Genomic DNA, 57,459 nt, shown 5'->3' on the forward strand with positions numbered 1-57,459 from the left:
CTGACAACAAATGTAGACAGCGACCTGTTACACGAGGATCTGTCACTTCTGAAAAATAATTAGAGGTATTCATTTTGCAATGATAAACTTTTTAGAGGAATTTTGGTGCGGTCGCCCTGGTTATTTAATAAAGGATTTTGTAGATTTGTAGATATTTTAATGCGAAAATTATGGCTAAAAGAAGAATTTTAAAGAAAGAAATCAGCTATGTAGCAGGTGAACTGTTTTCTGAAGTATTAGTTTGTAAGCTATTTATTCCTGGAGTAGAGGGAGATAAAGCTGATGTTCTGTTGACAAGGATACTGGATATGCAGGATGAATTTATCCGTCGTGCCGGAACTCCGGATGCCAAAGACAACAAAACACTGGTAAAAGAGTATTATCGTAAACTTAGAGTTGATTTGCAGACAGAAGTCGACGCTATTGCTAGCGAAATAGGAGAGCTAAGTAAAGAAAAATAATGAAGAAAGCGATCTGTAAGGCACTTCTTCGCATGGCCGGATGGAAACTGGGACCAGTTAGCGAAGATGTGCCTAAATGTGTGATATGCGTTGCCCCGCATACCAGCAATTGGGATTTTATTGTCGGAAAGTTGTTTTATACGGCATTAGGGCGTAACGCCAGTTTTCTAATCAAAAAAGAATGGTTCTTTTTTCCGTTCAATATATTGTTTTCGTGGCTGGGTGGTGTGCCTGTCGACCGTCATCAACGGACTTCGGTAACCGACCAGATGGTTGAGGTGTTTAATAAACGCAAAATTTTTCAGCTGGCTGTGACACCGGAAGGTACACGTAAAAAGGTGGAAGAATGGAAGAAAGGGTTTTATTATATTGCTGAAAAGGCACAGGTTCCTATCATGATCGCTTATTTTGATTATGCAAAGAAGGAAGCCGGGTTTAAAGGATTGTTTTATCCAACCGGGGATGCAGAAAAGGATATTCGTACAATTCGTGAAAGTTACCGGGATGTGACAGCTTGTCATCCGGAAAATTTCGTAAAAGTTTAATTTACTATTATGGCAGACAGCTTACGTATCAGTATGATTCAATCCCATATCATTTGGGAAGACAGAGACGAGAATCTTGGTTATTACGGAGAATTACTCCGGCGTGTGAGTGGGAAAACGGATATTGCCGTACTTCCCGAAACCTTTACAACCGGTTTTTCCATGGAGGTGGAAAAGCTGGCAGATACGATGGATGGCCCGACTGTCCCGACTATAAAGGGATGGGCCGCTAAATATAATCTGGCTGTCGCCGGTAGTTTTATAGCGAAAGAAGACGGAAAATATTTTAACCGTGCTTTCTTTATCACGCCGGAAGGGGACGAATATTATTATGATAAACGTCATTTATTCCGGATGGCTGCTGAAGATAAGCATTTCACGGCTGGCGATAAACGTACGGTAATAAAGTATAAAGACTGGAATATCTGTTTGCAGGTTTGTTATGATCTCCGTTTCCCGGTGTGGAGCCGCAACGTGGATAATGAGTATGATCTATTAATATATGTAGCAAACTGGCCTGAACCCCGTAAAAAGGTATGGAAAGCATTATTGCCTGCCAGGGCCATTGAAAATATGGCGTATGTGTGCGGTGTGAACCGGGTGGGTATCGATGGTAAAGGGTTTACTTACCGGGGCGATTCCATGATCTTCTCTCCGAAAGGAAAGAAACTGGCAGATGCCGGCAAACGGGAGGAAATAACTCGTACCTGTACATTAAATAAGAGTGATTTGGAGGAATTGCGTGCTAAATTCCCGGCATGGAAGGATGCAGATGCTTTTCGATTTTCTGAGTCATAGAGTTATTGAAAAAAGAGCGGCTATCGGGAAGAAACCTGGTAGCCGTTCTTTTTTAGGAAATATGTAGAGGGTTTGAGTTGTGTTTTGGTAAAAAAAAGCGACTGCCGGAGATTAATCCGACAATCGCTCTTCATCTTATGTGGAAAATGTAATCTATCTTATTTCACTTCCTCGAAGTCAACATCTGTTACGCCACCGTCCTTAGCTCCGCCAGCATTGTTGTTGGCCTGTTGCTGTCCGAAGTCAGGTCCCGGTTGTGCACCGCCCTGAGCATTCTGAGCATTGTACATTTCCTGGCTTGCAGCCTGGAATACTGTATTCAGTTCAGTCATGGCAGCATCGACACCTGCAATATCCTGGGCCTTGTGAGCTTCTTTCAGCTTGTTCAATGCAGCTTCGATAGGAGCTTTCTTATCAGCCGGAAGTTTGTCACCCAGGTCTTTCAACTGTTTTTCAGTCTGGAAAATCATACTGTCAGCCTGATTCAGCTTGTCGATACGTTCTTTTTCTTTCTTGTCGGCTTCAGCATTGGCCGCAGCTTCGTCTTTCATACGTTTTACTTCGTCGTCGCTCAAACCACTGGATGCTTCGATACGGATACTCTGTACTTTACCGGTTCCTTTATCTTTAGCAGATACATTCAGGATACCGTTTGCGTCGATATCGAAAGTAACTTCAATCTGAGGTACACCACGCTGTGCAGCAGGTATTCCGTCCAGGTGGAAGCGGCCGATTGATTTGTTGTCCTTAGCCAGAGAACGTTCACCTTGCAGGATATGAATTTCTACAGACGGCTGGTTGTCGACAGCAGTTGTAAATGTTTCCGATTTCTTAGTCGGAATTGTTGTGTTAGCTTCGATCAGCTTAGTCATCACGCCACCCATTGTTTCGATACCCAGAGACAGCGGAGTAACATCCAGCAACAATACGTCTTTTACTTCACCGGTCAATACACCACCCTGGATTGCAGCACCTACAGCTACTACTTCATCCGGGTTAACACCTTTGGAAGGAGCTTTGCCGAAGAATTTTTCAACGATAGCCTGTACAGCCGGGATACGTGTAGAACCACCTACCAGGATTACTTCGTCGATATCGGAAGTACTCAAACCTGCATCTTTCAATGACTGACGGCACGGTTCGATACAAGCCTGGATCAGGCTGTCTGCCAACTGTTCGAATTTAGCACGTGTCAATGTTTTAACCAAGTGCTTTGGAATACCGTTAACCGGCATGATATACGGCAGGTTGATTTCTGTGCTTGTTGTGCTTGACAATTCGATCTTAGCTTTTTCAGCAGCTTCTTTCAAACGTTGCAAAGCCATCGGGTCTTTGCGCAGGTCAACGCCTTCTTCACGAAGGAATTCTTCTGCCAGCCAGTCGATAATCACGTGGTCGAAGTCATCACCACCCAGATGAGTATCACCGTTTGTTGATTTTACTTCAAATACACCGTCACCCAATTCGAGGATTGAAATATCGAAAGTACCGCCACCAAGGTCGAATACGGCAATCTTCATATCTTTGCTGGTCTTGTCAAGACCGTAAGCCAGAGATGCGGCAGTCGGTTCGTTCACGATACGGCGAACATTCAGACCGGCAATTTCACCGGCTTCTTTTGTAGCCTGACGCTGAGCATCGCTAAAGTAAGCCGGAACAGTGATAACCGCATCTGTTACTTCCTGTCCTAAATAATCTTCAGCAGTCTTCTTCATCTTCTGAAGAACCATTGCTGAAATTTCCTGCGGAGTGTACAGACGGCCTTCGATATCCACACGCGGAGTGTTGTTATCGCCACGTACTATCTTATAAGGTACGCGATTGATCTCTTTCTGAACCTGGTCGTAAGTTTCACCCATGAAACGTTTGATAGAAAATATAGTTTTTTCCGGATTGGTGATAGCCTGACGTTTTGCGGGATCACCAACTTTACGTTCGCCGCCTTCAACGAATGCAACGATTGAAGGAGTCGTTCTTTTACCTTCGCTGTTTGCAATAACAACCGGTTCGTTACCTTCCAGTACGGCAACACATGAGTTGGTTGTTCCTAAGTCGATACCAATAATTTTTCCCATAATTTTCTACTATTTTAATTGTTATTATTTTTCGTCTTTGCTTTTTCTCTTGTCGAGTTGCACCAATTAGTATACAAAACGTATGCCAAAGTAACAATGAACGGTTCCGAATTGTTTTTGCTGTCAGAAATAATGACAATACGGCAGTTGTTGTGGAAGGAACTTTTATCAATTCGTGTATTTTTATGACAGGAATATATTATTTTAGAAATTGTTTTTTGTATTCGGAGGGAGTAAGCCCGGTGTTGCGTTTGAAGATACGATTAAAGTGGGTGATCGTGTTAAAACCGCACTCGATGGATATTTGTGTTATGTCTATTTTGTTTTCAATCAGAAGCTTACATGCGTGTCCGATGCGTAGGTCCAACAGGTATTCCATAAATGTTTTACCTGATCTTTCTTTGAAATAGCGGCAGAAAGAAGAACAATTCATCGCTACGATAGAAGAAATTTCGTTTAAATCAATATTTTCTTTATAATGATTTGCCAGAAAAGATAGAATCTTTTCCATACGTTGATCCATCGTAATGGATACCGATTGGCAAAAGTGTAAACTGCCCAGATAACGTTTAGATTTGAAATTGGCCATTAAGTCGAGCAGGTGCAGTAAATTGATAATACGCATGGTTCCTTTGCTGTCGGGCAATAGTTCGATACACCGTATGATTTCTTTGTTTTCCGGATATGGGAAATGTATTCCCCTGGCAGATTCATCCAATAACTTTTTTATGTGAGCTAAATCTGCATAGTTACTTATGGAATGTGACATGAAATGTTCTTCAAACTGGATAATGACTCCTTTTACCCGTAAAGAATGATTGTTTGTTTCATATTCCGGAGCGCTTTTCATGTAATGCGGAACTCCATGCCCGACGAATGTCAGATCATGAGGATAAAAGGTTTCCATATTGTCGGCAACAAAGCGTTCGCCTGTGCTTTCCTTTACATATATGATCTCAAACTCATTATGAACATGCCAGGGAAAAGTAAATCTGTCATAGTCATAATGCCGGGCAATGATCGGAGTGCCGGCATAGATAGTCAGTTGTTCATGCATGAGTTTGTTTTCCATAATTTCATTTCATTATTGCAGGAACAAATTTAGCATAAAATAATACTGTCCGTTATTTAAAAGAACAAACAATGATTTATTTGTATTAAATATAAGAATTTAAGATTCTTCGTCCATCATACCTTAGCAGAAATGTCAGGAAAGGAGGGGATAGGACATATTCAGGGAAAATTCCTCAATATCGTGTTATAATCTGCAAAAAAAGGCTATATCCGTTATTCCGGTTCGTGTTAGTTTTGTGTATTGAAACATAATCTAAATTCTAATATATGACTACAACACGAAGAGACTTTCTGAAAAGATCGATTACAGCCGGTTTGGGAATGTTTATAGCCCCAACGATTGTTCCGGCTTCTGTTTTTGGCCCTCATGCACCGTCAAACCGTATTAATATCGGCGCTATCGGAACGGGACGGATTTCACGGGATCATGATATGCCCGGGGTGTGGAAATATGATGATGTGCGTATTATTGCTGCTGCCGATGTGGATGCTAACCGTGTGGCAGATGCTAAAAAACTGGTTGAAGGTTATTATTCAAAAAAACAGGGTAAACCGTACAGTGGAGTTACGACTTATGAAAACTATTTGGACCTGTTGGCTAATAAAGACATTGATGCTGTCTTGATAAGTACTCCTGATCATTGGCATGCCAAGATGGCGATCGATGCTGTCCGGGCAGGTAAAGATGTGTATTTGCAGAAACCGACTTCGCTGACTATAGAGGAAGGACGTAAGATGAGTGATGCGGTGAATGCAACGGGACGTATCCTGCAAATCGGCAGCCAGCAACGTTCGATGGAGCAATTCAGGATAGCTTGTGAACTTGTGCGGAACGGGCGTATCGGTCAGCTGAAAAATATTGAGATCCGTTTACCGGGTGATCCTCCCGGCGGGAATCCGGAAGAAATGCCTATTCCTGCAAATCTGAATTATGATATGTGGTTGGGACAAACCCCTTATGTACCTTATACTATAGATCGGGTACATCCGCAACAAGGGTATGACCGTCCGGGATGGTTGCGTTGCGAACAGTTTGGTGCCGGTATGATTACCGGGTGGGGAGCACATCATTTCGATATAGCCCATTGGGCCATGGATAAAGAGTATTCCGGGCCGGTTGAAATATCGGGACATGCCGAATTTCCTACCTCCGGTTTATGGAATGTACATGGTGATTATGCAACCGAAATGCTTTATGATAATGGGGTGGTGGTACGTGGTACGACCAACAGCAAAGAAAAACCGAATGGTGTCTTATTTACCGGGACTGAAGGTTGGATATTTGTAAGTCGCGGTGCCTATAAGGCTTCGGCAAACGATCCTGAAACAGCCGGTGCATCAAAGGCGTTGCAGGCCTCTGACCCGAAGATACTGACTTCTGTTATCGGAGAAAATGAAGTACATCTTTATAAAAGTTCCGATCATCATGGTAACTGGCTTGAAAGTGTCCGTACGAGAAAACAAAATATCACTCCGGCAGAAGTGGCACATCGTTCCTGTTCGGCTTGCCTGTTGCAACATATAGCAATGAAACTAAATCGTAAACTTTACTGGGACCCGGTTCTGGAACGCTTCAAAGATGATGATGAAGCAAATTCTATGATTGCCCGCCCTCACCGTCCACCTTATAATTTTTGAACGAGATGAAAAAGATAGTTTTAACGATAACGGCCCTTTGGCTGGCCGGAGTTATGTATGCCCAGAAACAGGAAGTTTCGGCTACAAAAGTAGGAAATCGTATAGATGTCACAATCGGTGAACAGTTCTTTACCAGCTATCGCTTCCAACCGGATGAGAAATATCCTTTCTTTTTTCCGGTAAACGGTCCTGTTTCGGGAGCCGGAGTTACTTCCATGCGTAACGGTCAATATCCTCATCACAGCTCTCTGTTCTTTGGGTGCGACCGGGTGAACGGAGGTAACTACTGGCAGGAAGGCCTTGAACGCGGACGTATCATTTCTGTCGGTGCCCGGATTGTGGAAGCTAAAGGTGAACGTGTGGTGATTGAAGATGAATGTATCTGGAAACGTCCCGATGCGGAAGCTCCTATTATGGACAGGCGGAAGATTATTATTTCGGCTCCCTCCCCTGAACTGTATCAACTTGATTTCGACATAGAGATGGAGATGCTTATAGATGTGACGATTCAAAAGACGAACCATTCCTTGTTTAGTGCCAGAGTCGACCCGGATCTGACTGTTAAGCAGGGAGGAGTAATGATTAATTCGGAAGGCAAACAAGGTGAAAAAGGAACGTTTGGCGTAGGGGCAGCCTGGATTGACTGTTATGGCGAACGTAAAACAGGAAAGGAAGGGATTGCTATTATGCAGCATCCGTCTAACCGTTGGTATCCGTCACTCTGGTTTACGCGTGATTACGGATTTATGTCACCCACTCCGATGTACTGGCCTGAAAACGGAAAGACAACCGACCTGAAAAAAGGAGAGAAAATAGCGCTCCGTTATCGTGTCCTGATCCATAAAGGAGATAGTCAGGAAGCAGGCATTGCCACTCTGTTTGAACAGTATATGAAAGAATAGGAATGATGGAGTGATGTAGAATAAGATGAATAGGTATATACAATTGTTTTTTTTGAGTTCTACTATCATACTATCACTGATAGAAGTAAGTGTATGATTATTAGTCTTCTAATTAATGATAGTAGGTGCTTTCAACTATCACTAATCTATCACACAACTATCATATCCTGCTTAAAAAGTAAGATATACAGTCTCTTGTTTTTGATAAATATATAGTTGAAAATCAATAATATAGTGATGTGTGTTGCTTGACACCCGGGTGTTGGTACCTGCGACACCCGGATGTCAGCATCGTCAAGATGGGGGTGTAAAACAGGGTGAGATAGGCATCCCGGCAACAAAAAGTCTGTATTCGGGTGAAATTAAGTCCTTGTTTTGGGATAAAAAGATAGTAGACTGATGAACTATGAGAGGCTATATGCAGCCGGACAGTTGTCTTTTTAACCTTAAAAAGACGGCTACTAAGTTAAAATAGAGTTAAAGTGATGGTTGAATGATAGATAAATGATAGTTAAAAGTGCCTACTATCATTAATTAGAAGATTAATAATCAAACACTTACTTTGATTAGTGATAGTATGATAGTAGAATTCAAAAAAATAGTTTATAGTAAGAGAGTTAGAGTTGTATTAGAAAGATTTGAGCTATCTGTTTATTGACTGGTTGTAACTGTCTCCCCTCTTGAGAGGGGGTAGGGGGTGTGTTAAAGCCAGTCAATAAAACAAGCCTTGTTACAGGTTTATTTGTCGTCTGCTTCAGCTGACGGATTAGTCAAGGGTCTATCTCATTGGACTTTAGTCCCATTTCTTACAGTTTTCTATCTAAGAGACATGTGGCTGAAGCCAAAAGAGAGAAACAACTTATAAACCGTCAGCTGAAGCAGACGGCAAATGAACTTGCAATAGTCAAGTGACTCTGATTAGGATGGTTGTATAGGCGGGGATATGACACACCCCCTTCCCCCTCTCGAGAGGGGAGCCAGATACAACCAGTTGCTATAAACAAACAGTCAATTCTGATAATACTTAAACTATTAAATAAATTATAACAACATTAAAATAATCCGATTATGATTATTAATTTAAAAGATAAAGTAGCTGTTTTAACTGGCGGCGGAGGTGTGCTGGGAGGAAGTATTTCCCGCAGCTTGGTAGAGAATGGGGTGAGAGTGGCGATACTTGATATTCGTCAGGAGCAACTGGATAAACGCGTTGATGAATTATCAGCCTTGGGGCAAGTGATAGGAATCCGGTGTGATGTGTTGGATATTACCAGCCTGGAGGAGGCTCGGGCAAAATTGTTGTCGGAGTGGGGACAGATTGACATCCTCGTGAATGCAGCAGGAGGTAACCTGCCGGGTGCCACTTTGCGGGAGGATCAGACCGTATTTGACATGAAGGTCGAAGATTTCAACCGGGTGACCGATCTGAATATGAACGGAACAGTTTATCCTTGTCTGGTTTTCGGTAAAGCGATGGCGGAAAGTGGCGAGGGAAGTATCATCAATATCTCTTCAATGGCAGTCTATTCAGCTATAACACGTGTGCCGGGTTACTCGGTTGCCAAGAGCGGAGTGAGCATCTTTACCCAGTGGCTGGCAATGGAAATGGCGTTGAAATTCGGTGAGAAGATACGTGTGAATGCACTGGCTCCCGGCTTTTTTATCGGTGATCAGAACCGGGCGGTCCTTATTAATCCCGACGGTACGTATACGGAACGTAGTCGCAAGGTCCTGGCGCGTACACCCATGAAGCGTTTTGGCGATATCAGCGAGTTAAACGGACTGGTTCATTTCTTGTGTTCCGAACACGCCAGTTTTATAACCGGAACGATCATACCGGTAGACGGAGGTTTCAGTTCTTTTAGCGGAGTGTGATATGGCGTTGGAAAAAACATGGAGATGGTTTGGCCGGAATGATACAGTCACGCTTGCCGACTTGAAACAAATGGGAGTGGAGGGAGTTGTAACTTCCCTCCACCATATTCCGGCAGGAGAGGCTTGGCCGGTGGAAGAGATCCGCAAGGTGCAGGCCGGAATCGAACATCATGGAATGCGTTGGAGTGTAGTAGAGAGCTTACCGGTTTCGGAAGGCATTAAAATCGGGTCGGCAGACCGCCCACAGCTGATTGAGAACTATATCCTGTCTCTGAAGAATTTGGGTGCATGTGGAATTGATACAGTGTGTTACAACTTTATGCCGGTACTCGACTGGGCACGCACAGACCTGCATTTTAAGAATAATAACGGGGCGGAGTCGATGCTGTTCGACTATCCGACTTTTGCTGCTTTCGACATATACATTCTCCGTCGTGAAGGTGCTGCCGGCGATTACCCTGAAAATATACGGCAAAAAGCGCACGATATAGCCGGATCTTTAACAGAAGATGAAAAAGAAGAGTTGGCGCATAATATAATAATCGTCACGCAGGCTTTTATTCATGGTGTGATCGGGGAAGATAACGACAATTATAAAGATCGTTTCCTTACTTATCTGAAAACATATGATGCGATCGGAAAAGAACAATTACGCGAAAACCTGGCTTTTTTCCTGAAAGAAATACTTCCTGTTGCGGAACAGGCCGGCGTAAAGCTGTGTATACACCCCGACGATCCTCCTTTCCCGTTGTTGGGCTTACCTCGTATTGCGGGAACGGCCGACGACTTTAGATGGATCATGGAACAGTTCGATTCTCCCGCTCATGGAATAACGTTTTGCACCGGTTCGCTTTCGGCCTGTCCCGACAATGATTTGGTGGCGATGGCAACTGAGTTTGCTTCGCGTATCCAATTCGTTCATTTGCGGAATACGGCCTACTTGGCCGATAATAGTTTTTATGAATCAGGGCATTTGACAGGTAGTGTCGATATGTTTTCTATCATAAAGATATTGCTGGAAGAACAGCGGCGGCGAAGAAAGTCCGGTCGTAAAGATTGGCGAATGCCATTTCGTCCGGATCATGGTTTGCGTATTCTCGATGACTATTCGCGGACAGCCAATCCAGGCTATCCTTTGATCGGTCGCCTCAAAGGAATGGCGGAAATAGACGGTTTGCAAACGGGAATCGAGCGCTTTTTGTAAAGTTTCTTTCTATCTTTGTGGTGACTCTGTTGACAGTAGATAACTTAATAGAACAATAAAATGAAGACTTACTTGATTTTTGCTATGACTGCACTTTTAACTGCGACCTCTTGCTCGGTCAAAAAAGAGGATACGAAAAGCTTCTCCGGTGCTCCGGGTGAAGTGAAATTGATAACGCTCGATCCCGGACATTTCCATGCAGCTTTGGTACAAAAAAATTCTTACCCGCAGGTTGCTGATGAAGTATATGTATATGCTCCGGCCGGTGATGATGTAAAAGAACATCTGGCAAAAGTGGAAACCTATAATAACCGGCAGGATTCTCCGACCCGTTGGGAGGAAGTCGTTTATACAGGAGCTGACTTCCTGGAAAAAATGATTGCCGAAAAGAAAGGAAATGTAATGGTTACTGCCGGTAATAACGGTAAAAAGACAGATTATATCAAACGCACCTTATCGGCCGGCATTCATGTACTGGCAGACAAGCCGATGGCGATTAACCCGGCAAATTTCGAAGTATTGAAAGAATGCTTTGATATAGCCCGTGACCAGCATGTGCTGCTTTATGACATTATGACCGAGCGGCATGAGATTACAACGATCTTACAGCGGGAGTTATCTTTGTTGCCTGCTGTCTATGGGGAACAACTGGCCGGTAGTCCGGAAGAACCGGGTATCGTAAAAGAGAGCGTTCATCATTTTTTCAAAACAGTGTCAGGCAACCCGCTGAAGCGTCCGGCATGGTTTTTCGACGTGGAGCAGCAAGGTGAAGGCATTGTTGATGTTACGACTCACCTGGTCGACCTGGTACAGTGGGAAGCGTTTCCGGATGTGGTAATCGATTATCAGAAGGATATTGAGTTGCTGGATGCAAATCGTTGGACGACTCCTATGTCTAAAGAACAGTTTAAAGAAGTGACCGGACTGGATACTTATCCCGATTATCTGCAAAAGGATGTTGTTGGTGATACCTTGAAAGTCTACTCTAATGGTGATATTACTTACAAGCTGAAGGGTTTATATGCTAAAGTTTCGGTTATATGGAATTACACTTTCCCGGCAGGCGGTGGCGATACGCATTTCTCTGTCATGAAAGGAAGCAAGGCCGACTTGATTATCCGTCAGGGTAAAGAACAAGGCTATAAGCCGGAGTTGTATATCGAAGCACTTCCTGGTGTTGATCTGGTAGCTTATGAAAAGGAACTCGCCGCATCTATACCTGTTATTGCCGACAAATACCCTGGAGTTGCCTTGAATAAGATCGCAGATAATGTATGGCAGGTTCAAATCCCCGCAAATTATCGCGTAGGACATGAGGCTCATTTTGGTCAGGTGACGGAAAACTTTTTAGAATATTTGAAGGATGGTAAACTGCCTGACTGGGAGGTACCGAATATGATCGCAAAATATTATGTAACGACTCGTGCGCTGGAGATGGCGAAAGAGAAGAGTAAGTAAAGAGGGGGAGAGATTAATAAGAAAGAGATGTGCTTGGTTTGGGGTACATCTCTTTTTTCTGAAATAATTTAAAGCCAGAGGAGGAAATCCAGGAACTAGCCACGAAGATGTAATTCGTTTTTGTGAAATGATGCGTAAATGTGTTAAGGGGGATTTTACGGCTGTTGAAAAAGCTGGAATCCTTGACCGCATTCTTGGATATTGATTTTACAAGAAGGATATATTTCTCCTTACAAATAGAAACAAAAATCCCCGAAGCCTGTATCGCTCCGGGGATTTTTTATTTTTTCATTTCCTTTTCTTCCATCATGTCGAGTTCGTTCTTGTCGGAATCAATAAACTTGTATTCCAGAAAACCCAGACTTTGGTTAGGAATGACTTTCATACCCATTGAGTATTTTAGTTTCCATTTCATACTGAGGGGATAAAGCCCCTTGTTTACGAATGCTGCCACGTAGGGATGTACGTGCAGGGCGAATTTCTTTACATTATGCTTATTCACTAAACAATCGATCTTACCTTCCAGATTGTCGGTAAATAGGATCGAAGGTTTGATTGTCCCTGTGCCGAAACAGGTAGGACACGATTCTGTTGTATCCACATCCATTGCCGGGCGTACCCTCTGGCGGGTAATCTGCATCAGACCAAACTTACTTAAAGGCAGGATGTTGTGTTTGGCCCGGTCGCTTGCCATCGCTTTAGTCATGTGTTCAAACAACTTCTGTCGGTTGGCGGCTTCCGCCATGTCGATGAAGTCGACCACAATAATACCACCCATATCACGAAGACGAAGCTGGCGTGCAATTTCGTCGGCGGCGGCTGTGTTTACGTCGATAGCTGTTTTCTCCTGGGCGTCGCTCCCTTTGGAACGGTTGCCGCTGTTCACGTCTATCACGTGCATGGCCTCGGTATGCTCGATAATCAGGTAAGCTCCACTTTTATACGTAACCGTACGTCCAAACAGCGATTTAACTTGTTTTGTGATACCGAAATTGTCGAAGATAGGTAATTCGCCGGTATATCGCTGTACGATCTCTTCCCTTCCGGGAGCGATCAGGCTGACATAATCGCGTATGTTATGATAAACATCCGCATCGTTTACGTAAATGTTCTGGAAAGACGGGTTGAAGATGTCGCGGAGCAAAGCTACCGTACGTGCCGTTTCTTCATATACAATCGACGGCACTTTCAGTTTGGGAACTTTGACGATGTTATCTTCCCATCGTTTCACTAATGTCTTTAATTCATGGTCGAGTTCAGCAACACGTTTTCCTTCAGAAGAAGTACGTACGATCACGCTGAAATTTTTCGGCTTGATGCTCTGAATCAACTGCCGCAAACGGGCACGTTCCTCGCTCGACTTGATTTTTGTGGAGACAGAGACCTTATCGGCAAATGGTATCAATACGATGTATCTTCCGGCAAATGACAGCTCGGAAGTCAGTCGCGGACCCTTTGTTGAGATCGGCTCTTTGGCAATCTGTACCAACACCTCTTGTCCTACTTTAAGCACGTTACTGATGCTTCCGTCCTTTTCAATCTCAGGAAGTATCTGCACTTTTGAAATGGCGGGCATCTTTTTAGGATCGCCAAGTGCTTGTTTGAGGAACTTTTGTTGGGTGTTGAAGTTAGGACCTAAGTCCAGATAATGAAGAAATGCGTCCTTTTTGTACCCTACGTCGATAAAAGCAGCGTTCAAACCCGGCATCAGTTTCTTTACTTTGCCAAGATAAATATCGCCTACGGCAAACGAGACATTGCGAGCCTCCTTCTGGAGTTCCACAAGGTTTTTGTCTTCCAATACGGCAATAGATACCTCTTTGGGTTGTACATCAACTACTAATTCACTTATCACTTAAAAAGAGGGTTTTTTAATTCAGACCTTTCTAAATACGCAAAGAACAAACTTAAAAGGTCACTTATTAAGTTTGTTCTTTAGATTTTCTCAATAGACTTATTTCTTTTTATGTCTATTCTTTTTCAGTCTCTTTTTGCGCTTGTGCGTAGACATTTTATGTCTTTTTCTTTTCTTTCCGCTAGGCATTGTTTCTAAATTTTAAATTAAACTATAATTACTAATTACTTAACTTCGTTCAGGAAAGTTTTAGCCGGCTTGAATGAAGGGATGTTATGCTCCGGAATGATGATCGTAGTATTTTTTGAAATATTACGAGCAGTTTTCTGAGCTCTCTTCTTAATAACGAAACTTCCGAATCCTCTCAGATAAACGTTTTCACCCTGAGATAACGAACTTTTCACGATGTCCATGAAAGATTCTACGCTATTCAATACCGTCTGCTTATCGATACCGGTACTTTTTGAAATCTCGCTAACAATATCTGCTTTAGTCATGTCTATAAATTAATTAATGATTTGGACCTATTAATTTTTTGGAATGCAAATATATAGCTTTTTATTTAAGTGGGAAAAGAATTGCCCGCCATTTTTTAATAAAAAAGATTCCTTACAATTCATTATATCTGTGTATGTTTGCATTAATCAACGAGTTGAGAGTTTCAAAACTACAAATACAGGACATTTTAACGCAAATGGAAAACGAATTGGAAGTCAGCCATATTTTGCTGGCCTGGTATAAAACGAATAAGAGGATGCTGCCCTGGCGGGAATCATCCGATCCGTATATAATTTGGATATCGGAAATTATCCTTCAACAAACCCGTGTCGCTCAGGGAATGGACTACTTTTACAGGTTCACCGAACGCTTTCCGGATGTCGCTTCCCTGGCGGCGGCGGAAGAGGATGAGGTGCTGAAATATTGGCAGGGGTTGGGCTATTATAGCCGTGCCCGTAACCTGCACGCTGCCGCTAAGAGTATCATGGAACGGTTCGGCGGCATTTTCCCTCGGGAATATAAAGAGATACTGTCTTTGAAAGGTATCGGTGAATATACGGCTGCTGCCATTGTGTCTTTCGTATGGAATAAGCCTTATCCGGTTGTCGACGGGAATGTGTACCGTGTCTTATCCCGATTGTATGCGGTCGACACGCCAATTGATAGCACGCAGGGAAAGAAACAGTTTGCGGAACTGGCCGCTCTTGTAATGAATCCTAAATATGCGGGGACGCATAACCAGGCGGTTATGGAGTTCGGGGCTTTACAATGTGTTCCACAAAATCCGGATTGTGAAGTTTGTCCGTTGAAGGAACGTTGTATGGCCTATGTTTCGGATAATGTGCAGGCGTTTCCGGTCAAGCAGAATAAGGCGAAAACACGGCCCCGTTATTTTCATTATCTATACATTATATATAAGGGGCAAACCTGGCTTTCGCGCCGGGGTAAAAAAGATATCTGGGAAGGACTTTATGAATTCCCATTGATCGAGACGGCGGAACCGATGGATTTTGCCGGATTGCAGCAAACGGAAGCGTACCGGAAATTGTTTGACGGTGCCGGTCGGATGAATGTTTCCGTGGATATGTCCGAGGTGAAGCATGTCCTTTCCCATCAGGTTCTTTATACGACATTTTACCGGGTAGAGATCGAAAAAGTGACGGACGCATTGAATTCGTATCTGGCTGTTCCGTATGAAGATATCGAACGTTATGCCGTTCCCCGCCTGGTACATATTTATTTGGAGAAATTAAACGGAAATTTGTCTGAATGATCGAATTTATGTTTCTTTGTAAGATATTAAAAGAATTACAACTATGTCATTGAATAAAGTCATATTGATTGGTAACGTGGGTAAAGATCCCGACGTTCGTTATTTCGACAGCGGTACGGCCGTTGCAAACTTCCCTTTGGCAACTTCCGAAAGAGGTTACACACTGGCAAACGGTACGGTTGTGCCGGAGAGAACAGAATGGCACAATATCGTGGTTCGCCGCGACCAGGTTGCTTTTGTTGAGAAATGGGTGAAGAAAGGTTCGGGTGTTTATGTAGAAGGAAAGATTCGTACCCGCAGTTATGACGACCAGAGCGGTGTGAAACGTTATGTGACTGAAATTCATGCAGACCGTATTGAATTTTATAATACGGGTACACGTCCGGCCGACGGTACGACTACAAATACCGGAAATGGTTTCCAGCAAGGTGGACAGCCACAGGCAACACAGCAGGCTACGTCTTACCAGCAACCGGTATCGCAACAGCCGGATATGTCATCAGATTCAAACAGTGCGGATGATCTTCCGTTCTGATATTGTTTAACTAATACGGTTCCCCTTGGACTCAGACTATTATTTATCGGGCTTATTCGATCAGGTTACTATACAGGCGCTTACAGCAGGCCCTGTTATAGCGTTAAGCCTTGCTTGTTTACTGCTGTTGGTGTCCGGCTTCGTGTCGGCATCGGAAGTGGCATTCTTTTCTCTTTCCCCGGGTGATATAAACGACATCCGGGAGGAGAATTCGCCTTCGGACCCGTTGATCCGGAAATTACTGGACCGCTCCGAATATTTACTTGCGGCTATTTTGATTGCCAATAACTTTGTGAACGTGGCCGTGGTTATGCTTTGTACCTACGGTATCAATTCTTTGATCAATTTCTCGGCTGTCCCTGTCTTGGGTTTCATTCTTGAGACAATCGTACTGACCTTTTTGCTTTTACTTTTCGGCGAGATCATGCCTAAGATTTACGCACAGAAAAATTCGCTCCGTTTCGTTCGCCGTTCCGCTTCGGTGTTGAATATGGTGGAACGCCTCTGCCGTCCGCTTTCGGTGGTATTGGTTAATTCTACTTCTATTATCAACAAGGCGCTGGTGAAGAAAAAATATGACTTGTCGGTCGATGAGTTATCCAAGGCTTTGGAGTTGACCTCTAAAGAGATTCCGGAAGAGAAAGAGATGCTGGCTGAGATCATCAAGTTCTATAATAAGACGGCCGATGAGATTATGACGCCTCGTTTGGATATGGAGGACATCGAGATAAAGACCAGTTTTCGTAATGTGATCGATTTCATTATCAAATCCGGTTATTCGCGAATCCCTATATATGCCGAATCGGAAGATAATATTAAAGGTATCCTTTATATAAAGGATTTGCTTCCTTATATAGAAAAGCCGGATACATTCCGCTGGCAGAGCTTGATTCGTCCGGCTTACTTTGTTCCCGAAACAAAGAAGATCGACGACCTGCTGGAAGAATTCCGTACCAATAAGATTCACATGGCGATTGTGGTGGATGAGTTTGGCGGTACATCCGGTATCGTGACGATGGAAGACATTCTGGAGGAAATTGTCGGCGAGATTTCGGACGAATATGATGAAGATGAAAAGCAGTTTGTCCGTCTGGCAGACGGTAGCCTGATCTTTGAAGCCAAGATTTTATTGACAGACTTCTTCCGTGTTATCAATACAGACCCGTCTGAGTTCGGCAAACTGACGGAAGATGTAGAAACGCTTGCCGGGCTTTTGTTGGAAATAAAAGGTGACTTCCCGCGCCGCAGGGAGATCATTGATTATGGCAAGTATCGTTTCCAGATTCTGGAAATGGATAACCGGAGAATCCTGAAAGTGAAATTCAACTGCATTTCAGAAATAGAGAAAGAAGGAGAGGAGTGATGAAGCAGATTCTGTCCGGCATGGTTTTCCTTTGTATCCTGTTGTGCTGTGTGTCTTGTACGGAATATACACCGAAACCGCGTGGTTATTTCCGTATCGAGCCGCCTCAGGCACGTTATCAGGTGTTGCCTCTGGACAGTTTGCCCTACTCATTCAATGTTTCTCAGTTGGCTATTGTCGAGCTGCCGGAGATTGGAAGTCCTGAAGGATGGATCAATTTGTCTTACCCTTCATTGGGTGTAAAGATTTATTGCAGTTATTTACCCGTCACCCGTTCTACTTTGCAAATAGCAGAGAATGAATCGCGTTCCCTGGTTTCCCGCCAGGCGAAGCAGGCGAAAGCGGTAAAGGAACAAGCCTATAGCAACCCGGATGAACGGGTGTATGGCTCTCTTTTCCTGTTGGATGGGGAGTCTGCTTCTCCTGTACAGTTTATGCTGACCGACAGTGCCTCGAACTTCTTTCGGGGTGCTTTATATTATGATTGTGTACCGAATGCCGATTCGTTGGCACCGGTTACAGATTATCTGAGAAAAGATATTATCGAGTTGATACAATCCTTTAGCTGGAAAAAGTAATGCCTGTCCTGTTTAAATACACAGAGCCGTTGTTGGGTGTCTGGAAGATTGAAGAAAGTTCGGAAGAATTGCTGTCGATGCTGGAACAGTCATCCGAATATCTCCCTTTCCTGCAACAGATAAAAACAGAAAAACGTCGTCAGGAATGGCTGGCGTCTCGTGTTCTCCTGAAAGAGTTGGCGGGAGAGGAGTTGCTGATCGCTTATCACGACGATGGCGCTCCTTACTTACCCGATTCATCCTTATCCCTGAGTATTTCCCATACGAATGGCTATGCGACAGTGTTATTGCAAGAGCAGGGAGCGGTTGGTATAGATATAGAATACCGTTCCGACCGGGTATTAAAGATACGTAGCCGTTTTATGTCTCCGGAAGAGAATGCGTCGGTCGGTCCGGATTATGAAACAGAACATCTGCTTGTCCACTGGTGTGCCAAGGAGGCTTTATTCAAGATGATCCGGCAACAGGATGTTGACTTTATAGAACATCTGCATGTGGAGCCGTTTACTTATACCGGTTCCGGAGAGCTTTGGGCGTTTGAAACCCGGACTCCCGAACGAAAGTCGTATGTTCTGAGCTATAAAGTATTTCCGGAGTTTGTTCTTGTTTATAGTATCCCTTCCTGCTTTGGCAATCCGGAATAGAGAGGTTGTTTTTATCCGTTCGCAACATTCTACCGATAGCTTTGTTCTAAATGATAGAGAAGTATATTTATATAAATTGTTGAGTAAATAATAAAACAGGTGTATTATATATTAGGAGAAAAGTGTATCATAATATATGATATTTTATTTTCATAATATATGCGATTCTAATATCATAATATATGATACTGTGATCCGCAATAAGGGAACACGATGTTACTATGTCAACGATATAGATAGGGAAAGGATATGGGACGGAACAAGAAGATCATAAAATACATTTTCCCGGCAATAGGATTGCTGGCGGTGCTTCTGACTGTCCTGAACCTGTATCTGAGCAACCGCCTGGAAAGATATTTGAAAGTAGAATTGAGCCGGCGTACCGCTGAGGCTACGAACGGATTCTATAATCTTTCTTTTGATGATCTTTCGATCGGTTTTGTGAAAGGGGAACTGAAGATCGAAGGCGTCAGGCTGATGCCCGATTCAACTGTGTTTCAACAGTGGAAAGCTATTGACAGCCTTCCCCGTACTTATGTGAAAGCGGAGATCGGCATGATAGATTTCAAAGGTGTAAACCTTACCTGGCGGTGGAGTTATAAGGAATTGCATTTTAATACGTTTGAGATAAAAGACCCACGGATAGAAGTTTTCGATTCTTATTATTCGGGGCGTGTGGAGAAAAAGGTCCGGCATGCCGATACCAAATCATTGTATGAAGTAATCTCTCCTTATATAAATGTGTTGAGCGTACGGACACTGAACCTGTCGAACGCCAGCGTATCCTATACCGTCGAGAATCCTGTGACACCGATCGTCTATGGGCTTGATGATGTCAGTTTCCGCGCTTACGGTTTTCTGTTGGATAAGAACTCGTCACAGAGCGGAAAGCTGCTCTATTGTGATAACTTTGAATTTGTAACGAACCAACCGCAGACGCTGCTAGCCAATAACGACTTTCTCCTTAAAACAGACAGTATAAAACTCAGTACGCAGGATTCGATTATTTATATAGAGAAGATACGATTGATTCCGCAGGATAGTTTATGGACGGAGACAAAACAACGTCCGGACAGTTATGTCGATGCACAGGTCCGGACAGTGGAAGTCAACGGAATCCGTTTTAAGCGGGAGGATGCGCTGAATTATCTGACAGCCCGTTCTTTTGAAATATCTTCGTCGGACATTCAGGTATTTAATCTGGCCGCTAATGCCCCGGCAGCGAAAAAAGCGGCAAGCAATGCTACAAAGATCGATACGGATTCTTTGGTACAGGCTTTATCTTTATATGACATAATATCGCCGGTATTGCATAGCGTTTCTATCCGGACTGTCGGAATCGATGCCGCCAAAGTCACTTATTCGCAAGCCGTAAAAGATTCAGTGGAAGTCTATAAATTGGATAACTTCAATTTCCGGGCAAACGACTTCCTGGTTGATTCGGTTTCGGAAGAGAAGCATGGTTTGTGGTATTCCCGTAGTTTCGCCTTTGAAGCAACCGGCATCAGCGGGGAGATGACGGCACGTAACCACCGTTTCGATATTGCCCGTATGGCATTGGATACGGAGTCCGGCGATTTCAATATAGAGAAAATCCGCCTGAAGCCTATAAAAGTAAATTCCCGGAAAGACTATATGTCTGGTAGCATTGACACAATCGGTATCAGGGGATTGCTTTATGATAAAGGTATCAGTGCCGACCTTTTCAAGATAGACCATCCGGTTATCTATTATTATAAATCCCCGTCTTATCCGAAGAAAAGCAAGGAAACGAAGCTGCCGGTAAATCCGAAGGCGGATGTGGAAAGCATCCTAAATCCTTTATTGCAATATCTGTCTATCAAACGGATCGACCTGAATCATGCATATCTCACATTGAATGACAGAAGCGTTCACGATCCGATAATCTATAAGCTGAAAGATTTCAATTTCTATGCCACCCGTTTTTTGGTGGACGACAGTACGAACCGGAGTGGAGGGCTGTTCTTTGCCTGTGATCATTTTGGTTTCAGTTTCAAAGACTTCGACAATTACTTGCCGGGAAAAGCCTACCGTCTGTCTGTCCGGAAAGGTAATTTCTCTACGGCAAAAGGCATATTGGGATTACAGGACGTGAAACTGCTCCCGCAAGACTCTTTATGGCAAATGGGAGCAAATTCATATCTTCGTATGGAGACTCCGATGATTTCTGCGACCGGTTTGAACCGTCTGCCTGAGAATTTGCTTCAACGTCTGGATGCTGTTTCGCTGCATGTCGAATCACCCGATATTCGCTTGATGAAAAAAGACGGAAGCCTGTTACAGGTATCACTTCAGGACTTGGGTATCGATAAAGTCGTGTGGGACAGTCTGCATTTTTCTGTCGGTTCAATAAATCTGTCTGATCCGGTTGTCAGTTATCAGGCCGGGACTTCTCCCGATCCGATAAAGACAAAAAAGAAATCTCCCACTGTCCTGTCGGATGATATTTATGAGGCAGTCGGTCGGTTTACACCTGACCTTTCACTGGGAAAACTGACAGTCTCCAATGCCGTATGGAATCGTGATACGGCAAACCTGTTTCTTGAAGGACTGCATGTCAATGTCAGGAACCGGACATTCGGGCTGAAGACTGTCCGATTCGATACCAAAGACCTGGCATTCCCGTTGGATAATGGTTTTTATACATTGAAGATAGGAAAAGTCAATCTGGATAATACCGATCTGAATCTGGAAGATATCCATTTGGTTTCCGCCTATCCGAAAATGGAATTTGCTTACCGGCAACCAAAGCATCAGGATTGGTTTGATGTCAAAGTCGGCCGGTTGGGATTGTCGGGAATCGATTTGCCGGCTTACTTCTCGGAGAAAGTGGTCCGGATAAAAAATGTAGAGGTTGACAATGCCGAACTTCAGAATTTTAAGAACCAACAGATTGCCGTGCCCCGCCGTATCGTACCGATGATCTATTCCGGTTTGCAGAAGGCACCGGTGAAAATGGCTATCGACAGTCTTCGTGTAAATAACTTTTCCGTTGTTTACGAAGAATTGTCAAAGAAAGGGATACAACCGGGTAAACTGTTTTTCACGGAAATGAACGGGAAATTCTCCGGCTTCACCAATATCGTTTCCTATCCGGACCAGTATATCCGTCTGGATGCAAACGGCAAATTAATGGGGAAAGGATATTTTACCGCCACCTGGCAGCTTCCGGTCGATTCCCTGAACGATCGTTTCCTGCTGGATGCGCATATGGAGGACTTTGATCTGACTGCATTGAACGAACTGATCACACCGCTGGCCTTAGCCAAAGTGGAGAGTGGTAAACTGGTCGATTTTACATTTAGCACTGAAGCCTCGACCAAAGGTGCCACTGTCGATATGCTATTCCTTTACAGGGATCTGAAGGCAGAGATAATGAAGGAGAAAAAAGGGGAGGTGATCGATAATAAATTCCTGTCGCGTTTGGCTAACCTGGTACTGAAACATGATAATCCCGACCATCCGGAACAGGGAACACGCAGGCCCCGTCATTCTCATTTGACGATAGAGCGTGATCCGTATCATTCTACATTTAATTATCTGTGGCAAATTCTTCGTCCGGCATTGACGGAGTCAGTCGGAGTCTCAAAGAAGGCGCAGGATGTAGCCAAAGATGTCTCCGGCTTCTTTACAAAAGTGAAGAACTTCTTCCATCCCGGAAAGAAAAAGCAACAAAAGCGGCCTGTATCCGGACAAAATGAACCGGCAGGTGAACTAATTCCCGAATAAACTTCATATATTTGTATTTATCTTATAAACATGAACGACTTCGAAGAATATATCCGGCAAGGCGAACCGCATAAACGGGAAAAAGGATATGCGTGGCAGACAGCGATAGGGCTTCAGGCTGTAGATGGTTTGAAACCTTCTGATTACTTGATAGAAACGGCTCGTAAACATATTGAAGGCGACATTACAATTGATGAAGCTAAAAAGTTTATAGAAAGTTATTATGAGTCAAAATCTGTGCGTACTGATGATGGCGATCGGACCGAAGAAGCCGATATTGTTTCTACGCGGATAACTGAAATACTATCAGAAAAGACATTTAATTTCTCTCCTGTTGAATATATCAATATTCATAAACGGTTATTTCAAAATATATATAACCACGCTGGTAAAATCAGAGACTATAATATCACAAAGAAAGAGTGGGTTCTGAAGGGAGAAACAGTTCTTTACGCCAGCGCACAAAGTATTCGGGAAACAATGGATTATGACTTTGCTCAGGAAAAGAAATTCAGTTATCAGAATCTTCCACTAGCTGAGGCTGTAAATCATATCGCCCAATTTGTTTCCGGATTATGGCAGATACATGCTTTCGGTGAAGGAAATACGCGTACAACAGCTGTATTTGCGATTAAATATTTGCGTACATTCGGACTTGATATTAACAATGAACCTTTTGCCCGTCACTCCTGGTATTTCCGCAATGCGTTAGTCAGAGCTAACTATAATAATCTTCATCAAGGGGTTTTCTCGACAACGGAATATCTAGAACGCTTCTTCCGTAATTTGCTTTTAGGTGAAAATAATGAATTGAAAAATCGTTCGATGCTAATCGGAGAACAATTAGGTCGTGAAGTTCAAAGTGCAACAGGTTCTGATAAGGATACTCCAAAGTGCAAAAATGACACTTTGGATTGCACTTTAGAAGAAATAGCGGTATTAAAATATATCATACAGAATCCTCGTGTAACTCAAAAGGAAATAGCTACACATATAGGTAAATCAGAAAGAACAGTGAAGACTATTACTGTTAATCTGAGTTTACGGGGAATCATTGAACGCAAAAATGGTCGTAGAAACGGATTTTGGGAAATAAAAAGGGGAGAATATTGACTTACTTGTAGCAAATTGGTGAACTAATTCCCGAATAAACTGTTTTATCTATAACAGGGTGTTGTTTTGTAGATAAAAAATAAATTATGGAATATGATATTGTTCACCATCCGGAGAAATATCGCTTTGAAATAAAGCAGGATGGTTTAACTGCCTTTGTGCAGTACAGGCTTGTCGGTAATAATCTGGATATTATTCACACAATAGTTCCGGTACCTCTGGAAGGTCAGGGAATAGCCGCTTCACTGGTGAAAGCGACTTTTGACTACGCGATAGAAAATCAATTGAAACCCCGGGCTACCTGTTCTTATGCAGTTGCCTGGTTAAAAAGACATCAGGAATATGCAAAATAACGAATTTGAAGAAGATTATCCTTTAATTGTAACACCCAGCAGATGGGCTAATTCCAATGCTTGTAAAGAGGTGACTGTTGCTCCGCGTAATTCACAGCCGATGATGGGACTTATCCGGATGCCGGATATGTCGCAGCTACTGAAGTCGACGCCTTTTAAGGAAGTACGGTAAAATTCAGCTTCCTTGAGATCACTTTCATGGAAGTTCACGCTGGCATACTGGCCGTTCTCAAAGGAACTGTTTCGCAGGTCACATCGGTCGAAACTGACATATTTCAGTTTGCTCATGCTCAGATTGAGGTATTCTGCCTTGCAGTTGCTGAAAACAATATGGTTTAGCGCTGATTCGGAAAAGTTTGTCCCGATCAGTTTGCATTCGATAAATTCGATACGGTGAAAACCGGAACCGGAGAAATTCATATTAGACAGGTCGCAGTTCTTGAAGATGATATCACTGAACTGCGATTTTTTTATGCCGCAACCGATCAGTATGCTGTTTGTGAACAGGCAGTCCTGCATACTCATATTTTCCGTTTTAATTTCGAATACCCTTTGATTCCTGAAAGAATATTCCGCCAGGTCTTCTCCCGGCAGCAGGAGTGTTTCATCGAGTGTACAGTCTTCTTTTAATACTTTAGTTATCCGGGGTGCAGTGATCTTCATCTTTTATATTATTTTTGAGCGGGTAAAGATAACGATTTAGATCCGTATTTCATGAAACCGGTGTCGATATCGTTTTATCCCTTGCAGAAATATTCTTATTCCGGTTGCATAATAATCGTTACATTTGTAATATAATCGTTCCTGTTGAACGAATTAAAAAATAATATGGTTTATGGAAGATAAAAAGAACGGATACAAAAGCAAACATTATGATTTCCCGACTAAACGTTATTGTCAGACGCTGGACCTGAAAGATGATCCGGAGTTAATCAAAGAATACAAGAAAAGACATGGGCAGGAATGTTACTGGCCCGAAATAGGCGAGGGGATTAAAAGTGTCGGAATCCTGGAGATGGAAATTTATCTGTGCGGGAACCGTTTGTTCATGATTGTGGAAACACCGCTCGATTTTGATTGGGATACGGCATTCAACCGTCTCGCCGGTTTACCCCGTCAGGCTGAATGGGAAGAATATATGTCTGTTTTTCAACAGGCTGACCCGGGTGCCAGTTCTGCAGAGAAATGGCAGTTGATGGAACGTATCTTTCATGTGTATGAATAGCTTATAATTTGTTTTTATACATGACGGAAGTCTGTCCTGTATATCTTTTGAAAAGGTGATATCAGGTAAAGACTTCCGTATTCTCTTTAGTCCAGCAATTTGCCGGGAATAGCGACTTTGTTTTCCTTCTGTGTACGGAAGATGATAAATTCGATCTCTTTTGATTTGTTAACCTTCTGAAGCGCATCCTGCATCTCTTTGAGGTTGTTGACGGGGATTGTTCCGACTTTGAGGATCACATCGTTGGGACGGATATAATCACGTAGTTTGCCTCCCAGTGCATTGACCGAAACGACGTATACGCCCCGTTCCGAATCCATACCTGTTGCCGAACGTTCACCGAGTGTTTGCAGGCTTTTGATTGTCGCGCCACTCCAGCTGATGACATCGCTGTCGGTATGACCGGAGATGATAACCGGTGTCGGCATTTCGGGAGTGTGTGCAATCGCTTTCAGACGGGGAGAGACGACGCCGAACTGGTCCATCACGAAATTACGGAAACCACCTTTGGTGATCGCTTCGGAATCATCGGCAACCGTGAAATCACCTTCCGACGGGTTTTTGAACTGCACGGAAGTAACGATCGAATGTTCATCCGTATGGTTCTTCCGGGCGGCAGCACGCGAAAGGCTGTCGGTAAAGATATTATAGTCGACCATCAATCCCCATTCCCGTACGCCGATCGGTTTGTATTCCGTCATAACGATGTTGCGTGTAAAGACATCGCCGCTGTTGATGAACCAGACATGCGGATGGAAAGAGTTGTTGACCATGATATTATTTTCGACTACCCGGTAGAAGCCTTCCCGTAATTTGATTCCCCCGTTCAGGCACAGGTTATTATAAATATGGTAGTTGCTGGAGCCGTCATCCAGGTCGATATCCCAGCCACGGTCGCAACGGAAACGGTTGTTTCTCATGACGGTAGTCTGGGTTGCGTCGGCCAGTATCAGGGCCGGATCTTTTGCCGCGATAGATTCCATTGTTTTATAGTTCGGGTGCCAGTAACGATCACGCCCCCAGGAGTTGAAAGAGCCGTGGTCGCCTGTTTCCTTGACCGTATCGAAAATATCGTTGAATTCCAGGATATGACCGCCCCAGGTTCCTTCGCTGATATTGATTCCTGCACGTGGAGTATCGTAAATACTGTTGTGACTGACGGTAATAGATTGGCACATGGAAAGTTCCACTCCGGTAATCTGCTTTTCATACAGGCCGATTGAATGGATCAGGTTGTCATATACCAGGCATTGGGCCGGATAATTGTTGTTTTTAGGACCTTTTGCATGATCCAGTTGTTCATACGGGACAAATTCGCCGTATTCGAAACTTGGTGAGCGGACTGCCTCCGGATCGCCGACAAAGCAGATGGCACTGGCCCCGATCCGGGTAAGGTGTGAGCCGGATACTTCTGAATGGCGGTTGTATTTGGAAAAGAATATGGCATTTCCTCCCAGATTGTGCAGGTAGCAGTTACGCAGGGCACAATGCTCTGTCCCTTCGAAGAAGACTGCGGCTCCCCGGTAAACCGTCCAGTCCGAGCGGAGCAGTTGTTCGTACGGTTCCATAAAAGTCCGCAAAGTTTGTGTCAGTTCCAGTCCTTCCAGTGTGATGTTTTTTACCGGATTGGCTTCTGTCCCCCTGAATTCGATCAGGTGTTTGAGTTGAGGCGATTCGAAAAGTACTTCGGATACTTTTTCACCTTCAAACGGATAGTAATAGACCGTTTGTTCATCGGCATTATAGAACCATTCGCCGGGTGCATCCAGTTCTTCAAATATATTCTCCACCATCCGGTTATCCGGATGAAGGCCCGACTGACGGTTGTTTTGCCAGCCGCCTTCCATTGACAATTCCCCTTTTTTGTTTTTTCCGGTGATGCGGTAATGGAAGTCACCCCAGTCATGTTTATGCATGGCATGCAGGTATCCTCCTGCCGGATTTTTCCATTTCTTTACCCGTTCGGGAGCGGTAGCCAGGGCAGAGGTACCATTGAAACGGACAGCTTTTTCGTCGAAGTCCGGGTAACGGGCCATATGTCTGATCTGGCCGTCAGCGATTAGCATGTCCATAATAGGGGAGCCGTTTACTCTGGCTTTCATGATTCCTTTTTTATAGGATTCCCATTGTAGTGCCAGAGGGATACCTCCCGAAAGAATCACTTTTTCTCCCGGATAGGCTTTTACGGAAAGTTGCCGGGTGTCGTTACCGTCCCGGGAGGTGAAAACCAGCGGTTCGTTAAGGAGATATTTCCCTTCCCGTAGGTAAATGACTACGTCTCCTTTCTCTGTCCGTGCTTTTTCCAAAGCCGCAGGAATACGGTTTAGCGGATTTTGTATACTTCCGTCACCCGTGTCTTTGCCTGTCGCGGAAACATAGAATTCTGATTGTGCCGATATCGGTAATGTTATAAAGGCCAGCAGTATTACCGACAATGCATTCAGTACTTTACTCATCATTGTTACTTATTAGATTTAAATTATTATGTAAGTGTGTTCTATCTCATTTCTTTATCCGTTTGCAAGATATGGTTTTTACATAGAAGCAACCTGCCGTTTGGATAGGATGGGGCTGTAAGCCAGATAATTCTTATTGTTGGCATAAATAAAAAGCAGGGAACCTCCTTTTATGGTGTTGATAATAGGCTTGCTTACAGCTTGTGGCAGGGCCGGACAACCGAAACTGCGTCCCAGGCGGCCGGATGAAGCAATTACGGATGGATTGGAGTAAGCAGCTCCGTGGATAACGATGGCCCGTTCTTTGGCGCGGTCGTTGATCCCTTTTTCCAATCCGTTCAGTACAAGTGAGTAACCGTTTTTTCCCTGATAGGTGTTTTCTGTCAGGAAGAACCCCAGTGAACTTTTAAGGGAACCGTTCTCGTTGGAAAAGGAGGTGGCATAATTCCCTCCGCTATTCTTTCCGTGTGATACCAGCGAAGAGAATAATAATTTTTTATGCCTCATGTCGAATACATAAAAACGCTCTTCGGTCGAGGGCTTGCTGAAATCGACCAGTGTAAGGATCTCTTTCGTTTTATCTTCGATTTTATGGTATCCGGTGATTGCCTGTTCGAATGCCTCAAAGTTAACTACTCCTTCCAGTTGCATCTCCTGGTACAACTGCCGGCAGCTTGAAACTTCATGGATGACCGGTTCCGTACTTCTCATTTTAGAGAAGTTTACCGGGATAAATAATAGGAACAGATAGATGAAAACTTTGTGCATGTCTGTGTGAATCAGACTGCAAAGTTAGAATTTTTAATCGAAAACAAAAACAAGAGTCTCATAAACCGGTGCCCAGTCGTAGATGAATTTAGCATGTGAAGTGGCATTTCTGACACACATATGGGAGCGGGGAGTGGTTCCCAACGTCGAACTGTATTCGATCAGTGACTTGCGCGGAGCATTGACGGGAACTCCGTGGATATACCCCCCGTTTGTGAAGCGGCTGGCATACGGAGCAAAACCTCCTGTCTCCGTGGTACCGTCCACCAGATAGATCATGCGGGGCTTCTTTTCCTGGATAATATATACTCCGGGAGGCGTTTCCTGGGCATAGGGTGGCCTGTGCAGTCCGGTTGTAGCCGGGTTCATGCTTCTAACCAGCCATTTGTCGCCTTCCTGTTCCAGTGTCGCGATATTCTGATTCCGGGTATCTACAAAGACTGCTTTTTTGAAGACGATCGTATCAGAAATCGTCTGGATATATTTTTTAGGGATCATCCACTCTTTTCCGGTATGCACGGAGGCAACCCGAGTGAAATTCGTATAGTCTTCCAGGTGTTTTACCAGGGCACCGTCCCTGCCGTAGAGTTCAGGCACCGCAGTGTCTGTTGTCAGGTAGAGCGGTATTCCCTGGAAGCGTTCGACGCCCAAAGAGTCGGCTATACGGCGGTATGAATCTCTGTGATAATTTTTTACCAATGGCGCTTCTCCGTTTTTATTCCTGTAATTCTGGAGGATCGACCAGGTGGCCGGTTCTTTCTGGATGGATTCGAGCCAGGCAAGGCGCTCCTTTATCTTTTCCCACTGGAACTCCCGTGTCGTATCTTTATACGGATAGGTGTCTTCCAGAGTATGCTGGTCGTAAAGCAATTCCTTTTCAATGATTATTTCTTTGGGGACAGTATCTATTATTTCCGCTACTTCTACAGTCGCAGAGTCTGGTGCAGGTTGTCCGTCAGCAGCTGTCTTATCCGTTTTGCCGGTACAGAAACTCAGCAGAATAAGGCAAAATACCGGAAGTATAGTAGTTTTCTTCATCCCAATTATCTTTTTTGTGAATATACGTTTTTTTATTGGAACAACCACAAATCCTGACAGGAAAAAGAGGTTATCCCAAACCGGAATAACCTCTCCACTTTTTACTCTGTAAAACGTGAGTGGTCCTCCTCACTTAATCATATTTAATAACGCTGACCGGACAGCTTTCGGCTGCTTCTTTGATCTCCTCCTCGTAGTCGTTGAAGTCTACTCCCTCGTTTACGCGGGAACGATCCGTCACATGAAAAACCTCCGGGCAGATGCCTTCGCAAGTACCGCAAGCGATACAGTCTTCTTCTATCCAAACACTTTTAATAGCCATAGTTTCTATACCTTTAAGATGATTATATTTTAATAACAACTATGGATGGGGAAATGTTGATACATACCATATACCAAAGCGTTTCTAATTAAAACTAATTTAACTCTTTACTCACTTTGTTTTAAAATTATTTTACTACGTTTACAGCATAGAAAAAATCATTGATTAACTATTTATAAACTAAAAACAACATGGATAACGCTATTTTTAGATTTCCTAAGCCTATTAATGAGCCGGTAAAATCGTATGCACCCGGATCGAGTGAAAAAGCAGCTTTGAAAAAAACGTTAGCTGAACTCTCAAATGAAGAATGGGATATTCCTTTGATCATTGGCGGAAAAGAAGTCCGTACGGGTAATACCGGTAAAGTTGTTATGCCGCATGACCATCATCATGTGCTGGCAACTTACCATAAGGCCGGCGAGAAAGAGGTGCAGATGGCTATCGATGCCGCTATGAAAGCGCATAAAGAATGGTCTGAACTACCTTGGGTTGAACGTGCTTCCGTTATGTTAAGGGTGGCTGAACTCTTTGCTACAAAATATCGTTATCTGTTAAATGCCTCGGTGATGCTGGGACAGAGCAAGAACCCGTTCCAGGCGGAAATCGATGCTCCCTGCGAACTGATCGACTTCCTGCGTTTCAGCACATTCTATGCCAGCCAGGTATATGCCGACCAGCCTTATTCGGAAACGGGGATCCTGAACCGTATGGAATACCGTGCCTTGGAAGGTTTCGTGTTCTCGTTGACACCGTTTAATTTTACTTCTATCGCCAGCAATCTGAATATGGGGCCGGCTATGATGGGTAATGTGGCTGTCTGGAAACCGTCTACTACGGCTATCCATTCAAACTATCTGCTGATGAAGGTATTCCAGGAAGCCGGACTTCCGGATGGTGTTGTCAACTTTATCCCGGGACAGGGGAGCGTGATCGGTAAGGTGATAACTGCTAGCCGCGATCTGGCAGGTTTCCATTTCACAGGTTCTACTGCGACATTCAATACGCTATGGCGCCAGATGGGCGAGAATCTCGGCCATTATAAATCTTATCCGAAGATCGTCGGTGAAACGGGCGGTAAGAATTTTATCTTTGCTCATCCGTCTGCTCCGGCATTGGACGTGGCGACTGCTATCGTTCGCGGTGCGTTCGAATATCAGGGTCAGAAGTGTTCTGCCGGTTCACGTGCCTATATCCCGGCTTCTTTGTGGAAAGATGTGAAAGAGATGGTAGGCGATATGCTGAAAGAGATCAAGATGGGTGATGTGCAGGATTTCACGAACTTCATCAATGCGGTGATCGATGAGGCTTCATTCGATAATATCATGAGTTATATCAACTATGCGAAACAATCTCCGGATGCTGAGATCGTCTTTGGCGGTAATGGCGACAAATCAGTAGGTTATTTTGTTGAACCGACTGTTATCCAGACAACAGATCCGATGTTCAAGAGCATGGTGGAAGAAATATTCGGTCCGGTGATTACTATTTATGTATATGACGATAATAAATATGAGGAAACATTGGAGTTGTGCGACCGTACTTCTCCTTATGCCCTGACCGGTTCGATCTTTGCACGTGACCGTTATGCTATCGACGTGGCATTCAATAAACTGCGCTATGCTGCCGGTAACTTCTATATCAATGATAAGCCGACCGGTGCCGTTATTGCACAGCAGCCGTTCGGTGGCTCGAGAGCTTCCGGTACGAATGACAAGGCCGGTGGCCCGTTGAACCTGATCCGCTGGACGAATCCTCGTTGTATTAAGGAGGCTTTGGTTCCGCCTACTTCTTACGGTTATCCGTTCTTAGGAGAAAAATAACATATCAGTTGACGGTTGACAAGTGACGGTTGACAGGTAATATGCTTCGAAATTGTCTACTGTCAACTGTCATCTGTCAACTTTAAAACTCAGATACTATGTTAGACTTTAATAATACCGAGATTGCATTTTCATCCAAATCGCAGTCTGAATTGAGAAACGCTTACTTACTCTTCAATACAATAAAATATCCGTGGCTGGTAAAATGTGCCAGTTTTGGAAGTAATATCGCCTTAAAAATTCATTTCCCTTTAGCATGGGCTGTAAAGCCAACTTTATATAAACAGTTTGTCGGTGGTGAGACATTACAGGATTGTACCAAAGCGATCGACCATCTCCGGCAGTTTAATGTGCGTTCTACCCTTGACTTTTCTGCCGAAGGCGAGCAGACTCCTGAAGGTATACGGACTACATTTGAAGAAACACTACGTTCAATCGATTTTGCCAAAGGAAATGATAACCTGGCTTATGCCGTATTCAAACCTTCTACTATAACGACCGATGAACTTCTTGCCAAGGCTTCTGAAAAACGGGGCGAACTGACCATCGAAGAAGTAAAAGCCTTCCGTGAATTTAAAGAACGCTTTATGGCTTTCTGCCAGCGTGCTTATGAGAACGATGTCCGTCTGATTGTCGATGCGGAAGATTACTGTTTCCAGGATGCGCTGGATGAACTGACCGACGAGGCGATGCGGAAATACAATAAGAAACGTGCGATCGTATTTGCTACCTTACAGATGTATCGTCATGACCGTATGCCTTACCTGCGCCGTATTCTGGATGATGCCAAAGAAAAAGGATATATTGCCGGTGTCAAGTTCGTGCGTGGCGCTTATATGGAGGCCGAACGTGCGCGTGCTGCGGCTTTGGGTTATCCCGACCCGATCTGCAAGGATAAGAAGGCGACCGATGAGAATTTCGATGCGGCTGTTCGTTTTACCATGGACCATCTGGATCATTTCGAGATGTTTATGGGAACGCATAACGAGGAAAGTAATTATAAACTGGCTAAGCTGATAGATGAGAAGGGCCTCAAACGGGATGATTCCCGTATCTTTTTTGCCCAGTTGCTGGGGATGAGCGATAATATCTCGTTTAACCTGGCTCATGAAGGATTTAATGTAACCAAGTATGTGCCTTATGCTCCGGTAAGAGACGTATTGCCTTACCTGATCCGGCGTGCTGAAGAAAATACTTCGGTCGCAGGGCAGACCAGCCGTGAACTGAAGATGTTGCAATCTGAATTGAACCGGCGTAAGAAGGTGAATCGATAAACACTCACAGAATGTTTTCGGTATTTTGTTTGCCATTTGCAATATGCCGTGCAATGTATTGTTAAACAGTTATATATACTATTGCAAATGCTTTTTCTGTTTGCAATGTTATTTGTCATTTGCCATAATCAACCGTAAGAGGAATGATGGCAAATGGCAAATAGTATGGCAAATAGAATAGTTCTTTGCCATGTCTTATTGTGTTTATTGACAGTATGTTATAGAAGTATATTGCAAATGGCAAATAAATACTGAAAACATTGTGTATAAAAGATGTTTTATCATGTATCACTTCTGAAACTATTGCTCCCTTCCAGTCTAAGTAAATCAAACCCTATAATAAACTAATTGTTAACTCCTTACTTAGTATAACTACCCTGTACAGGATAATCGATTAGCCTGTACACCCTGGTGGATTATCCTGTACACCTTGGCTGGCTATCCTGTACACCTTGCCAATAAGAAGTCCTTACATTTCAATTAGTTAGTAGGGAGGAATGAATTAGTTTCCCGGCTTCTGCCGGTTAGTTTGTCGTTCTGGCACGACTTGCATATTCCTTTATTCTATTTTCGCAAACATCTTTGGTGATCGCTGCTAAATGCTCTACACGTGGAATTAAGGCTTCTATATCTTCCTTCGTTGTAGCATAATATTTATTGTATCGTGCTTCTATGTAGGCTTTAAGCAACAAATTGAACAATCGTATTTCTTCTTCGGTATCGCGGGGGAATACTTTGGGTATTTCCAAAGAATGTGTTTGGCAGCTTTAATTAACTCTTCCAAATCATGTATTTTATAGGTATGCATTGTAAATGTCAGAATAATAGCACGGTATAAGTTCTCGCAAGCCTGATGCAGATGAAACGCGGCCATATTGAATTCACTTTCACTTAAATAAAAACAAGCCCCTTTCATAAAACTTGTCGCTAATTTAAATTTAGTAGTATAATATTCCTGTCCCAACTCTCCAATCTCGGAAAAATTAAGCTTGCGGCGACGGGCTAATTTGCAATTACCACTATCGTATAGCAGGATACCTTCTTTCTTTATGTCTGTATAAAAGTAGCGGCTTTTTGTTATTTCTTTGTTAAAGTCTTTGATCGTTTCATCGATAAAATGAATGTGAGTCGTAAATGCAAATCTTCCCATCCCTTTATATTTGTAATAACGATCTTCCACTTTTTCCAACTGACGGCTTATTCCGTTACTATTGCAATCATTCCGGGTGATGACCAGTATATCGAAATCACTCATGAAATAAGTCGGTATTCCAAACTCGATCCGTTGATCATACTCTACGTAGTTGCCACGAGCATAACTACCGTAAAGAATGATCATTTCACATTGATCGCCAAGAACTTCGACTACATATCGGGCGATCAGACGTAAATCGGTCTGTTTCTCTTTAGGTAAATGGGATAAGGACTTTTTCATTCGGATTTGCATTTATCATAGCGTACAAAAGTATGGAAAAAAGGAATAAAACCCGTACATTTGCTGCAAAATATATAAAGCTTTTACTCGCTACGTTGTAGCATGCCTTTTTCTTACATTAACAAGTCTCCTTGCGAATGACATAACATCCGAAATTAGAAAGTTTTGAGTCTATCTGTCCATAGGCTATCTGCTATCAATAAGGCAAGCCTAGTTACAGGTTTATTTGCCGTCTGCTTCAGCTGACGGTTTGCAAGCAGTTTTTCTCTTTTGGCTTTAGCCACATTTCCCTTTAATAGAGAGAGATTTAAAAATGGGACTAAAGTCCAAAGAGATAGACCTTCTACTGATCCGTCAGCTGAAGCAGACGGCAAATAAACCTGTAATAGCCAAGTCACTTTGATATGGGATAGTTCAAATCTGCCAAATTCTGAATCAATTTATAATTCTCTTTTTATTTACTGGCTTTCAATCCCCTGATGACGGAAGAGGTGAAACCGGACAGTTCCATTTCATTCAACCCCTTGATGGTAATACCGCCGGGAGTGGTAACCTTGTCGATCTCCATTTCCGGATTGCTCTTGTTTTCCAATAACAGGTCGGTAGCCCCCTTTACGGTATGGACAACGATCTCCTGTGCCTGCTTCGGATAGAAACCCAATTCGACACCGCCTTCAATAGCTGCGCGGATATAACGGAGGGCGAAAGCGATACCGCTGGATGCCAGAGCCGTTCCCGCGCTCATCAGCCGTTCTTCCACCAGCATGGCATTTCCCAGTTCGTTGAATATGCTTATGATTAGGTCGCATTGCTCTTTGGAGGCATTATGGGCAGAGACGAAAGTCATACTGCTCAACACTTCGATCGCTGTATTGGGCATGATGCGGAAAAGTGCTGGGGTGACCCAGTCCTCGTAACTGGTTTTCTTGGTCAGATAAGTATTCAGAGTCTCGAAAGTGATTCCGGCGGCTACTGAAACGATGATCTGTTTGTCGGAATCGAGTACACCCTTTATCTGGTCGACGATTTCTTCCACCCGCCAGGGTTTTACAGCAATGACAATGATGTCGGCTCCCTTGACTGCTTCGACGTTGTCGAACGATACGACAAAATCAGGGTTGGCCGCTTTTATTTTATCCAGTGTAGCTTGCGACTGTGCTGTACAGGTTATGTCAGATGCTTTGAACATACGTCCTTTTGCCAGTCCGCGGGCAATGGCGCCACCGATATTTCCGGCTCCGATAATAGTTATTTTCATGTCTCCGTTAATTTATAAATGTAAAATCATGAGTTGCAAAAGTATGGAAAAAAGGAATAAAACTCGTACATTTGTCACAAAATGTATAATTGCTAATAAAATCGAAAACAAAAGATGAAGAAACTTATTGTTGCCAGTCTGATACTGGCTTGTGCGTTCTCTGCAACAAATGTCGGAGCACAAGAAAAAGAGGGAGAAAAAGAAGAAGGTTTCATTTTTACAACAGTAAAGGAAAACCCGATTACATCCATTAAGAATCAGAACCGGGCAGGTACTTGCTGGTGCTACTCTACCATGGCTTTCCTGGAATCTGAATTGCTTCGTATGGGAAAGGGAGAATATGATCTTTCGGAGATGTTTACCGTTTACCACACTTATCAGGATCGTGCCGATATGGCTGTCCGTACTCATGGCGATGCTTCGTTCTCGCAGGGTGGGTCTTTCTATGATGTGATTTACGGAATGGAAGCTTTCGGTTTGGTGCCGGAAGAAGAAATGCGCCCCGGGGTGATGTATAGCGATACATTGAGTAACCACGGAGAGTTGTCTGCCCTCACAGATGCTATGGTGGGTGCCATGGCCGGTGGTAAAGTAAAAAAATTCCAGTATGACGAGGATTATAACCTGTTGTGGAAAAAGGCTGTAGCTGCCGTACATGAAGTCTATCTAGGAAAAGTTCCGGAAAAGTTTACTTATAAAGGAAAAGAATACACTCCGAAGTCATTTTATGAATCTACAGGATTAAAACCGTCGGATTATGTATCGTTGACTTCTTATACGCATCATCCGTTCTATACGCAGTTCTCGCTGGAAATCCAGGATAACTGGCGTCACGCATTGTCTTACAACCTGCCGATCGATGAGTTCATGGAAGTGTTCGACAATGCGATCAATACAGGTTATACGATTGCCTGGGGATCCGACGTAAGTGAGTCCGGCTTTACCCGCGACGGTGTAGCTGTTATGCCTGACAACGAAAAGGTACAGGAACTGAGCGGATCTGACATGGCTCATTGGTTGAAGATGAAACCGGAAGAAAAGAAATTGAATACGAAACCGCAACCGCAGAAATGGTGTACACAGGCAGAACGCCAGTTGGCTTATGATAACTGGGAAACTACTGACGACCACGGTATGCAGATTTATGGTATTGCCAAAGATCAGGAAGGAAACGAATATTATATGGTGAAAAACTCTTGGGGTACAGCCAACAAATATAACGGTATTTGGTATGCATCAAAAGCATTCGTACGTTACAAAACAATGAACATTGTCGTACACAAAGATGCACTTCCGAAAGCAATTAAGACGAAGTTAGGAATTAAGTAAAATAACAGTCATTTGATAATAAAGCAAAAAGAGGCGTTTCCCGGTAGGAGTTGGGGCGCCTCTTTTCTATTTATACAAAGATGTGCTTTTTTATAGGGTAGCTTTTTTATGGAACCAGTATCAGCGTGTAATTCAGATCTGATGCTGCTTTCTGTAATTCCTGGTTTAATAGTGTCAGGCTGTCGCCTTCTGCCTGGAAGTAAAATGCCATGTCGCCGTCGCTGGGGATCAGTTCGTAAACGATTGCTTCAGAGTTAGACGGTGTTCCATGTTTTACTTTGCGTTTGCCGGTAGAAGAGAATGTTTTATCCTTTCCGTTTTCAGCTTCCAGGTAAGTGGCGTCCATTTCGTAAACGCCGTCGTCGCTATCCTGCTGATAATATAAAGTCAGGTCATAAACGATGCCGGGACCGTCTGCTGCCGGGAATGTACCCTTATATTTTTTCTGAATAACACTTCCTTTTTTAGGATCTACTTTCAGCGAATCACGCATATTGACCGGTTTGGCAGCTTTTCCTGTTACGGTAGGCAAAGCCGGTGCGCCTGGCGCAGCCTCGTCTATTGCATAAACATCTTCTTCTATAAGAGCGGGTTCGGCTGTTTTCTTCCCGCTACATGCAGCCAATAAAGCCAGAGCTGCTACTGCGATAAAATACTTTTTCATTATTCTGCATTTTTTATTAGTGACTTTGCGTTATAACAAAAGTCCCCCTGCATTTTGTTTTGCAGGAGGACTTTTTTAACTATATAATGCGCTGTTTCTTACTTTTTATCAGCGGAATCCGGCTTTTGCTGATATTCGGCCGGGATAGTGACGGCACTTCCGTCGCGCTCAGCATAATAGTGGGGCGACATGATCTCGATGCCGGCTTCGTTAAACGCATCCTGTATGTTCTGATGCAGGTCCGAATAGATCTGCGAAAGCTGGTCGGCTTCCTTTATATATGCATTTATCTGGTAACAGGGGTAGTAATCCTGCAACTCCGTTTCCAGAACGAAGGGTTTCGGGTGTGACATGACTCCCGGCGTGGATCGCGCAACGTTGACCAGTAACTGATGGACCTGACGCCAGGGGACATCGTAGCCGATGCTGACTGTCGAGTGGATGATCAGGCCGAACTGGCGGGCAGAGGCACTGTAATTGACCGTATGTGACGACATGATGAACGAGTTCGGGATCGTAACCACTTCATTTTTAGGTGTGCGGATACGGGTGACGAACGGAGTTTTCTCTATTACATTTCCGGTCGTCTCGTTCAATTTGATGCGGTCGCCCAGTTTGAAAGGCCGCATGTAAGTGATGACGAGTCCTGCTATGATATTTCCGATAACCGTGCTCGATCCTAAAGAAACGATCAGTCCGACGAAGACAGATATCCCCTGGAACACACCGGAGTCGGAGCCGGGCAGATAAGGATAGATCATCGCGATCATAAACGCGTAGAGCAGGAAGCGTATGATATTGAAAGAGGGTTGCGCCCAGTCCGGATAGAAGCCGGTGATCTTGAGCTTTTCGCTTTCAATCTCATTGGCTATATACTGAATACCCTTAATGATGTATTTTACGCAGTAATAAATGACAATGATAATGAACAGGTTGGGGATATATTCAATAACCGATTTAAGAACCATCTTGATCGGTTCTATGATATAAGTGAACAGTTTCATTGCCAGGTGTTCCGTCTGTGGGAATATGGCGAACAACATCGGAACACTGAACATAAGTTGTATCAGCAGGACAATATAACGCAGGATATTATTCAGAAAGATGAGTATTCTGCCTTGCCGGTGGGTATTCAGAAACTCATAATCCCGTATGGTAATGGATTTGAGCTTGTTTTGTTTCAGCCAGATAATCCGGCGGCGGAGTTTCCTGAACAGATAGTTGGTCAGTTTGAACAGGAAATATTGGACGACCAGTACCAAGATGAACAAGGCAACCCGTTTGGCAATCTGAAGTATACTGTGTTCCTTTTTTAACTCCAGGATCTTATTATTGACAACTGACTGATACTCTTTGGCAAGTATTTCCCTTTCCGTATTCAGCCAAAGGGCGTCTTGATCCGTCACACTGAGTATCACTTTTTCCCCGTACATAATATCTGTCTGGTATTCACTGTTAAACAGGTAGACTGAATCTGTTTTCAGACTCAGGTCTTTACCTATTTTCTGGATCATGTTGACGGCATTTTCTGCCCGGTCATAGGCCGAGACACCTCCTCGTTTGGCGTAGAAAGTGAGGAGGGTATCATTGTCGATGATCAGATGAACACCGGGAGTCAGCGTCCGTAGCGAGTCGATGCTGCGGCGCTGTTCCTCTTTTTTCAGCGAGTCGGTGGTGATATGCTTGTTCAGCGCGTCACTCAACTCGGTCCGGAGTACGATTTCGTTCAACTTCATTTCCTGCAACTGAAGTTCCAACTCCTGCATCCTGATGGAATCCAGGCGGAGTTTATCTTCAATCGCTGCCGATGAATCAGCAGGAATGTCATTTGTTTTATTTTCTGTAATAACAGCATTCAGTAATCCTTCCGCCTTTTCCCTGATCTGGGACGTTGCCCGGGAAGGCATAAGGAATATTGCCGATATGGCGGCAATGCACAAAATCAACTGTTTCATTGTGTTTTTACCCTTTTAGTGATTGTTTTATTTGCCTCCTGCCGGTAGATGGTCCAGCCAGTATTTAGCCATGCTTTTCCGTAGATGCAGGCTTGTCCCTTCGCGTTCGTAGATACCGTGGCTACGCATCGGATAGCTGATCTGGCTGAATATTTTGCCGTGTTTGACCAGTTCGTCCACCAGCATTTCGCAGCTTTGGTAGTGCACGTTATCGTCCCCCGTTCCGTGTATCAGCAACAGGTTGCCCTGCAAGCCTTCGGCGTAGGAGATAGGGGAACCTTTGCGGTAACCTTCCGGGTTATTCTGTGGTGTGTTCATATAGCGTTCCTGATAAACGGTATCGTATAAACGCTGGTCGGCAACGGCGGCGATCGCAATGCCCGTATGGAATATTTCCGGATAGCGGAACATGCAGTTCAATGTCTGGCTGCCACCACCGCTCCATCCGTTGATGCCGATGCGTGACAAGTCGATGAACGGATACTGGCGTGCCAGGTCCTGTATGCCCCGTGCCTGGTCTTCCGATGCAAATGTGCCGACTTCGCCATAGATGCACTTGCGCCATTCCCGACCGCGTGGAGCATTGGCGCCGCGGTTTTCGATGCTGACATAGATATATCCCTGGTTCACCAGATATTGATTCCACAGGTCGCCGCCTCCCCATGAGTCTTGTACGGTCGAGCCGGCTGGTTCGCCGTAGACTTCGATGATGACCGGATATTTCTTTGAAGGGTCGAAATTGACAGGTTTAATCATGCAGACGTCCAGTAGCAGGTCGCCCGATTTGGCTTTGACAAACTCTTTCGGGTTCAGTCCCAGAGCATCGTATTGTTTCTTGGCCTCTGCATTATCTTCGAGGATGCGTACGGATTGATTTTTCGGGAATGAAACCATGTCGATCACCGGAGGGATTACCGAGTTGCTGTAGGTATGTACGGCCCATTTTCCGGTCGGAGACATGTTGTAGCGGTGCTGTCCCGGCTGGTTTTCCGGACTTAGCCGTTTCACTTCGCCTTTGCCGAACAGGTTGGCGCTGTACAGGTAACGTTGCGTATAGTTTTCCGGTGAAGCGATAAAATAGATCAGTCCCTTTTGCAGGTCGGTCCCGACGGGCTGGATATAGTCGAAGTCACCTTTGGTAACGGGGACGATTTCTTTTCCGTCGCGGCTCACACGGTACAGGTGGCGCCATCCGCTCCGTTCGCTTTCCCAGGTGAAATACTGGTTGTTTTTCAGCCACAGGATATTATCGTTCGTGTCCAGCCATGCCGCATCTTTATCCGTAAAAATGTTCTTAGGGGTTGCGCTGCCGATTTGGGCGATCCATACTTTGTTGGTATTTTGTTCCCGGTTCAACTGTTGGATGAACAGCTCATTGCTTTCGGGGATGAAGTCCATGCGCGGGATATAGTTGTTGCGGGGATCTCCGGGAATGTCGATCCAGGTCGTTGTTCCTCCTGCTGCCGGGATGTATCCGACTTTTACGGCCGAGTTGGCAGTTCCTGCTTTCGGATAGGGGAAATGAAGGATAGTGGGATAGATGGAATCGACGTTGTTGATGATATCAAATACGCCGGTTCCTTCCGTATCGCTTTGCCAGTAAGCGATGTATTTGCCGTCCGGGCTCCAGCGGAAACCGTCGCGGCAACTGAATTCCTCTTCATATACCCAGTCGAATGTACCGTTTACGATGGTCTTGCTTCCGTCGCTGGTCAGTTGGGTGATTTTGCCGGAGTTTATGTCTTCCACATATATATTATTGTTGGAAACGTAAGCCACCCTTGTTCCGTCGGGTGAGAATTTGGCGAACATCATGGACGATTCGGGTAGTCCTTTTCCCAGTTGGCGCAGGTTGCCGTCATGTAAAGAAAGTACCCAGTAATCACCACGGGTATCGTAGCGCCATACACGTTGCGTATTGTTGTAGATCAGAACTTTATCATTGTCATCACTCCACGATATTCTTCCCATGGCAATTTTCTTGCCGGTCGATTTATCTGTGAACATAGCAGAGGGGATAATTACTTCGCGGGCATTGTCTTTGGCGCGATAGGCTACGACATCCATTCCTCCTTCTTCCTTGTTTGGTTCGAGGCGGCTGTAGCGCTCCCCGTCTTTCATCCAGTTCATGGCACCAACACCTTTTGTCCGGATAAGTTTTCCACTCAGTACATCTTCTAAATCCAATGATTTTTGTGCGGTACACAGATTACTGCAAAAAATAGTAATAGCAGCGGCAACAATCAGCTTATTTAGTTTCATTTGTATTTATTGTATTTGTTTCTGAACATACAAATAACGTAAAGTTCTTTGAGATAACAAAGGGGAAACTCTTTATTATTATCATTGCGGCTTCAAAAGAGGTTCCCGATACCGCGAAAGGGGAGGTTCCCGATGTAGCAACAGTACTGTCTCGATACTAGGAACCGAGGCGTTGCCGTTAGGGGAACCGAAGCGTTGCTGATACCGCAACTGTACAGGAGATAAAATAAAGCAAGAAGGCCGCCTTCGGAAATTCCGTTGGCGGCCTTCTTTATAATAAAGAACTAATTAAGCATTGAGTACTTTTTTGAAACGGGTAAGGAATTCTTTCGCTTCGTCCATTGTCAGGCAAAGCGGCGGAAGCAGACGGATCGTATTGGTGCCGGCCACTCCGGTGAATACCTTTTCTTCGAAGAGCAGTTTGCTGCGCACTTCTTTGATAGACTCTTCAAACTCGATACCGATCATCAGGCCGCGTCCTCTGATCTCTTTGATCCCCGGCAGTTTGTGTAACTCTTCAATCAGGAAGTTACCAACCTGTGCAGCATTGTCGATCAGCTTTTCATTTTCCATGATTTCCAGAACGGCGATAGCAGCCGCACAAGCCAGATGGTTACCACCGAAAGTGGTTCCCAACATACCGTAAACGGGTTTGAACATCGGGCTGATCAATAAGCCGCTCATCGGGAAACCGTTGCCGATGCCTTTAGCCACTGTGATCAGGTCCGGTTTGATACCGGCATACTGGTGGGCGAAGAATTTACCGCTACGTCCGTAACCGGATTGGATTTCGTCCAGAATCAGGCAAGCCTCATATTTTGTACACAGGGCACGCAGTTCCTTCATAAAGTCGTCTGTCGGAAGCTGGATACCGCCGACACCCTGGATACCTTCGATGATTACGGAAGATACATCTCCTTTCTGCAATTCAGTTTCAACGGCTGCCGAATCGTTCAGCGGCAGATAGGTCACTGCCAGGTCTTCATTCACCGGGGCAATGATTTTCGGGTTGTCCGTTACGCGAACCGCAGCCGAAGTACGTCCGTGGAAAGCATGCTTGAAAGCGATCACCCGTTTCTTGCCATTATGGAAAGAAGCCAGTTTCAGCGCATTTTCATTTGCTTCGGCACCTGAGTTGATCAGAAACAGTGAGTAGTCATCATAACTGGATGCTTTACCGAGCTTGTCAGCCAGTTTTTGTTGCAGGCTGTTGATGACCGAGTTGGAATAGAATCCCAGTTTGTTTACCTGGTCGGTGATAGCAGCTACATAAGTAGGGTGGCTGTGACCGACGGAGATAACGGCATGTCCGCCGTACAGGTCGAGGTATTCAGTACCTTCCGTATCCCATACATGGCATCCTTTGCCTTTTACAATCTCTATATTAAATAAAGGATATACGTCGAATAATTTCATAATTTCTTATTTAAAACGCTGACGGTTTGAGATGTAATCCTACAGTCTCTTCCAAACCGAACAGCAGGTTCATATTATGCACCGCTTGTCCGCTGGCGCCTTTCAACAAGTTGTCGATCATGGAAATGATCAGCAGTTTGTTGTCGTATTTCTGAAGATACAGGAGGCACTTGTTGGTGTTGACTACCTGTTTCAGGTCCGGGTTCTTATCGGTAATGAACGTGAATGAATGATCATCGTAATACTCTTCGTAAATACGGCGGATTTCATCCAGCCCCACCTTGCAGTCGATGTAAGTCGTTGCAAAAATACCACGGGAGAAATTACCCCGCACCGGAATAAAGTTGATATTGCTTTCGAAACTATTCTGTAACTGACGCAGGCTCTGGCCTATCTCGGCCAAATGCTGGTGCGTGAATGGTTTATAGATCGAAATGTTATCGTTTCGCCAGCTGAAATGGGATGTTGACGAAGGCTTTACGCCAGCTCCCGTGGAACCGGTGATCGCATTCACATGCAACTCCGAGTTTAACATCAGATGCTTGGCCAGCGGCAAAACGGCTAACTGGATACAAGTGGCAAAACAACCGGGGTTTGCAATGTGTCGGGACTTGCAGATACGTCGTCGGTTCAGTTCGGGCAGGCCGTAAACGAAATCGTGTTCATCGCTTTCGATACGGTAATCCATGCTGAGGTCGATAATCTTCACGTTGTCGGGAACAGTATGGCTTTCCATGAATTTCTTTGTATCGCCATGAGCGGTACAGAAGAACAGAAGGTCGATGCTGTCTAGCGGGAGTTGGTCGGTGAAACGCATATCGGTTTCTCCGAACAGGCCGCAGTGAACGTCAGTGATCAGGTTGCCGGCGTTGCTGGTACTATTCACAAATGTAATCTCGGCGTCCGGGTGATTAAGCAGCAGACGAATCAATTCGCCTGCCGTATATCCCGCACCACCTATAATTCCGATCTTAATCATATTTCTTCGTCCTTATGGTTGTTATAATAAACACGCAGCGGTGTAGAAGTTACTTTAATAAAGCCTTTGGCATCTTCTGCTGTCCAGCCTTTCTGCATTTCACCGTATTCACCGAATTTAGTCTTCACCAGGTCATCTTCCGACTCGACGCCTACGGTAGAGAAAGACAGCGGACGCAGTTCGAGGATAGCCGTACCGTTTACGTTACGCTGTGATTCCTGCAACATGGCTTCGATGTCGCGCATAACCGGTTCCAGATACTGGCTTTCGTGCAGGAACATGCCGTACCAGTTGGCTACCTGGTCTTTCCAGTACTGCTGCCATTTGCTTAATGTATATTTTTCAAGGAAACGGTGTGCACCGATGATCAGCATGGGAGCGGCAGCTTCGAATCCTACACGGCCCTTAATACCGATGATTGTGTCGCCGACGTGCATATCGCGGCCGATACCGTAAGCTGCACCGATCTCTTCCACCTTCTGGATAGCAGCGATCTTGTCTTCGAAGACTTCACCGTTGACAGCATGGATCTCACCCTTTTTAAATTCGATACGCAGTTCTTCGCTACCGGTCTTTTCTACCTGTTTCAGGTAAGCGCTTTCGGGTAATCCCTGGGCAGAATCCAGAATTTCACCGCCGCAGATGGAAGTTCCCCACAAACCTACATTATAAGAGTATTTCAGTTTGGTGAAGTCGGCAACGAAACCATGTTCTTTCAGGTAATTGATTTCGTAGTCGCGGGTCAGCGCCATGTCACGTGTCAATGTGATGATTTCTACGTTCGGAGCCAGCACCAGGAATGTCATGTCGAAACGGATCTGGTCGTTACCGGCACCGGTCGAACCGTGGGCGATAGCGTCTGCACCGATCTCATTGGCATAACGTGCGATGGCCAAAGCCTGGAAGATACGTTCGGAGCTTACTGAGATAGGGTAGGTTCCGTTACGCAAAACGTTACCGAATACCATATACTTCAAACTCTTTTCGTAGTATTCCTTTGTAACGTCGATAGTTACATATTTGGTTGCGCCCAGTTTGTAGGCGTTTTCTTCGTTCTGTTTCAGTTGCTCTTCGCTGAATCCGCCTGTATTAGCGCAAGCTGCATATACTTCGTATCCTTTTTCTTTGGCAAGGTACATAACGGTAAATGAGGTATCCAAACCTCCGCTGAATGCAACTACTACTTTCTTTTTCATTGTCTGTCTTTTTTTTGTGGGTTCCGTAAGGGCGTTTCGCGAAACGCCCTTACAAGGTCTCCTTTATTATTTATTATTATTTTTTTCTCTTTCGTCTGCTTCCCGTTTGGCACGGTGCGGGTCGGCAGGGTCGAACAACATCGCCGTACAGATGCAATATTTCCGGTTCGTGCGTTCCAGAATATCATGGTTTATACAACCGTTACAACCGCGCCAGAACGATTCGTCGTCCGTCAGGTCGGAAAAGGTAACCGGCACGTATCCCAGTTCCGTATTCATTTTCATTACTGCCGCGCCGGACGTAAGACTGAATATCTTAGCCTTCGGCCAACGCATGCGGGCCAGTTGAAACGTCATATCCTTGATCCGTTTGGCAATACCCAAACCACGGAAATCCGGATGAACAATTAAACCGGAGGTCGTCACATATTGCTTGTTACCCCACGATTCTATATAGCTGAAACCTGCAAACTGATCCCCGGCCAGCGCAATGACCGCTTTCCCTTCAATCATTTTCTGGGCCACATATTCATGCGTGCGCTTAGCGATACCTGTTCCACGCACTTTGGCCGCCTCTTCAATGGTAGTCAATATCTTGTCTACGTATATTTCGTGAGAGGCGTCAGCAATCATTACATCGATTTCTGTTTCTTGTTTCATTTTTCCGATTGTTCTTTGTCTTCTTTTGTTTATAAACGGAAGAACCGTTGTCTCCCTTAATCGCCCTTATATAAAATGTGATAATGCTTTTACTATCCGGTCCCTGCTGATCCCTTCACGGGGGATGATCAGGATGGTGTCGTCTCCGGCAATCGTACCCAGTATCTCATGCGGGGCATGGGTGTCGATGTCGGATGCAATACCCATCGCATATCCCGGACGTGTCTTGACTACTGCCAGGTTTCCGGAAAATTCGATGTTCGGATGATGTTCTGTCTGCACCTTGTTCGGCTGTATCAAAGCTGAATAATCGGGCAGACAATATACATAATCGCCGTTCGCATCATGTACTTTGGCTACTTTCAGTTGCTTAATGTCGCGCGACAAAGTAGCTTGTGTCACCTGAAATCCGCTGGCTTCCAATTCTTTCAGCAGCTCTTCCTGGTTACATATCGCCTTTGTTTGTATGATACGGCAAATAGCATCCAATCGTTCCTTTTTTGTACTCATGTTTGTATATTTATGCAAAACGATTGCAAATATAAAGCGAATAATTGAATAAATATACATGTGAGGACGGTTTTTTTGCATAATTATTATAATCCGTCCTTCATGTTTGTTTGTGTTTAAAATTTGTATCTGACCTTTACCAGAAATTCCCTGGGGCGGAGGGTTAGCCATGAGGTGTAACTTTCTGTGGTAGAATATTGTGTATACCGGTATTCTTTTTTATTAAATAAATTGGTGGCATCGGCAGTCAATTGCCATTTACCGGTTTTCCAGCGGAGGAAAATATGGGCGAAGAATGCATCTGCCGATTTATCCCGGCTGATATCGTTATGATAATGATCGAGGGTGAGCTGAATATCCACGGCTGCCAAGCTATAGATGATTCCGAACTTCTGAACTACGTTTAATAATGGGTTGAGGTGGGTTTCGCTCCCGATACGTGATCCTCCGTAATAAATAGTCGATTGGTAATTTATTTCCAGTAATCGTGACGGTGTCCAGCTTATTTTAGGTTCATATTGCATATAATCGGAACGGAAAGGTAATCGCTTCCCGTCACTGAGTTGCTCCGCTTTATTGCGCCCAATGAGATAGGAAAGGGCAAATTTTGTCCCCCAATCGTAAAAGCCTTTCGACAGGGTTCCGTTGAGAGACCAGTTATATGAATCATTTTTTTCAGGAAGAGATAGGAGTGATACTTCTTCTCCCTCTATCCGTCGTTCGAAAATACGGTTTGACCGGTTAGTGATATAGTTCAGGTAAAGTGTGAGGAAGAATTCATGTACCGTACTTTTATATTCTCCATACAGAGCGTATGATTGCCTGCGCTCTACCGGCAGTATTCCGTTACTCACGATCCGGTTCCGGAAACTTGTACGATAAGGAGAAGTGTATAGATGGGTGATATCTCCGTATGATTCTTTATATTCTGCACGGGCAGAAAAACGCCAGGCGTAATTTAACTTATAAAGGATGGATAAATAAGGATTAAGTGCCGGATGCGAGATGTCCGTTCCGGGAAAAGCAGTCCACCGGAACGGAAGGTTGAACGAAATACTCCATTTCGGCAGATTCCATTGGTATTCCGGAATGGCATATAGGGTGAAACCGTTATGCAGGTTATTTATATCTCCGGAAACACCGGCTGCATACCGTTGGGTGAGCATCCCTTTTTTGCGTAACACCAACAATGAATGATCGATGTATAACTGGTGCAGATTCATTTTATCCGAATAATCATTTATCCCGATTCGTGCTGGCAGGTTGTGATAGCGGACGAGTGAACGGGCTTCAATCGTATTTTTACCGCGTGTCCAAAGACCTTGCAGGTAATTGCGTACCCCGAAGTCCGGTGTTTGTATCCGTTGGGTGACGTTCTGTCCGGTTTGGATATGCGACAGGCTGTTTTCCCAATTTCCCGTCAGATTGAAATGATTCGTAAGGAAAAGATCTTCCGTGTTATTTTCAAAACTTGCTGCGAGTTCTGTACGGTCATTTCTGATTTGGGTATTGCTTTCTTCTTTCAGGGTGAGCGTATCGGCCTCCTGGTAATAATGAGTGATACTTCCTCGTTGCTGGCTTCGTAAGTCATGTACATAATTGGCATTTATCCGGAGTTGCGCCGTTTCATTCAGCTTATACAGGCGGTTGGCAGATAATGTATGTACCTGGTTGAACAGCAGCCTTTCTTTCTTCAAAGGTGCGCTCAGTGAGGGTTGTTTGAGGAACGTGGGGAGGAGCGACCCGTACTTTTTTTCCTCCCCTTCCGTCCGGAAAGATCTTTGCTCGTCTGTTACGTCGTTTCCGGTATTATTTCCTTTATAGAGATAGACCGACTGGCTTTTACGGCTTAACTGCATCGCATTCAGGTTGCCTGACCAAAGGATGGGGGAGCCTCCTGTTCCTCCTTCCAGATTGATGAGCCAACGGTTCCGGAATTGTGGTTTCAGCTTTAGGTTGAGGGCAATATCTTCCGTCGATATTTTTTTACTGAGTACACGTATCGGTTGATGATTCTCCAACACTTGTACCGTTTCAACGGCATTAGCCTGGAGGTTATTGCTGATCTGCCCGTATCTCCCGTCGGACAGGTCCATCCCTTCCACATAGAAACGGCTTATATCTTTTCCGTTATACGATATTTTTCCGGCATCATTCACCTGGATACCCGGAAGTCGTTTTAATATATCCTTTACCGATTCATCTTTAGGGGAGATAAAACGGGACACATCATAATTGATCGTGTCTTGTCTCCCATAGATCCTTCCGGGACGTATTTCGACCTCCTTCAGGCTGAACGGCCGGAGGGAGAGCTGGAAATGCAATTTCTCACCGGGCACTACGGGAAGTACCATCGTGCCATATCCCAAGAGGGAAACACGGACAACCATTGAATCATTGACCTGTATAGCCGGAAAGATGAAATGTCCTTCCGCATCAGTCAGCGTATAATTAACAGGTATCCTGCTCCCTTTTTTCTGTAATTGAACGGTGGCGGCATCGACAGGCTTATTATTTTCAGCATCCGTAACGAGTCCCTCTATCTGTATTTGCGACCGCAGGTGAAAAGTAAGAAGGCACAAAAGAGATGCTATAATCAGTGGTCTCATCTTTCGATAGGATTATATGGCATATTCTTCGGACGGAACGGGCGGCCGTCTTCTCCTTTGATAGTCACCTTCACTCCGGGAGAGGTCTCCGTGACATAACCGATCGGATCTGACGCATAACGTTTATGTGCCTTCTGCAAATCTTTCGGTGAAACAGGTTCATATTCCGATCCGGTGAACTGTATCATTTCCTCTTTACGACTTTTCTCTATGCCTGAGCAGATGAACGTATAATGTCCCTGGCTGTCCGAGGCTTTGAGTATTAAACCGGGTAACCCTTGTAATTTCCAGGGACCATCACTTCTGGGGATTTCCGGGGTATACCAGACTTCGTATTCCCTTCCGCGGAAATGACAGGTGGCTTTCCGGCAAGTATAGGAAAGAACGGTTGCAGTATCGGGGTATAAAGTCCATTCCGGCCTTTCGACCGGTTCCTCACACCGGAAACGGCTTGCCGCCAGCTGGTCAAGCGTCGTAGTTTTTCCCTTCGGATAATTCTTATAGATCTGGTCATTGACATAGCCGTTACTCTGTTTCAGATGTTCGGAGATAATTTCCTGTGAAGCTCCCGCCGCTTTGTCCGCTTCAATTAACGAATCCGTACGGAAGCGGGCGTAACTATAGTATACCGAACTTTGGGAGCCGACCTTTAGCATCATGGTTTCTTCCGTCCGTTTATCCGGTGACAAAGTATCACTGACGAAAGCTGTCTGATATTGGACGGTAAATAAAAGCTGGTCTATGGGTTTTGACTTCAGTACATCATTGATATCATATACCCGGATATTGACCTGTGCCGCTACGGAAAGCGCAGAACAGATGAATGTAATTGTTAATAGTGACTGTTTCATCTTTATTTTCTTTTAAATGGTTTGAGACAAAATTACAGGCTTGAAAGAGTATGATAGGAAGAAATTTATTACTGAAGTATTACGAAGGGAAAATATTACTGTTTTATTATTTCGGGAAAAAATAGATTGTTTACTCTTTGTCCACTCGTCCTCCTTGTTAACTTTGTTGGAAAAAGAGGATGGAAAAACGCATACGACTTATCTATATATTCTCCTTATTTGCTGCATTGTCTGCGATTGGGATGCAGGGATATTGGCTGTATAACCAGCTTCAATATGAAATGCAACGATATGCAAAGGAACTGGTTGGAAAAATAAAAGAAGTAGAGGAAGAAGAGTTCCGTATGCGCAAGCAAGAAGCCCTGGATACAAAAGTGACCTATGTCTTGAACCGGAATGTGGAACATAGCGCTTCGTTGGTGGATGAGAGGTTGTCCCATACTTCTACGGGGTTTAAATTAAGTTTAAAAGATTCCGGTCGGATAGACCAGTTCAATCTGAAATTTAATGCGTCCATGCCGGAAGACAGCCTGCTGATGGGAGTGGACCGCTCGGTAGTGGATCATTTTGTCCCTTTTTCCGGCGAACGTCTGGACAGCTTACTGAAAGTCCGGTTGCCGGAATATACAATAAATTGTTCGCCCCTGGAAGTTGGCGATACGCTGGATACCGCCTCTTCCTGGCGACTGTCGGACGATACTTTTCTTCCGTCTTCCCTTCTTATTAAATATATGTATTCTCCATTTGAAGCGCGAGGCATCCTGATGAACGTATCGCTTTCTTTTCATCCGTTACTTGTCCGGATGGCCGGTCAGTTAGGGGTAAGCCTGCTTTTGATCTTGTTGCTTATTTCCTGTCTGTGGTTCCAGATAGCTACGATCTTAAAACAGAAAAAGATCGGGATGATGCGGGAAGATTTTGTCCATGCCATGATACATGAACTTAGACGTCCGGTACAAGCCCTGAAAATGTGTATCTCCTTTTTAAATGACCCGGAAATGCGTACAGATGAAGAGACTTGCCGGGAAGTTACCCATGATGCCATATTCGAATTGGATAATCTTTCTGCTTATCTGGGTAAACTGAAAGATATGGTGTGCGCTGATGGTGGCATGACTCCGTTTACTATTTCTTCATTTAATTTGCAGGAGTTGGTGGAGAAAGTGTTACGCCTCATACCGGTTCCGCCGGATAAACAGGTCTCTTTTTCTACGGCATATGCTCCCGGGTTGCCTCTTATTACGGCAGATCCGGTGCATATGGCAAATATGTTATGTAATTTGGTAGAGAATGCAATCAAGTATTCCGGTCCAGAGGTCCATATACGTATTGTTGCAATGCGAATGGGTAAAAGTGTTGAATTGTCGGTGGAGGATGATGGTTTCGGTATTTCTCCGGCCGAGCAGCGGAAGGTTTTTGAGAAATTTTACCGTTCCCCCCGTTTATCAGGCAAACAGATACCGGGCCTTGGACTTGGTTTGAGTTATGTAAGACAGATCGTGGAAGCACATCATGGAAAAGTTTCTCTTCAAAGCAAAATAGGGGAGGGTACGAAAGTTATTGTGACATTACCTCAATAAGAATACAAAACGTTTTATATACATAATATATGGCAACACCTCTGAGAATTTTACTGGCGGATGATGATCTGAAATACTCTATTCTTTTAAAGAGATTTCTGGAAAAAGAAGGTTATGAAGTAACCTATACAGGAAATGGAACGATGGCCTTGGAACAGTTTCCGGCGGTTAAACCGGATTTGGTTTTATTAGATATCAACATGCCGGGAAAGAATGGTTTTGAAGTAGCTGAAAAGATAAGGGAACAGGATCATAATGTCTTGATCTTTTTCTTGTCCGACCGTTCGGATAAGAACGATCGTTTGAAAGGATTTAGTGTGAAGGGAAATGATTATCTGGCTAAACCCTTTTATCCGGAAGAACTGTTGGCACGTATCAGGGAACGTTTTGAACAAAATTTATCAGTGGAAACAGCAGAAGAACTATATTCTTTCGGAGATACGTTTTTCAACTATGCAACAAATGAAATACGTACAGGTAACAGTAAAACGCTGATTACCTCCCGGCAGGCGGATATTCTTCGTATCCTGGTACGTAACCTGAACAAGGCGGTAGACCGTAATGTCATTCTGGATGTCATATGGGGGAATAATTCATATGCCAATTCTCTTGCCCTGAATGTACAAATCACTTATCTGAGGAGAGCTCTGAAGAGGGATTTGTCTGTTGGTATTGTTTCTCTCACAAAGAAAGGATATATACTGAAAGGATAGTATTGTTATATATCTGTTGAGCAAAAATACCTTTGGAATTGTTCTATTCTTATAAAGAAATGATAATTTTGTATTCGTAAAAACTAAATGAGAGAGATGAAAAAGATTACAGGTTTATTGATGGCGATGCTTCTGATGCTGAGTGCGTGCGGGAGTGTGCCTTTGACAGGGAGAAAGCAGGTGTTGCTGGTTTCTGACCAGGAGGTATTGTCCTCCAGCTTAACGCAATACAGCGATTATATGAAATCAGCCACAAAGTCGTCGGATAAGAATGAGAGTGCGATGGTGACCCGTGTGGGTAAGAAGATTGCCGCAGCAACGGAGGCCTATCTGAAAGCGAACGGAATGGAAAGTGAGATTAAGAATTTCCAGTGGGAGTTCAATCTGGTGAAAGATAACCAGATAAATGCTTTTTGTATGCCGGGCGGAAAGATTGTGGTTTACGAAGGTTTGATGTCGCTGGTATCGTCGGATGACGAACTGGCCGTAGTGGTTGGTCACGAAGTGGCGCATGCGGTGGCAAAACATAGTAACGAACGGATGAGCCAGCAGCTGATGGCGCAATACGGAGCCGCCATCTTAGGACAGGCTGTAAGCAATAAGAGTGCGGCAGTCCAGACGGTTGCCAATACGGTTTATGGTGTGGGGGCACAGTATGGTGTCATGCTTCCTTTCTCACGCAAGCATGAATCGGAAGCGGATTATATGGGATTGGTATTTATGACGATGGCTGGATATAATCCCGATGTCGCGGTAAATTTCTGGCAAAAGATGTCTGCCGGAAAAAGCGGCTCGACTCCGGAGTTTATGAGTACTCACCCAAGTGATGCCACTCGTATCGCAGAGATACAGCGGGCGTTGCCGGAGATTAAGGCGAAGTATAAAACAGGAAAATGATAATAAATGGAGTTGTATTAAAACCGAATTTTGATACAACTCCATTTGATAAGTTTTATTTACGTTCTTTTATTTCGCTTTGAAGTTGTTTGGGATTACGTCGGCAATCCCAAAGCATGTGGATATAAATATATTTATCGTGAACGGTATAAATTATTTTAATGTGCCCCGAGACTAGTGAACGGTAAGAGAGTTGATCGACGTCACTCAGACAGGTTTCACAGAATCCCAGAAAAGGATGTAAACAGAGCAAATGATATATGTCATGATGAAGTGTGTCGCGGACTTTTTGAGCTGTTTTAACTCCAAAAGCATCCCGGTAATAGTATATAATCTGATCAAAATCGTTTGATGCAAACGGATGCCATATGATTTTCATACTATTATATAATATCTTTCATTCGCTGTTCCATCTCTTCACCGCTGATACCTATTCCGGCAATAGCATCCTTACCAGTGATAGCCAATCGCTGACGAACCTCTTCGAGGGTATATTCACACGGACTTGCCTCTTCTTTGTTACTCCGGAGCTTACTTAGATATTTGCGAAGTTTTCCGATGGTTTCACTATTTTCGATATTTAATATCTCACGAACCAATTCCGCTTTGCTGGCTTCAAGTTCTATTGTTGTCATAAGTGACTCCTTTCTATTAATTTACGTGCAAATATAAGTATTTAAACCGTTATCCCCATCTTCTTCATCAGGAAACATGCATTCATATTTTGTGCTACCCCTTCACGAAGCAGATAGGAGAAGGTTAGTTCTTCATTTGTAATATCGGCTTCAAAGCGGTAGTTCTTTATCTGGTTGGGGAATTCGTTTTCCAGTTCGCCCAGTGCCAGGTCGTGTGTGGCGATGATGCCGCAAGTCTGGTAAGCTACCAACTGTTTCATCAGGGCGATCGAACCTTTTTGCTTGTCGATCGAGTTAGTTCCTTTCAGGATTTCATCCAGTATGATAAATAGTTTTTCTCCCTGTTGCAGACGGTCGATAATCATTTTCAGCCGTTTCAATTCTGCGAAGAAATAAGATTCATTGCTGACCAGCGAATCGGAAGTACGCAGGCTGGTCACCATCTTTGCCGGATAGACAGTCAGGGAGTCTGCATAGACCGGAGCACCGATACAGGCCAGCAGATAGTTGACTCCGACTGTACGGAGGTAGGTGCTTTTCCCAGCCATATTTGCCCCGGTGATAATCAGGAACCACGGACTTTTTTCTATCGAAATATCATTCCGTACGCAAGCATCACGGCGGAGTAGGGGGTGCCCAAGTGCTTTACCACTCATCTTGAAATAAGAGTCGGCTATTTCCGGATAGATATAGCCGGTATGATTGAATGCAAATCCTCCCAACGAACTGTAGGCATCAAACTCGGCAAGGGCATCGAACCATCGGGGAATATCCTCGGCGTGTATCTGTATCCAACGTTCCAGACGGATGGCTGTCCGGGTGTCGCGGAGAATAAAGATGTTCATAATGAATCCCATCATACTGCCCCGCTGGTCCAGCGCACCAATGCTGCGGGATAGCTTTTTCAGAGCCTTCGAGGCTGTTCCGTCTGTCCCGTTAAACTGGTTGCTGATCGCTGCCAGTTCGGTTGACTTGAAAAGGTCGCCTTCAATGCTTTTGATCAGTGAAGAATACGTATACAGGATTTTCTCCATCTTGTTCACGGAGTTATGAAGTTCTGTGATTTGTTTTCCCCGTATGTAGGAAATTAGGAACGAGATGGCGAAGAATATGCTTATGCCGGTGAAACTGATTATTCCGCTTGATGCTCCTGCGATCAGTATCACCCATATGGCAGGAATGAGCCATATCAGTATTTTCCAGAGCAGGCTGTTAATGAAGGCTGGTTTATGATCTGTTAATGTGCTTAGGGTATTCACATCTCCTTTATTTCCCGGACTTAATACGCCGGTTACATAGAAGTGTTGCCTTAATTGCGTCATTTCGCTCAGTTCACGGATCGCTTCCTGTCGTTTGAGTATCTTTTCTTTATCGGTAAGCGGATTGATAAACCAGTCGGCAAGCCTTTCTTTTCCCATCGAAGTGACTGTCCGGTTGATGGACTGGAAGATGGAGCGGTTTCCGAAAAGATCCAGGTCCAGGCTGAATGAATGGTCAGCAGAACTTTTCTCCGGTGCCCCGTCGAAAGCGCTGAAATCGTAATCCAATCCTTTCAGTTCGTTGTTGCATAGGGCGGATAGTGCATCGGCATACGACTTTTGCGATGATAAAAATGTATGATAAACCATTAACCCGATGAAAGGAATGATGAATAAGAGGATTGCCCCGCCCAACACCATCCAGTTTTCGGCTTTCAGAAACCATATCGCAGCAATAAGCCCGGCAACCAGCAGCAGGCGTATTGTCCCTATCAAATGCATTTTTTTTCTCAGGCCGTCCGAGCGGCGTGTGTAAGCAGCTATTGTATCCCTGTAATATTGATATACTTTTTCCATGCGGGCAAAGATATAAAAAATGAACATACCAGTTAAGATTTGGTTATTAATAAAGAAGAGGTAACTGAATTGACCATAATTCATGAAATCGGGGAGAATTGTTAAACCTTGATGGATATTACCTTTGTTCTATTTTTATAAGGTTTATATATTCGTGATTTTATGAAAAGGACAGCAGTATTTCTATATGTTTTATCCATTTCCTGTTTTGTTTCAGTATCTGCCCAGGTTCTGGTGCAGGATCCGAAGTTGGAATATAACGCGGACAGTGTGCGTGCGGTATTGGACAAAGCGCCTTATTTCACTTTATTCAAAGATAATTATTTCATCGGTGGGACGACGATCGGGCATAAACCGACCGCTGCCAATTCGGATGTGAAGTTCCAGTTGAGTATTGCCCAACGCCTGACAAAAAGCAAGCTGCCTTTCGACACTTATCTTTTTATCCAGTACACCCAGAAAGCCTTTTGGAATGTTTTCCAGAAATCTCTGCCCATGCGCGACCTGAACTTCAATCCGGGAATCGGACTGGGGCATCTGATTATCCATCATAATAAATTCATCGGAAAAGGCTATCTGATGCTCGAACATGAATCGAACGGAAAAGACAGTACGGCTTCGCGCAGTTGGAACAAGGTGACATTTGCAACAGCCATTGTTTTAAACAAAAACTGGGAGGCTCAATTCAAGACCTGGATACCGATCGTCGACGGAAAATATAATAAAGACCTGTTAAAGTATAACGGTATTTTCCAGATGGCGGCCAATTTCCGGACAGACAATAAGCGGTTTAACTGCGGAGTGATCCTGACGAAACGTAAAACCTGGTTCAGTTTTAATACGCAGGTCGAGTTAAGTTATAAGTTTAACAATAACGAGAACCAATATTTTTTCCTTCAATATTATAACGGTTACGGTGAGAACCTGCTGGAATATAACCACTTTAAGAGTATGCTGCGGATCGGGTTTGTGATAAAGCCGCAGGATTTCAGTATCTACTGAGAGTTCGTTATAGAGCTTTTTCCCCACAATTTTTATTCATGTGGGGAATTATCCCCACTGCTATGGGGAATACTGCCCACTTGTGTGGGGAATATCACCCATTTAAGTGGGGATTATAAGTAATAAAGGCCTAAAAAGTATACAATTTCTTACCAATCGTATTGCTCTACATATTGGTCGAAAAGCGGATCGGTATGGATACCTTGTCGCATAAAGATCATACGAATGATCTTTTGTTCGTCAGGGGTAATCAATCGTTCTTTTTTCTGGATGCGGTAAAGGGTTCCTTTACTGAATTTGGTATTCATTGCCCGTTTGATGGCAACAGCTTTGTTATGAGGCAGATCTTCTAATAATTGAGTGATCCCCAATGCGTACCTGTCCTTTTGATCTGCTTTGAAAAAGGGGCAGCTATCTGCTTGTGGCGTCGTGCAATCGGGGTTTACGATCGAGAAAACAGTCCGTTCCGGCGTGAGTTGTTTCGAAACGAGATAACGCAGGCACTTCGTGGAGTGCTTGCATTGTTCATTCAGGCAGTAAGCAAAACCATAAGGGACGGATTCGTATTTTGATTCAGGTTCCATGTGCGTTGTATTTAGTTGAGGTAAACTTACGGTTTATTTTTTAATTAAAGTAGAATATGAGTTAGAAAACCAGGGCAACCGCACCAAAATTTCTATTAAAATATGTTTTGTGGCATAAATCATTAAAATATTTCAAAAAAAGTTGTGTAATTGGGGAATAAAGGTAATCTTGCAGATAGAAAAGTCTTAAC

General features: G+C 44.1%; 47 protein-coding genes and 1 pseudogene. 24 read left to right on the top strand and 24 right to left on the bottom strand.

What is annotated here, in order from left to right; all coding sequences use genetic code 11:
• Positions 1–170 precede the first annotated feature (170 nt).
• Genes NBH15_RS21085 through NBH15_RS21095 form a run of 3 tightly spaced genes read left to right on the top strand, consistent with a single transcriptional unit; the run spans position 171 to position 1,804 of the window.
• Entirely contained in the window at positions 171–461 is a 291-nt protein-coding gene (locus NBH15_RS21085) for a hypothetical protein (RefSeq protein ID WP_250823466.1), read from the top strand.
• Positions 461–1,006: a lysophospholipid acyltransferase family protein gene (locus tag NBH15_RS21090; RefSeq protein WP_007653746.1), complete on the top strand. Its 546-nt coding sequence runs from the start codon at positions 461–463 to the stop codon at positions 1,004–1,006. The genes NBH15_RS21085 and NBH15_RS21090 overlap by 1 nt, the downstream gene beginning before the upstream one ends.
• A gap of 9 nt (positions 1,007–1,015) precedes the next feature.
• Positions 1,016–1,804 carry an amidohydrolase gene (locus tag NBH15_RS21095; protein WP_250823467.1) on the top strand — a complete coding sequence of 263 codons (789 nt, stop codon included), beginning with the start codon at positions 1,016–1,018 and terminating at the stop codon, positions 1,802–1,804.
• Between the two features lie 158 nt (positions 1,805–1,962).
• On the opposite strand, the gene dnaK is transcribed toward NBH15_RS21095, so the two are convergent.
• Entirely contained in the window at positions 1,963–3,879 is a 1,917-nt protein-coding gene (gene dnaK, locus NBH15_RS21100) for a molecular chaperone DnaK (RefSeq protein WP_128134085.1), read from the bottom strand.
• A gap of 199 nt (positions 3,880–4,078) precedes the next feature.
• On the bottom strand, positions 4,079–4,951 hold the full coding sequence (locus NBH15_RS21105; protein ID WP_250823468.1) for an AraC family transcriptional regulator: 873 nt from the start codon (positions 4,949–4,951) through the stop codon (positions 4,079–4,081).
• A gap of 269 nt (positions 4,952–5,220) precedes the next feature.
• Here NBH15_RS21105 and NBH15_RS21110 point away from each other — a divergent pair, with 269 nt between their 5' ends.
• The 5 genes from NBH15_RS21110 (at position 5,221) to NBH15_RS21130 (ending at position 12,030) form a co-directional block, all read left to right on the top strand.
• A complete protein-coding gene (locus NBH15_RS21110) occupies positions 5,221–6,591 on the top strand; it encodes a Gfo/Idh/MocA family protein (protein ID WP_250823469.1) in 1,371 nt (456 codons plus the stop codon).
• A 5-nt stretch (positions 6,592–6,596) separates the two neighbouring features.
• The gene (locus NBH15_RS21115; protein ID WP_250823470.1) at positions 6,597–7,493 is read left to right on the top strand and encodes a DUF6807 domain-containing protein; all 897 of its coding nucleotides are present in this window, start codon (positions 6,597–6,599) and stop codon (positions 7,491–7,493) included.
• 1,068 nt (positions 7,494–8,561) lie between these two features.
• A complete protein-coding gene (locus NBH15_RS21120; RefSeq protein WP_250823471.1) occupies positions 8,562–9,368 on the top strand; it encodes an SDR family oxidoreductase in 807 nt (268 codons plus the stop codon).
• Between the two features lies 1 nt (position 9,369).
• Positions 9,370–10,572, top strand: a complete 1,203-nt coding sequence (gene uxuA, locus NBH15_RS21125) for a mannonate dehydratase (RefSeq protein ID WP_250823472.1) — start codon at positions 9,370–9,372, stop codon at positions 10,570–10,572.
• A gap of 60 nt (positions 10,573–10,632) precedes the next feature.
• Positions 10,633–12,030: a putative oxidoreductase C-terminal domain-containing protein gene (locus NBH15_RS21130; protein WP_250823473.1), complete on the top strand. Its 1,398-nt coding sequence runs from the start codon at positions 10,633–10,635 to the stop codon at positions 12,028–12,030.
• Positions 12,031–12,310: 280 nt separating this feature from the next.
• Here the strand turns inward: NBH15_RS21130 and NBH15_RS21135 are convergent, their stop codons facing one another.
• Both NBH15_RS21135 and NBH15_RS21140 read right to left on the bottom strand, forming a co-directional pair.
• Complete coding sequence (locus NBH15_RS21135; protein WP_007653739.1) at positions 12,311–13,885, bottom strand: Rne/Rng family ribonuclease; 1,575 nt, start codon at positions 13,883–13,885, stop codon at positions 12,311–12,313.
• 224 nt (positions 13,886–14,109) lie between these two features.
• On the bottom strand, positions 14,110–14,382 hold the full coding sequence (locus NBH15_RS21140; RefSeq protein WP_005636204.1) for an HU family DNA-binding protein: 273 nt from the start codon (positions 14,380–14,382) through the stop codon (positions 14,110–14,112).
• Between the two features lie 134 nt (positions 14,383–14,516).
• Between NBH15_RS21140 and mutY the strand changes: the two genes are divergently transcribed.
• From mutY to NBH15_RS21180, 8 genes are all read left to right on the top strand, one after another.
• Positions 14,517–15,656: an A/G-specific adenine glycosylase gene (mutY, locus tag NBH15_RS21145; protein WP_250823474.1), complete on the top strand. Its 1,140-nt coding sequence runs from the start codon at positions 14,517–14,519 to the stop codon at positions 15,654–15,656.
• 43 nt (positions 15,657–15,699) lie between these two features.
• Positions 15,700–16,191 carry a single-stranded DNA-binding protein gene (locus NBH15_RS21150; protein ID WP_250823475.1) on the top strand — a complete coding sequence of 164 codons (492 nt, stop codon included), beginning with the start codon at positions 15,700–15,702 and terminating at the stop codon, positions 16,189–16,191.
• Between the two features lie 25 nt (positions 16,192–16,216).
• Positions 16,217–17,554 carry a gliding motility-associated protein GldE gene (gldE, locus tag NBH15_RS21155; protein WP_007653736.1) on the top strand — a complete coding sequence of 446 codons (1,338 nt, stop codon included), beginning with the start codon at positions 16,217–16,219 and terminating at the stop codon, positions 17,552–17,554.
• The gene (gldD, locus tag NBH15_RS21160; protein ID WP_250823476.1) at positions 17,554–18,132 is read left to right on the top strand and encodes a gliding motility lipoprotein GldD; all 579 of its coding nucleotides are present in this window, start codon (positions 17,554–17,556) and stop codon (positions 18,130–18,132) included. The genes gldE and gldD overlap by 1 nt, the downstream gene beginning before the upstream one ends.
• Positions 18,132–18,776 carry a 4'-phosphopantetheinyl transferase family protein gene (locus tag NBH15_RS21165; RefSeq protein ID WP_250823477.1) on the top strand — a complete coding sequence of 215 codons (645 nt, stop codon included), beginning with the start codon at positions 18,132–18,134 and terminating at the stop codon, positions 18,774–18,776. Before gldD ends, NBH15_RS21165 begins: the two co-directional genes overlap by 1 nt.
• A gap of 249 nt (positions 18,777–19,025) precedes the next feature.
• Positions 19,026–22,526: a DUF748 domain-containing protein gene (locus NBH15_RS21170; protein ID WP_250823478.1), complete on the top strand. Its 3,501-nt coding sequence runs from the start codon at positions 19,026–19,028 to the stop codon at positions 22,524–22,526.
• A gap of 30 nt (positions 22,527–22,556) precedes the next feature.
• Positions 22,557–23,639 carry a Fic family protein gene (locus NBH15_RS21175; RefSeq protein WP_128134093.1) on the top strand — a complete coding sequence of 361 codons (1,083 nt, stop codon included), beginning with the start codon at positions 22,557–22,559 and terminating at the stop codon, positions 23,637–23,639.
• An 86-nt stretch (positions 23,640–23,725) separates the two neighbouring features.
• Positions 23,726–23,992, top strand: coding sequence for a GNAT family N-acetyltransferase (locus NBH15_RS21180; RefSeq protein ID WP_010800315.1), 267 nt, complete (start codon positions 23,726–23,728; stop codon positions 23,990–23,992).
• A 15-nt stretch (positions 23,993–24,007) separates the two neighbouring features.
• On the opposite strand, the gene NBH15_RS21185 is transcribed toward NBH15_RS21180, so the two are convergent.
• Positions 24,008–24,655, bottom strand: a complete 648-nt coding sequence (locus tag NBH15_RS21185) for a pentapeptide repeat-containing protein (protein WP_128134094.1) — start codon at positions 24,653–24,655, stop codon at positions 24,008–24,010.
• A 172-nt stretch (positions 24,656–24,827) separates the two neighbouring features.
• On the opposite strand from NBH15_RS21185, the gene NBH15_RS21190 reads away from it, so the two are divergent.
• Positions 24,828–25,217: an L-rhamnose mutarotase gene (locus tag NBH15_RS21190; RefSeq protein ID WP_128134095.1), complete on the top strand. Its 390-nt coding sequence runs from the start codon at positions 24,828–24,830 to the stop codon at positions 25,215–25,217.
• 86 nt (positions 25,218–25,303) lie between these two features.
• On the opposite strand, the gene NBH15_RS21195 is transcribed toward NBH15_RS21190, so the two are convergent.
• The 4 genes from NBH15_RS21195 to NBH15_RS21210 all read right to left on the bottom strand — a co-directional run bounded on the left by NBH15_RS21195 (position 25,304) and on the right by NBH15_RS21210 (position 29,801).
• Positions 25,304–27,676, bottom strand: a complete 2,373-nt coding sequence (locus NBH15_RS21195) for a PDZ domain-containing protein (RefSeq protein WP_128134096.1) — start codon at positions 27,674–27,676, stop codon at positions 25,304–25,306.
• Positions 27,677–27,751: 75 nt separating this feature from the next.
• The gene (locus NBH15_RS21200) at positions 27,752–28,384 is read right to left on the bottom strand and encodes a murein L,D-transpeptidase catalytic domain family protein (RefSeq protein WP_010800313.1); all 633 of its coding nucleotides are present in this window, start codon (positions 28,382–28,384) and stop codon (positions 27,752–27,754) included.
• 90 nt (positions 28,385–28,474) lie between these two features.
• The gene (locus NBH15_RS21205) at positions 28,475–29,479 is read right to left on the bottom strand and encodes a L,D-transpeptidase (RefSeq protein WP_128134097.1); all 1,005 of its coding nucleotides are present in this window, start codon (positions 29,477–29,479) and stop codon (positions 28,475–28,477) included.
• Between the two features lie 133 nt (positions 29,480–29,612).
• On the bottom strand, positions 29,613–29,801 hold the full coding sequence (locus NBH15_RS21210) for a ferredoxin (RefSeq protein WP_007653717.1): 189 nt from the start codon (positions 29,799–29,801) through the stop codon (positions 29,613–29,615).
• Positions 29,802–29,992: 191 nt separating this feature from the next.
• Between NBH15_RS21210 and pruA the strand changes: the two genes are divergently transcribed.
• Together pruA and NBH15_RS21220 are read left to right on the top strand one after the other, a co-directional pair.
• Complete coding sequence (gene pruA, locus NBH15_RS21215; protein WP_128134098.1) at positions 29,993–31,624, top strand: L-glutamate gamma-semialdehyde dehydrogenase; 1,632 nt, start codon at positions 29,993–29,995, stop codon at positions 31,622–31,624.
• 98 nt (positions 31,625–31,722) lie between these two features.
• Complete coding sequence (locus tag NBH15_RS21220) at positions 31,723–32,898, top strand: proline dehydrogenase family protein (protein WP_250823479.1); 1,176 nt, start codon at positions 31,723–31,725, stop codon at positions 32,896–32,898.
• A 524-nt stretch (positions 32,899–33,422) separates the two neighbouring features.
• Here NBH15_RS21220 and NBH15_RS21225 read toward each other — a convergent pair.
• Positions 33,423–34,333: pseudogene (locus NBH15_RS21225) on the bottom strand (HEPN domain-containing protein).
• Between the two features lie 454 nt (positions 34,334–34,787).
• Positions 34,788–35,591 (bottom strand): pyrroline-5-carboxylate reductase, encoded by an 804-nt coding sequence (gene proC, locus NBH15_RS21230; protein ID WP_128134100.1) that lies wholly within the window; start codon positions 35,589–35,591, stop codon positions 34,788–34,790.
• A 114-nt stretch (positions 35,592–35,705) separates the two neighbouring features.
• Here proC and NBH15_RS21235 point away from each other — a divergent pair, with 114 nt between their 5' ends.
• Positions 35,706–36,920 carry a C1 family peptidase gene (locus NBH15_RS21235; RefSeq protein WP_128134101.1) on the top strand — a complete coding sequence of 405 codons (1,215 nt, stop codon included), beginning with the start codon at positions 35,706–35,708 and terminating at the stop codon, positions 36,918–36,920.
• A 106-nt stretch (positions 36,921–37,026) separates the two neighbouring features.
• Here the strand turns inward: NBH15_RS21235 and NBH15_RS21240 are convergent, their stop codons facing one another.
• The 10 genes from NBH15_RS21240 to NBH15_RS21285 form a co-directional block, all read right to left on the bottom strand.
• A complete protein-coding gene (locus tag NBH15_RS21240; RefSeq protein WP_010800309.1) occupies positions 37,027–37,584 on the bottom strand; it encodes a copper resistance protein NlpE N-terminal domain-containing protein in 558 nt (185 codons plus the stop codon).
• A gap of 98 nt (positions 37,585–37,682) precedes the next feature.
• Positions 37,683–39,491 carry a mechanosensitive ion channel family protein gene (locus tag NBH15_RS21245; protein WP_443146958.1) on the bottom strand — a complete coding sequence of 603 codons (1,809 nt, stop codon included), beginning with the start codon at positions 39,489–39,491 and terminating at the stop codon, positions 37,683–37,685.
• A gap of 75 nt (positions 39,492–39,566) precedes the next feature.
• Positions 39,567–41,801, bottom strand: a complete 2,235-nt coding sequence (locus NBH15_RS21250; protein WP_250823481.1) for a S9 family peptidase — start codon at positions 41,799–41,801, stop codon at positions 39,567–39,569.
• Positions 41,802–42,089: 288 nt separating this feature from the next.
• Complete coding sequence (locus tag NBH15_RS21255) at positions 42,090–43,217, bottom strand: aspartate aminotransferase family protein (RefSeq protein WP_250823482.1); 1,128 nt, start codon at positions 43,215–43,217, stop codon at positions 42,090–42,092.
• 10 nt (positions 43,218–43,227) lie between these two features.
• A complete protein-coding gene (gene argC, locus NBH15_RS21260; RefSeq protein ID WP_128134103.1) occupies positions 43,228–44,196 on the bottom strand; it encodes an N-acetyl-gamma-glutamyl-phosphate reductase in 969 nt (322 codons plus the stop codon).
• The gene (locus NBH15_RS21265) at positions 44,193–45,392 is read right to left on the bottom strand and encodes an argininosuccinate synthase (RefSeq protein ID WP_007653701.1); all 1,200 of its coding nucleotides are present in this window, start codon (positions 45,390–45,392) and stop codon (positions 44,193–44,195) included. Before NBH15_RS21265 ends, argC begins: the two co-directional genes overlap by 4 nt.
• 66 nt (positions 45,393–45,458) lie before the next feature.
• Positions 45,459–46,052 (bottom strand): GNAT family N-acetyltransferase, encoded by a 594-nt coding sequence (locus NBH15_RS21270; protein ID WP_007653699.1) that lies wholly within the window; start codon positions 46,050–46,052, stop codon positions 45,459–45,461.
• Positions 46,053–46,118: 66 nt separating this feature from the next.
• Complete coding sequence (gene argR, locus NBH15_RS21275) at positions 46,119–46,562, bottom strand: arginine repressor (protein ID WP_044215257.1); 444 nt, start codon at positions 46,560–46,562, stop codon at positions 46,119–46,121.
• Positions 46,563–46,678: 116 nt separating this feature from the next.
• Entirely contained in the window at positions 46,679–49,171 is a 2,493-nt protein-coding gene (locus tag NBH15_RS21280) for a carboxypeptidase regulatory-like domain-containing protein (protein ID WP_250823483.1), read from the bottom strand.
• A complete protein-coding gene (locus NBH15_RS21285) occupies positions 49,168–50,022 on the bottom strand; it encodes a GLPGLI family protein (protein ID WP_250823484.1) in 855 nt (284 codons plus the stop codon). Before NBH15_RS21285 ends, NBH15_RS21280 begins: the two co-directional genes overlap by 4 nt.
• 179 nt (positions 50,023–50,201) lie before the next feature.
• Here NBH15_RS21285 and NBH15_RS21290 point away from each other — a divergent pair, with 179 nt between their 5' ends.
• The 3 genes from NBH15_RS21290 to NBH15_RS21300 all read left to right on the top strand — a co-directional run bounded on the left by NBH15_RS21290 (position 50,202) and on the right by NBH15_RS21300 (position 53,212).
• On the top strand, positions 50,202–51,602 hold the full coding sequence (locus NBH15_RS21290; RefSeq protein WP_250823485.1) for a sensor histidine kinase: 1,401 nt from the start codon (positions 50,202–50,204) through the stop codon (positions 51,600–51,602).
• 29 nt (positions 51,603–51,631) lie between these two features.
• The gene (locus NBH15_RS21295; protein ID WP_128134106.1) at positions 51,632–52,315 is read left to right on the top strand and encodes a response regulator transcription factor; all 684 of its coding nucleotides are present in this window, start codon (positions 51,632–51,634) and stop codon (positions 52,313–52,315) included.
• A gap of 96 nt (positions 52,316–52,411) precedes the next feature.
• Positions 52,412–53,212: a M48 family metallopeptidase gene (locus NBH15_RS21300; RefSeq protein ID WP_010800296.1), complete on the top strand. Its 801-nt coding sequence runs from the start codon at positions 52,412–52,414 to the stop codon at positions 53,210–53,212.
• A gap of 383 nt (positions 53,213–53,595) precedes the next feature.
• Here the strand turns inward: NBH15_RS21300 and NBH15_RS21305 are convergent, their stop codons facing one another.
• Positions 53,596–53,847 (bottom strand): hypothetical protein, encoded by a 252-nt coding sequence (locus NBH15_RS21305; protein ID WP_010800294.1) that lies wholly within the window; start codon positions 53,845–53,847, stop codon positions 53,596–53,598.
• 41 nt (positions 53,848–53,888) lie between these two features.
• Positions 53,889–55,682: a MutS family DNA mismatch repair protein gene (locus NBH15_RS21310; RefSeq protein ID WP_199676293.1), complete on the bottom strand. Its 1,794-nt coding sequence runs from the start codon at positions 55,680–55,682 to the stop codon at positions 53,889–53,891.
• 162 nt (positions 55,683–55,844) lie between these two features.
• On the opposite strand from NBH15_RS21310, the gene NBH15_RS21315 reads away from it, so the two are divergent.
• Entirely contained in the window at positions 55,845–56,684 is an 840-nt protein-coding gene (locus NBH15_RS21315; RefSeq protein ID WP_250823486.1) for a phospholipase A, read from the top strand.
• A 149-nt stretch (positions 56,685–56,833) separates the two neighbouring features.
• On the opposite strand, the gene NBH15_RS21320 is transcribed toward NBH15_RS21315, so the two are convergent.
• Positions 56,834–57,268, bottom strand: a complete 435-nt coding sequence (locus NBH15_RS21320) for a DUF6078 family protein (protein ID WP_250823487.1) — start codon at positions 57,266–57,268, stop codon at positions 56,834–56,836.
• Positions 57,269–57,459: the final 191 nt, after the last annotated feature.

It is taken from the genome of Parabacteroides caeci, from assembly GCF_023656795.1.
In the GTDB taxonomy this organism is placed as follows: Bacteria; Bacteroidota; Bacteroidia; order Bacteroidales; family Tannerellaceae; genus Parabacteroides; species Parabacteroides segnis.

Coding starts and splice junctions, on each gene's coding strand:
- NBH15_RS21085 (WP_250823466.1), top strand. CDS start 171: ATGGCTAAAAGAAGAATTTTAAAGAAAGAAATCAGCTATGTAGCAGGT.
- NBH15_RS21090 (WP_007653746.1), top strand. CDS start 461: ATGAAGAAAGCGATCTGTAAGGCACTTCTTCGCATGGCCGGATGGAAA.
- NBH15_RS21095 (WP_250823467.1), top strand. CDS start 1,016: ATGGCAGACAGCTTACGTATCAGTATGATTCAATCCCATATCATTTGG.
- dnaK (WP_128134085.1), bottom strand. CDS start 3,879: ATGGGAAAAATTATTGGTATCGACTTAGGAACAACCAACTCATGTGTT.
- NBH15_RS21105 (WP_250823468.1), bottom strand. CDS start 4,951: ATGGAAAACAAACTCATGCATGAACAACTGACTATCTATGCCGGCACT.
- NBH15_RS21110 (WP_250823469.1), top strand. CDS start 5,221: ATGACTACAACACGAAGAGACTTTCTGAAAAGATCGATTACAGCCGGT.
- NBH15_RS21115 (WP_250823470.1), top strand. CDS start 6,597: ATGAAAAAGATAGTTTTAACGATAACGGCCCTTTGGCTGGCCGGAGTT.
- NBH15_RS21120 (WP_250823471.1), top strand. CDS start 8,562: ATGATTATTAATTTAAAAGATAAAGTAGCTGTTTTAACTGGCGGCGGA.
- uxuA (WP_250823472.1), top strand. CDS start 9,370: ATGGCGTTGGAAAAAACATGGAGATGGTTTGGCCGGAATGATACAGTC.
- NBH15_RS21130 (WP_250823473.1), top strand. CDS start 10,633: ATGAAGACTTACTTGATTTTTGCTATGACTGCACTTTTAACTGCGACC.
- NBH15_RS21140 (WP_005636204.1), bottom strand. CDS start 14,382: ATGACTAAAGCAGATATTGTTAGCGAGATTTCAAAAAGTACCGGTATC.
- mutY (WP_250823474.1), top strand. CDS start 14,517: ATGTTTGCATTAATCAACGAGTTGAGAGTTTCAAAACTACAAATACAG.
- NBH15_RS21150 (WP_250823475.1), top strand. CDS start 15,700: ATGTCATTGAATAAAGTCATATTGATTGGTAACGTGGGTAAAGATCCC.
- gldD (WP_250823476.1), top strand. CDS start 17,554: ATGAAGCAGATTCTGTCCGGCATGGTTTTCCTTTGTATCCTGTTGTGC.
- NBH15_RS21165 (WP_250823477.1), top strand. CDS start 18,132: ATGCCTGTCCTGTTTAAATACACAGAGCCGTTGTTGGGTGTCTGGAAG.
- NBH15_RS21170 (WP_250823478.1), top strand. CDS start 19,026: ATGGGACGGAACAAGAAGATCATAAAATACATTTTCCCGGCAATAGGA.
- NBH15_RS21175 (WP_128134093.1), top strand. CDS start 22,557: ATGAACGACTTCGAAGAATATATCCGGCAAGGCGAACCGCATAAACGG.
- NBH15_RS21180 (WP_010800315.1), top strand. CDS start 23,726: ATGGAATATGATATTGTTCACCATCCGGAGAAATATCGCTTTGAAATA.
- NBH15_RS21185 (WP_128134094.1), bottom strand. CDS start 24,655: ATGAAGATCACTGCACCCCGGATAACTAAAGTATTAAAAGAAGACTGT.
- NBH15_RS21190 (WP_128134095.1), top strand. CDS start 24,828: ATGGAAGATAAAAAGAACGGATACAAAAGCAAACATTATGATTTCCCG.
- NBH15_RS21195 (WP_128134096.1), bottom strand. CDS start 27,676: ATGATGAGTAAAGTACTGAATGCATTGTCGGTAATACTGCTGGCCTTT.
- NBH15_RS21200 (WP_010800313.1), bottom strand. CDS start 28,384: ATGAGAAGTACGGAACCGGTCATCCATGAAGTTTCAAGCTGCCGGCAG.
- NBH15_RS21205 (WP_128134097.1), bottom strand. CDS start 29,479: ATGAAGAAAACTACTATACTTCCGGTATTTTGCCTTATTCTGCTGAGT.
- NBH15_RS21210 (WP_007653717.1), bottom strand. CDS start 29,801: ATGGCTATTAAAAGTGTTTGGATAGAAGAAGACTGTATCGCTTGCGGT.
- pruA (WP_128134098.1), top strand. CDS start 29,993: ATGGATAACGCTATTTTTAGATTTCCTAAGCCTATTAATGAGCCGGTA.
- NBH15_RS21220 (WP_250823479.1), top strand. CDS start 31,723: ATGTTAGACTTTAATAATACCGAGATTGCATTTTCATCCAAATCGCAG.
- proC (WP_128134100.1), bottom strand. CDS start 35,591: ATGAAAATAACTATTATCGGAGCCGGAAATATCGGTGGCGCCATTGCC.
- NBH15_RS21235 (WP_128134101.1), top strand. CDS start 35,706: ATGAAGAAACTTATTGTTGCCAGTCTGATACTGGCTTGTGCGTTCTCT.
- NBH15_RS21240 (WP_010800309.1), bottom strand. CDS start 37,584: ATGAAAAAGTATTTTATCGCAGTAGCAGCTCTGGCTTTATTGGCTGCA.
- NBH15_RS21245 (WP_443146958.1), bottom strand. CDS start 39,491: ATGCCTTCCCGGGCAACGTCCCAGATCAGGGAAAAGGCGGAAGGATTA.
- NBH15_RS21250 (WP_250823481.1), bottom strand. CDS start 41,801: ATGAAACTAAATAAGCTGATTGTTGCCGCTGCTATTACTATTTTTTGC.
- NBH15_RS21255 (WP_250823482.1), bottom strand. CDS start 43,217: ATGAAATTATTCGACGTATATCCTTTATTTAATATAGAGATTGTAAAA.
- argC (WP_128134103.1), bottom strand. CDS start 44,196: ATGATTAAGATCGGAATTATAGGTGGTGCGGGATATACGGCAGGCGAA.
- NBH15_RS21265 (WP_007653701.1), bottom strand. CDS start 45,392: ATGAAAAAGAAAGTAGTAGTTGCATTCAGCGGAGGTTTGGATACCTCA.
- NBH15_RS21270 (WP_007653699.1), bottom strand. CDS start 46,052: ATGAAACAAGAAACAGAAATCGATGTAATGATTGCTGACGCCTCTCAC.
- argR (WP_044215257.1), bottom strand. CDS start 46,562: ATGAGTACAAAAAAGGAACGATTGGATGCTATTTGCCGTATCATACAA.
- NBH15_RS21280 (WP_250823483.1), bottom strand. CDS start 49,171: ATGAGACCACTGATTATAGCATCTCTTTTGTGCCTTCTTACTTTTCAC.
- NBH15_RS21285 (WP_250823484.1), bottom strand. CDS start 50,022: ATGAAACAGTCACTATTAACAATTACATTCATCTGTTCTGCGCTTTCC.
- NBH15_RS21290 (WP_250823485.1), top strand. CDS start 50,202: ATGGAAAAACGCATACGACTTATCTATATATTCTCCTTATTTGCTGCA.
- NBH15_RS21295 (WP_128134106.1), top strand. CDS start 51,632: ATGGCAACACCTCTGAGAATTTTACTGGCGGATGATGATCTGAAATAC.
- NBH15_RS21300 (WP_010800296.1), top strand. CDS start 52,412: ATGAAAAAGATTACAGGTTTATTGATGGCGATGCTTCTGATGCTGAGT.
- NBH15_RS21305 (WP_010800294.1), bottom strand. CDS start 53,847: ATGACAACAATAGAACTTGAAGCCAGCAAAGCGGAATTGGTTCGTGAG.
- NBH15_RS21310 (WP_199676293.1), bottom strand. CDS start 55,682: ATGGAAAAAGTATATCAATATTACAGGGATACAATAGCTGCTTACACA.
- NBH15_RS21315 (WP_250823486.1), top strand. CDS start 55,845: ATGAAAAGGACAGCAGTATTTCTATATGTTTTATCCATTTCCTGTTTT.
- NBH15_RS21320 (WP_250823487.1), bottom strand. CDS start 57,268: ATGGAACCTGAATCAAAATACGAATCCGTCCCTTATGGTTTTGCTTAC.